Origin of the sequence: Pseudomonas sp. MWU15-20650 (assembly GCF_023242475.1) — a bacterium.
Lineage (GTDB): Bacteria > Pseudomonadota > Gammaproteobacteria > Pseudomonadales > Pseudomonadaceae > Aquipseudomonas.
Genome location: NZ_JALJFG010000031.1, coordinates 1 through 57113, shown reverse-complemented (window position 1 = coordinate 57113; position 57113 = coordinate 1). Strand labels below are relative to the sequence as shown.

Genomic DNA, 57113 nt, shown 5'->3' with positions numbered 1-57113 from the left:
TTGCGCCATACCTAAACTCATGCACCACCATAGCAAGACTCAATCAGAGGCGGCTTCCTGAACGGGGGAAGGGCGGCTATGATGGGCAACGTTTTTTTTGCTTACAATCCGGAGACATCCATGAGCAACGATCTTATCAAGCACGTCACCGACGCGACCTTTGAGGCCGAAGTACTCAAGGCTCAAGGCCCGGTGCTGGTTGACTACTGGGCTGAATGGTGTGGCCCTTGCAAAATGATCGCTCCTGTCCTGGACGACATTGCAACCACCTACGAAGGCAAGCTGACCATTGCCAAGCTGAATATCGACGACAATCAGGAAACCCCTGCCAAGCATGGCGTGCGCGGTATTCCTACGCTGATGCTGTTCAAGAACGGCAACGTCGAAGCCACTAAAGTGGGCGCGCTGTCGAAGTCCCAGCTGCAAGCTTTCCTCGACGCGCACATCTAATCGTCGTCAAAAAAGCCCCGCAAATAGCGGGGCTTTTTCGTTAAACAGGGCTAGACGCTCCGAAACTCAGGTGGTACATTCGGCCCCGCACTGGTTTCTCCACTGCCCCCTGCAAGCCGTCGCCGACGCATTCCTTTTCGATTAGTACGCGATCCTGTCGCCTTCTCTGCGGCGCGGCCTCATTAAGCCAAAAGCTTAATTTCCCCCCTCCATAAATGATTACGTCATTCCTATATGAATCTGACTGAACTCAAGCAAAAGCCGATTACCGACCTGCTCCAATTGGCCGAAGAAATGGGCATAGAGAATATGGCCCGTTCGCGCAAGCAGGACGTGATTTTCTCCCTGCTCAAAAAGCACGCGAAAAGCGGCGAGGAAATCTCCGGTGATGGCGTGCTGGAGATTCTCCAGGACGGCTTCGGCTTCCTCCGCTCTGCAGACGCGTCCTATCTCGCCGGCCCAGACGATATCTACGTCTCGCCGAGCCAGATCCGTCGCTTCAACTTGCGCACTGGCGACACCATCGTTGGCAAGATTCGCCCTCCGAAGGAAGGCGAGCGTTATTTCGCCCTGCTCAAGGTCGACACGATCAACTTCGATCGTCCTGAGAACGCGAAGAACAAGATTCTCTTCGAGAACCTGACGCCGCTGTTCCCGACCGTGCGCATGAAGATGGAAGCCGGTAACGGTTCCACCGAAGACTTGACCGGTCGTGTGATCGACCTGTGCGCTCCGATCGGTAAAGGCCAGCGTGGCTTGATCGTCGCACCGCCGAAAGCCGGTAAGACCATCATGCTGCAGAACATTGCAGCGAACATCGCGCGTAACAACCCAGAAGTTCACCTGATCGTGCTGTTGATCGATGAGCGTCCGGAAGAAGTGACCGAAATGCAGCGCACCGTGCGCGGCGAAGTGGTTGCCTCGACGTTCGATGAGCCGCCAACCCGCCACGTGCAGGTTGCCGAAATGGTGATCGAGAAGGCCAAGCGCCTGGTCGAACACAAGAAAGACGTGGTGATCCTGCTTGACTCCATCACCCGTCTGGCGCGTGCCTACAACACCGTGATCCCGAGCTCCGGCAAGGTATTGACCGGTGGTGTCGATGCCCACGCCCTGGAGAAACCAAAGCGTTTCTTCGGCGCCGCGCGCAACATCGAAGAAGGCGGCTCGCTGACCATTATCGCCACCGCACTGGTTGAAACCGGTTCGAAGATGGACGAAGTGATCTACGAGGAGTTCAAGGGTACCGGCAACATGGAATTGCCCCTGGACCGTCGCATCGCTGAAAAGCGTGTGTTCCCTGCGATCAACATCAACCGTTCCGGTACCCGCCGCGAAGAGTTGCTGACCGCCGATGACGAACTGCAGCGTATGTGGATCCTGCGCAAGTTGCTGCACCCGATGGACGAAGTGGCTGCCATCGAGTTCCTGATCGACAAGCTGAAGACGACCAAGACCAACGACGAGTTCTTCCTGTCGATGAAGCGCAAGTAATACCGCGTTTCAGGTCCGAAAAAATGGCGCCCCTCAGGGGCGCCATTTTTTTGCGTCGAGATTGTGCACTTTCTGTGGCATAAGTGTCGGTTAAGTAACAAAAATTGAACACGCGGCCACGCTTATTCCCTTTCGCACCAGACTAACCAACTTCTTATGACCACTCTTGCTTACCGAAGAGACATCGATGGCCTGCGCGCTATCGCAGTCCTCGCTGTCGTGTTGTTCCACTTCGGCGTTCCTGGCATTACCGGCGGCTTCGTTGGCGTTGACGTGTTCTTCGTCATTTCCGGTTTTTTGATCACGTCCATTATTTGGCGCGAGCGCCAGGCCGGGCGCTTCAGTTTCATCGACTTCTGGGCTCGACGCGCGCGGCGTATCTTGCCCGCGTTGTTCGTAATGATGGCGGCGACACTGGCAGTGGGCTGGTTTTTGTTGGCACCCAAGGACTATGAAGAGCTGGGGCGGTCCGCGCACTATCAGGTGATATTTACCTCTAACCTGCTGTTTTCCCGCCAGCATGGCTACTTCGATGTGTCTTCAGACATCAAGCCCTTGCTGCATACGTGGTCGCTGGCGGTGGAAGAACAGTTCTACATTGTCTTCCCGTTGCTGCTGACGTTGCTTTCCAGCCGTTTGAAACACTGGCGCCTGGCGTTGTTCGCAGTGTTGCTGGGGTCTTTTGGCATGAGCGTCTGGGCGGTTGCCCATGAGCCTCAGAAGGCGTTTTTCCTCCTGCACCTGCGGGCCTGGGAGTTGCTGGCGGGCGCCATGCTCGCAGTGATGCCCATGCGTGACTGGCGTGCCTCGCCAGCCCTGGCCCAAGGGGTGAGCCTGGTCTCCATGGCTTTGATCCTGATCGCTGTATTGGGCTTTGACGCGACTACGCCATTCCCGGGCGCGTCTGCCCTATTGCCGGTGCTGGGCGTGGTCGGCTTGATCTGGGCCAACGGGCAGCAGCACACCTGGGTCGGACGCCTGTTGAGTTCGCGGCTGATGGTAGGCATCGGGCTGATCTCTTATTCCTGGTACCTCTGGCACTGGCCGGTGTTCGTTTATGCCCGCTATGCCGCGGTGGATGGCTTGAACGGGTGGGAGCTGGCGGGTCTGATGCTGCTCTCGTTGGTGCTGGGTTATCTGTCCTGGCGCTTCATCGAAACGCCGTTTCGAGAAAAGCGCTTGCTCGCCGGGCGCGGGGCGATCCTGGCAGGCGCCGGCGTCGGCATTCTGTGCCTGGGCTTGACCGGTGTGACGATACGCACTTCCAACGGGGTGCCTTCTCGCTTGTCCGAGCAGGCGCTACGTTATGCCGAGGCGAAGACTTGGAGCCCGGACCTGATGGCGTGTATGGCTGATAAGGACACACCCGATGAGCGCCTATTCTGCCATTTCGGTCAAAGCGGCTCGGCGTCGGTGCTGGTATGGGGCGACAGCCATGCCACCGTGCTGATTCCGGCGTTCAAGGAAAGCGCCCAGCGCCACGAAATCAGTCTGTTAGAAGCGAGTTTCTCCGGCTGCGTGCCTTTGGATGGTTTGGAAAATAATGCCTCGTGCGCGCAGTTCAATCAGCGCGTCGAGAAGGCCGTGGGCGAAGAAACCTTCAGCGATGTGGTGCTGGTGGCACGCTGGAGCTTGTACCTTTATGGGCAAATGTCGGGGGACAAGGAGCGTGCACTCAAGGATCCCCGTACCGGTAAGTACGTGCGTGCCGTCGCCGAGCAGCGGCTCGCCCAGGGCCTGCGCGAGCGCATCCAAGGGTTGCGCGCGGCTGGGCATCGGGTCTGGCTGGTCAAGGAGGCACCGCTGCAGGAAATCATCGTACCTTACCGTCTGAGCCGCTTGGCGATGCTGAATCGGCCGGTGGACGGTGAAGGGCTCCCCGTGGCCGAGCATGTGAAGCGCCAGGCCTTTATCACTCAGCTGTTTGACGAGCTGGCGGCTGCCGACAATGGTGTGGCGGTGCTAGACCCTGCGCCCCAGTTGTGCGGCGCCGATGGCTTGTGCCGTGTTGAACTCAATGGTCGAGCCCTGTACACCGATGATAACCACCTCTCTGACGTGGGCGCGCGGTACGTGGAGGCGTTCCTGGAGCCGTTGTTCCGTTCGCTGCAATCACGAGGGCTAACCGCCAATTAAGCTGCCAGCCGCCCTCAGAGCAGGTAGGATGTACGCCTATTTTACGGGTGGCATGGTTAATGAAATTCAAGGATCTTCGGGATTTCGTGCAGCAACTTGAGCAGCGCGGAGAGTTGAAACGTATCCAGATGCCGATTTCACCGGTACTGGAAATGACTGAGATTTGCGACCGCACCTTGCGTAACAAGGGCCCGGCGCTGCTGTTCGAAAACCCGACCGGCTTTGATATCCCGGTGCTTGGCAACCTGTTCGGCACCCCCGACCGTGTGGCCTTCGGCATGGGCGCCGAATCGGTGAGCGAGCTGCGCGAGATTGGCAAGCTGCTGGCCTTTCTCAAGGAGCCCGAGCCACCCAAGGGCTTGAAGGACGCTTGGTCGAAGCTGCCGATCTTCCGCAAGATCATTGCCATGGCCCCCAAGGTGGTCAAGGACGCGGTGTGCCAGGAAGTGGTCATCGAGGGTGATGATGTCGACCTGGCCATGCTCCCGGTGCAGACCTGCTGGCCTGGCGATGTTGGCCCGCTGATCACCTGGGGCCTGACCGTCACCAAGGGCCCGAACAAGGATCGCCAGAACCTCGGCATCTACCGGCAGCAAGTGATTGGCCGTAACAAAGTGATCATGCGTTGGTTGAGCCACCGTGGCGGTGCCCTGGACTACCGTGAGTGGTGCGAAAAACACCCCGGCAAGCCATTCCCGGTTTCGGTGGCCCTGGGTGCAGACCCGGCGACCATCCTCGGCGCGGTGACACCCGTGCCTGACAGCCTGTCCGAATACGCCTTCGCCGGCCTGTTGCGGGGCAACCGTACAGAGCTGGTGAAGTGCCGCGGTAATGACCTGCAAGTGCCGGCCACCGCTGAAATCATCCTCGAAGGCGTGATTCATCCAGGCGAGATGGCCGATGAAGGTCCTTACGGCGACCATACCGGCTATTACAATGAAGTCGACAGCTTCCCGGTGTTCACCGTTGAGCGCATCACCCATCGGATCAAGCCGATCTACCACAGCACCTACACCGGCCGTCCGCCGGATGAGCCCGCTATTCTGGGTGTCGCGCTGAACGAGGTGTTCGTGCCGATCCTGCAGAAGCAGTTCCCGGAAATCACCGACTTCTACCTGCCGCCCGAAGGCTGTTCGTATCGCATGGCCATCGTGACCATGAAAAAGTCGTACCCTGGCCATGCCAAGCGGGTAATGCTGGGTGTGTGGTCGTTTTTGCGACAGTTCATGTATACCAAGTTCGTTATCGTTACCGACGACGACATCAACGCCCGCGACTGGAACGACGTGATCTGGGCCATCACCACGCGCATGGACCCCAAGCGCGATACGGTGATGATCGATAACACCCCCATCGACTACCTCGACTTTGCCTCGCCGGTGTCGGGCCTGGGTTCGAAAATGGGCCTGGATGCCACCCACAAATGGCCGGGTGAGACCACTCGCGAGTGGGGCCGGGTAATCGTCAAGGATGAAGCCGTCACGGCACGTGTCGATGCGATCTGGAAAGAATTGGGAATAGATTGATGCGTGTAACCCTGCAACCTTCCGGCGCGGTGCTGGAGCTGGTCCCTGGCGAACGAATCCTCGAAGGCGCACGTCGCCTGGGCTACGAATGCCCCCAGGCGTGTCGCAACGGTGTGTGCCACGTATGTGCCGCGCTGCTGGTCGAAGGCCGTGTGCAGCAAGCCGGTGAAGTGCGCGACCATGGTGAGTTCTTCACCTGCATCGCCGAGCCGCTGGAAGACTGCATTGTGTTGTGGGATGGCGTACTGGCGCCGGGAGAGTTGCCGTTGCGCAAGTTGTCGTGCCAATTGAGTGAGTGCGTGGAAGTCGGTGGCGATGTGTGGCGCGTGCGCCTGCGCGCTCCGGCCGGCAAGGCGGTGCGTTATCACGCGGGGCAATACCTGATGATCGAGCGGGAGAACGGCGAGAAGTCGGCGTTTTCCCTGGCCTCGGCGCCGCATTCCGGGCGTGAGCTGGAACTGCATGTGCTGGCGCGCGAGGACAGCGCACGCAACCTGCTGGAGCAGTTGCAACGCAACCAGATGGCTCGCGTTGAGTTGCCGTTTGGCGACACTCACCTGGCCGAGTTGCCGGATGGACCGCTGGTGTTGATCGCCGCCGGCACCGGCATGGCGCAGATGCACAGCCTGATCGAGCATTGCCGTGCTTCCGGTTTCAAGCACCCGGTGCATCTGTATTGGGGCGTGCGCCGTCCGGAAGACTTCTACGAAATCGAGCATTGGGCGCAATGGCAGCAACTGCCCAATCTGTTCTTGCACAAGGTGGTCAGCGACCTGTGCGGCTGGGAAGGGCGCTGCGGGTTGTTGCATGAGGCGGTGTGCGAGGATATTGCCGACCTCAAGGCCGTGCATGTCTACGCCAGCGGTTCGCCGGCGATGATCTACGGCACCCTGGATGCACTGGTCGACGCCGGGATGGATGCGCACCAGATGCGCGCCGACGTGTTTGCTTATGCGCCGCGTCCCTAAAAGCGTACGCCCGTCGTCACCATCGCTGCATTGAACCCCAGCAACACCAGCTCTGCCGCCACCGGCCCGTAATGGGCGCCCACGGACGGAATGATCGCCGGCGCCACGCCGAAGCGGTTCAACGGGATCTTGTCGCGGTACTCGCCGCGATAGCCTTGCAGCAGCCCGCCCGTCAACTTCGCATACACCGGGTAGTCGGCCATGTCATAGCGCTTGCCCACGTAGGCGTAGTACGAGCGTTGGCTGAACGAGTTGCGAAAGGTCACCCCTCCATACAGCAGGCCCGACGCCTCATTGCGTTCCAGGCCGATCAGGTCCTGGTTGTTGTTGTGGTCCGGGTCAGGCGCAAAGTGCCGTGTGTAGACGCTGGTTTGTGCGTACCAGAAGCCTTTGTCTTCATTGGCCGGTGGAGTCTCGGCGGCCAGTGCGGTGGTGGCCTGGGCAAGGAACAACAGGCCAGGTAAGCGGAATTTCTTCATGGTATGACCTCGATAGTCGGTTTGAGGAGCGGCTAAGTGGGTCGTGATGTGCGCGTCAGTTTGACGTTTCGGCACTCGCCCAGGCTGAACCGGGGCTGAAAGTATCGGGATTGTCGTGCCCAATCCTGACGAATGGGTGCTGTGCTTATGCTTTCTCTTATTCTTTTAAGGTATTTAATTTATTCAATAGATAGCTTTAGGCTATATATCAACGGACTACCGACGTCACCACACTAACCAAGCACTGACCGCTACCGCCCGCCAGCCGGATCGATCGTACGAACTCAGAACGTTGACGTTCTGTTTTGTGATTACTGATTCACATGGAAAAGGGGAGCGGTATGGGGCGCTACAAGAAACACGCGTTGTACACGGCGATTTTGTCGGCCAACTTGCTGGCCGCTGTGGGATTCAATCCAGTTCTGGCGACCGAGACGGCTGCCGCCGATGCACCCAAACTCGACACCGTGATCGTCACCGGCACCCGCGCCCAAGAGCGCACCGCCAGTGCTTCGCTGTCACCTATCGATGTGATTTCCGGGGAAACCTTGCGCAGCACCGGCTCCGATGAGCTGGGTGCCGTGCTGGCTCGCCTGATTCCATCGATCAACTTCCCACGGCCCAGCCTGGTGGATGGCGCAGAACTGGTGCGCCCGGCGCAATTACGGGGCTTGTCGCCGGACCAGGTGCTGGTGCTGGTCAACGGTAAGCGCCGCCATACCAGCGCTTTCGTCAACTTGGGCGGGGCGGTGGGGCGTGGCTCGGCTCCGGCGGACTTGAATGCGATTCCGTTGTCGGCGGTGGACCACATCGAAGTGCTGCGCGACGGTGCTTCCGCACGGTATGGCTCCGATGCGATTGCCGGGGTAATCAACGTGATTCTCAAGCATGACGACCATGGAGGGTCGATCTCCACCAAATTCGGCGAATACAAGAAGGGCGACGGTATTCAGCGCAATATCAGCGGCAACACTGGCCTGGCATTGGGTGATAACGGCTTTCTCAACCTCTCGGCCGAAGGCGCCGACAACGATTACACCAACCGCGCCGGCGATGATTTCCGACCGGCCAGCGTAGGTTCCACCACTTACGGCCAGCGCGTATTCCGCCAAGGCGAGCCGGCAACCAATGAAGGCAAGTTACAGTTCAACGCTGAGTATTCGTTCAGTGACGGGCTCGAGTTCTACACCTTCGGCGGCTATAGCAAGCGGCGCGGCGAGACGGCGGCGTTTTACCGCGCGAGTAATGCATCCAACAATATTGTGGCGCTCAACCCCAATGGCTACTTGCCTTTAATCAAAGGCAACCTGCAAGACACCTCGCTGGTCGCGGGCCTGCGCGGCTTGCTGGCCTACGACTGGCATTACGATTTGTCGGCCAACTACGGCAAGAACCAGTACGACCTGAGCACCGAAACCATCAACACCTCCCTGGGCCTGGCCACGCCGCGAAAATTCAACAACGGCACCCTGAGTAACGACCAGAAGCAAGTCAGCCTGGACCTGTCCCGTGAGTTTGACGTGGGTTTCCTGCCGTACCCGGTTTCCGTGGCGTTTGGTGGCGAATACCTGCACCAGGGTTATGAAATCGAAGCGGGCGAACCTGCTTCTTACTATCAGACCGGCAGCTCGGGCCTCGGTGGTTTCCGTGACGCTGATGCCGGCAGCAGCTCGCGGCACACTTGGGCGCAGTACCTGGACCTGGAAACCAACTTCACCGAAAAACTCAGCGCTTCGGTCGCTGTGCGTCATGAGGACTACAGTGACTTCGGCTCAAACGTCAGCGGTTCGTTGTCGGCCCGTTACGACTTCACACCGCAAGTGGCGCTGCGCGGCAGTATCTCCAATGGCTTTCGCGCGCCTTCCCTGGCGCAACAGAACTTTGCCTATACCTCGTCGCAGTTGATCGGCAGCACTGTCCAGGAGGCCGGTACCTTTCCGGCCAACAGCCGCGTCGCGCGGTTGCTGGGTGCCGAAGACCTGAAGGCGGAGAAGTCTCGCAACTACAGCCTTGGGCTTGTGCTGGAACCTGCTGATGACCTGACCGTGACACTCGACGTATACCGCATCGACATCCGTGACCGTATCAGCCTGTCTTCCAACCTCAATCTCAACCCGGCGACGGTGGCTTACCTGCAAGCCAATGGTGTCGGCAACATCAACTACACCAGCGCCCGTTACTTCACCAACGCCACCGATACCAGCACTGACGGCGTCGATCTGGTAGCCAACTACCGCTACCCGTTTGATAACGGCATCCGTTGGAACAGCACCGTGGGTTACAACTACAACCACACCAGAGTCACCGACGTGAAAGCCAATCCAGCGATCCTGGACAGTTTGGGGGCCAACCTGGTGCGGGTGGACCGTCGCGAGCGTATCGGTTTGCTGGGCGACACCACGCCCCAACATAAGCTGAGCCTGGGTAACGACTTCACCTTCGGCCGTTGGGCGCTGCACAGCAATCTGGTGCGCTATGGCCAGTTCACCAGCTACCAGGCGGACAAGGTCAACGACCAGACCTTCAACGCGACATGGGTACTGGACCTGTCGGCGGATTATAAGTTGAAGAACTGGACCTTCACCCTGGGCGGCGACAACGTCACTGATAAATACCCCGAGAAGGTCAATGCCTATGCCAGCAGTGGTGGCAATCTGGCCTATAGCACTTTTTCGCCGTACGGTTACAGCGGCGCGTTTTATTACGGTAAAGTTGCTTACAACTGGTAATACACAGGAGGCGCACCGCTTTTCGCCATGACCGCCATTGAATCCGATCTTTTGCAATTGGCTTACCCTCCGCGGCTCGATCTAGGGCCGCAACTCACTCACGAACAGTTAATGAGCTCAATGCAGGCCACCATGGGGCGGCATAAGGGTGGGCCGGTCTGGCTATTTGCGTATGGTTCGCTGATCTGGCGGCCTGAATGTTCGTCGACTGAGCGGGTGCGGGCACGGGTCCACGGTTATCACCGGGGCTTGTACCTGTGGTCCCACGAGCATCGGGGTACGCCGGAGTTACCGGGCTTGGTGTTCGGGCTGGATCGCGGTGGTTCCTGCAGCGGGTTTGCCTACCGCTTGCCGGAAGACCAACTGGAGGCTTCGCTTTACGCCTTGTGGCAGCGCGAGATGCCTTACCCCTCGTACCGGCCGCACTGGCTCAGCTGCCGCCTGGAAGATGGCAGTCAGGTGCAGGCGTTGGGGTTTGTATTGGAGCGGCACTTACCCAGCTATGCCGGCAATCTGCCGGACATTGTGCTCAACCATGTGCTGCAAAGCGCCTGCGGGCGTTACGGCACTACGCGCGATTATGTCGAGCAGACCGTGAACGCCCTGCGTAGCCACGCCATGCCAGATAAAAACCTGGAGGCGCGGCTCAAGCGTTGTGCAAAAGAGCGCTCCGGCGGTTAACGCGCCGCGCTGACGCTGTTGGTGTGCCACAGCGTTGGAATCAGGCACGCGATTGCCAGCAGGCACGCGCCCACCAACAGTACAAAGCCACCATCCCAACCGAAATGGTCAACGGTGTAGCCCATGGCTGCACTGGCGGCGACCGAACCACCGAGGTAGCCGAACAAGCCTGTGAAACCCGCTGCGGTACCGGCGGCTTTCTTCGGTGCCAGTTCCAGCGCCTGCAGGCCGATCAGCATCACCGGGCCGTAGATCAGGAAGCCGATGGAGAACAGCGCGATCATGTCGATCATCGGGTTGCCTGGCGGGTTGAGCCAGTAAACCAGGGTCGCCACGGTCACCAGGGCCATGAACACGATGCCGGTCAGGCCACGGTTGCCACGGAAGATCTTGTCTGACATCCAGCCGCACAGCAGCGTGCCCGGGATACCCGCCCACTCGTAGAAGAAATACGCCCACGAGGTTTTATCCACGTCGAAGTGTTTGGCTTCCTTGAGGTACGTCGGCGCCCAGTCCAATACGCCGTAGCGCAGCAGGTAGACAAACACGTTGGCGAAGGCGATGTACCACAGCATCTTGTTGCGCAGCACGTACTTGACGAAGATTTCCTTGGCGCTGAATTCATCTTCGTGGCTGGCGTCGTAGCCTTGCGGGTAGTCGTTCTTGTATTGCTCGATGGGCGGCAGGCCCACCGATTGCGGGGTGTCGCGCAGGGTGATGAAGGCAAACGCGGCCACCATCAACGCCACGGTCGCCGGCACGTAGAACGCGGCATGCCAGTCGTTGAACCAAGCCATACCCAGCAGGAACAGCGGGCCGATCATGCCACCGCCGACGTTATGCGCCACGTTCCAGACCGACACCACGGCGCCGCGTTCTTTCTGCGACCACCAGTGCACCATGGTTCGACCGCTTGGCGGCCAACCCATGCCTTGGGCCCAGCCGTTGATGAACAACAAAATGAACATCATGGTTACGCTGGATGTTGCCCAAGGTGCGAAACCGAAAATGAACATCACCCCGGCGGAAATCAGCAGGCCGAAGGGCAGGAAATAGCGGGGGTTCGAGCGGTCGGACACCAAGCCCATGAGGAACTTGGACAAGCCATAGGCAATCGCAATCGCCGACATTGCCAGGCCCAGTTCGCCACGGGTGTAACCCTCGTCGATCAAGTACGGCATGGCCAGGGAGAAGTTCTTGCGCAGCAGGTAGTACCCGGCGTAGCCGAAGAAAATACCGGCGAAAATCTGCCAGCGCAGTCGTCGGTAAGTGCTGTCTATTTTTTCTTCAGGCAGGGGTGCCTGGTGTGCGGCAGGACGAAAGAAAGCAAACATTCAAGAGCTCCAAATTTCTTGTTTTGACTGCGGATGCGAATGTTACAGTTTCGTTACCGAAAATAGCATCGCCTCTTATCTGCAAACACAGGAAAACGGAGCGATTGCATGTTCTTTTACGAACATGTCGCTAATAGACAACCGATAGTCGGTCCAGGATTTTCAGTAAGGTGCAGATCCGATGGGGGAGGGCAAAGCCCCCTCCCAACGACTGCATCCGGGTCTGCTAGCGTGTCTGGACGACGACCTTGCCGACCGCCTTACGCTGCCCCAGATCGTTAATGGCCTGGGCGGCCTGTTCGAGCGGATACACCTGCGACACCAGTGGCTTGAGCTTGCCCTCACCATACCAAGTGAACAGTTGTTGGAAGTTCGCCGCATTGTCCTGCGGCTGGCGCTGGGCGAACGAGCCCCAGAACACCCCGACCACGGACGCGCCCTTGAGCAGCGCCAGGTTCACCGGCAGCTCGGGAATGCGCCCGCTGGCAAACCCCACCACCAACAGGCGGCCATTCCAGGCAATGGCGCGGATGGCCTGGTCAAACAGGTCGCCGCCCACCGGGTCGTAGATCACATCGGCGCCGTTACCGTCGGTGAGGCGCTTGATTTCATCCTTGAGGCTGGCTTCGCTGTAGTTGATCAACTCATCGGCGCCCGCCGCCTTGGCCACGGCAAGTTTGTCGGCGCTGCTGGCGGCGGCGATGACCCGGGCGCCCATGGCCTTGCCGATTTCCACGGCGGCCAGGCCCACACCGCCGGAGGCGCCGAGTACCAGCAAGGTTTCGCCGGGTTGCAGATGGGCTCGTTGTTTCAGCGCGTGCATCGAGGTGCCGTAGGTCATGCTGAAGGCGGCGGCGGTGTTGAAGTCCATGCTTGGCGGGATCGGCAGCACGTTATAGCCGGGCACGGCGACCTGCTCGGCAAAGCTGCCCCAGCCGGTCAAGGCCATGACGCGATCACCGACTTTCAGGTGGCTGACCTTCTCGCCCACCTCACTGACTACGCCCGCCGCTTCACCCCCCGGCGAGAACGGAAAGGGCGGCTTGAACTGGTATTTGCCCTCGATGATCAGCGTGTCCGGGAAGTTCACCCCGGCAGCATGCACCTCCAGCAGGATTTCATTCTTCTTGATCGCCGGGCTTGCGATCTCTTCCAGCACCAGGGTTTCGGCGGGGCCGAAGGCTTTGCACAGCACAGCTTTCATCGGGCTATTCCTTTTGGTGTCGTGGCCGATAAGTGTAGGAGGGTACGCCCCTGGGTCAACGAGCATGCCCGGCCCTGATAAGTCGCCATAAGCTTGTACTCAGCCTTGCTAGCGTTATGCTACCCGGCAACCGAATTCGAGGAATGAACTGTGAAAGCGTGGATCCTGTTGATGCTGGCCCTGACCTTGCCGATGGCGGCCCAGGCCGAAGAGGCCAAAGAGGGCGAGGCGCCTAAGGTCAGCTATATCAGCCTGACACCGCCGTTCGTGGGCAACTACGGCCTGGACGGCACGGCCAAGCTCAAGGTGTTCAAGGCCGACATCGCCCTGCGCGTGACTGGGCCTGAAGCCGCCGCCGCGGTCAAAGCCAACGATGCGCTGATTCGTAACCAGTTGGTGGCGTTGTTCACTCAGCAGACCAACGAGGCCATGAGCACTGTCGAGGGCAAAGAAAAACTGCGTCAGGAAGCGTTGAAGCAAACGCAGCAAGTGATGAACGATGAGACGGGTAAGCCGATAGTAGAGGATTTGTTGTTCAATAACTTGATTATTCAATAAGTGCAGATTAACTAAGCCTGCGGCTGGTTTGCCGGCCGCAGGCGATAGGCACTTTCAAATAATGGGCAGAGTTATGATTTTTCGATCGGTTGCAGTGGGGCCACCCGGCATCGCCTGGAAAATGAAAAGAGCAGTAAAGGTTTTAGAAATTGTTTCATCACCAGAGCCCCAAGTCTCCCATGCATTTATATATCTTGGGGATACCTCTAAGGGGCGTACCCCAGATAGTTCGATGCTAAATTTCGAATATTCCGGTGGGTATGACGCTCCAAGAAAGTATCTTAAAGTCCTCACTAAGATTTTTGACGAGCCTGGTACAAGAGAGTACTCAAGTTCGATCTTGCCACTGAACCCCCATGGGGCGTACCCGCCTTCTACCGTCATCTTGGTTGGTGTGGTGCTTGGGGCGCTCGCAGTAATGGTTTCAGTTTTTTCAACGTCTTTATCCAACTTCGGTATGTCCGTCATGATCAATCTCCGTTAAGTAAAAAGCATAAAAATTTGCCACTACCCCAATTCTGTTGGTAGCCAATTTCTATGCAGTCATTAGACTTCGTGGAGATGAAGCTTTCTACTGTCATAAGTAACAGTTTTTTATATTCTTTTTTAAATTCTTAATGCCTTTTTATAATTATTTCTCCCCGTGGGACGTCGGCACTTGATGTCGCTCAGCTAAGAATATTGATGATTGTAGTCCACTGGTCGGGCGTAACGGCCATGACCGAAAGCCGGCTGCCCTTTTGCACCAGCGGCATTTCAGCCAGTGCAGTTTGCTGCTTTAGATAGCCGAGCCCCAGCACCTTGGGGAAGGTCTGTACATGGGCGACATCGATCGCACTCCATGGGTTTTTCTCCGGAGTGGCCTTGGCGTCGAAATAGTGGCTTTCTGGTTCTAGCGCAGTGGGGTCCGGGTAGGCGGCTCGAGTGATTTTGCCGATGCCAGCAATGCCCGGCTCGGGGCAACTGGAGTGATAGAAGAAAAACTCGTCGCCGACGGCCATGGCGCGCAGGAAGTTACGCGCTTGATAGTTACGCACCCCGTCCCAGCGGGCTTCGCCGAGTTTTTCCAGGCCCTTGATGGAAAGTTCGTCGGGCTCGGATTTCATCAACCAGTAGGCCATTTTGGGGCTCCTGAAAAAGGCATTGGGCAAGTTGTCGGGCAATTCCATGACAAACCGACAGTCGGTTGGCGTCAAGGTTTGCGTGTTGGTTCACGTTAACGCAGAATGCCGCGATCTTAAGCTTGACGCAGCCGCAACGGACTACTTTTGAACGTTGTTGTCATCGTGTACGAGGTGCCTGAAGGGGGGCAATCGATGCAACGTAAACCGGATTTACTATGGATTTTGGTTATTTTGTTTGGTCTGGGCGTCGTGACCACCGGGTATGCTCAGAGTCTGTGGTCGAACAAGACCGATGCGCCCATTGAACTGGCTCAGCAGCAGCCACATCCGTTCAAGCGTTAATTGGCTTCAAGGCGTCGCTGGCTCCGGCGACGTTTCTGCGACATACCACTGCTTATCGGTGACAGTGCCTGCCAGCGGCACGTCCCAGCTCGCTTGCGCCAAGCGGTCGACCTTCTGACATTCATGGGCCAGCCCCAGTAACGTCGGCTTGCGCCAGTTCTGGCGCCGTGCGAGGTAGGCCAGGCTGCGGTCGTAAAACCCGCCGCCCATGCCCAGGCGTCCACCGGCTTCATCGAACCCCACCAGCGGCAATAACACCAGGTCCAGCGCCCACACTTTGCGTTGCTGGTGGGCATTCACGCGTGGCTCAAGAATACGAAAGCGGTTGGGCAACAACTTATCCCCAGGTCGCACGCGTTGGAACACCATCTTGGTGCGCGGCCAGGCACTGAGCACGGGAAGGTAAGTGGCCTTGCCCCGTCGCTGTGCCGCACGCAGCAGCAGGCGCGGATCGATTTCGCCGTCTGTCGGCAGGTATAAAGAGATGTGTTTGGCTCGGCGAAACAGCGGGTGCTGTGCCAGTTGCCGATACAAGCCCAGGGCGGCTTGGCGCTGTTCGGTCGGCGTGAGGGCTCGACGGGCTTTGCGCAACATGCGTCGAAGTTGCGGACGGGAAAGCGGCGCAGGTTCGGTCATGGCTTTTCGGCTCATAAAACAATGCCAGTCCTGGGACTGGCATTGAGTTTGGGAATTCAGGCTCCCCGACAGAGCCGCTGTCGACTTAGCCCTTGAACCCGAAAGTTCAAGGTGGAAGAAGCAGTAGGCTTTAAGGCTTTCCGTCTAGCGGACATGCACACCAGCCCAACGTGCAACTTCCAGGGTAGTGCGAATCGGCTCAGGGACATCGCCGACTGGCAAACACGCCAGGGAGTGGGGCGAGTATACCTTAAACCGTCTCGGCAATCAGCCCTTGGGTGCGTCTGAGTCGGTGGAAAGCACCAGGTCCACGCGTTCCAGCAGGTCACGCACTTGCTCACGCGTTGAGCCGCTGGCCTGCACGTCAGGTCGTTCCTGCTTATGCAGCAGGTCGTGGGTGATATTCAGCGCGGCCATCACGGCGATGCGGTCGGCGCCGATGACTTTGCCGCTGCTACGGATTTCACGCATCTTGCCATCCAGGTAGCGGGCAGCACTCACCAGGTTGCTACGTTCTTCCTGGGGGCAGATGATCGAATATTCTTTGTCGAGGATCTGCACGGTAACGCTATTGCTTGAACTCATGAGTCTTGCTCCAGGGCCTTCAGGCGCGAAATCATCGATTCGACCTTACGCCGGGCGATTTCGTTTTTTTCAATGAGGTGAGCGCGTTCCTCGCGCCAGGTCTTTTCCTGAGCTAATAGGAGTCCGTTTTGGCTCTTAAGTTGCTCGACCCGATCAATTAGCAGTTCGAGTCTGGCCATCAGCGCTTGCAGGTCGGTGTCTTCCATTGGGTTCCACTGGATTTGTCTGATGAATGGCAACTGCAGGATAAACGATCTGACGCCCTCGATAGTCTTGGTGCGTCTGCCGGTGCTAGGATACAACGCTCCATTCTAGACATTGCGCCGTCTGGCGCCTAGCTCACCATGCCTATTCAGAACTCCCCGTACGACGCTTTTTCCAAACTGCTGAGCTCCAGTGGTCATCCTTGCTCGCCTGCCGAACTGCACGGTGTGTTGTTGGGCCGCAGTTGCACCGGTGTGGGCTTTGACGCCGACAACTGGCTGGCTGATGTGGCCGAGCTGCTGGAAACCGAACCGACCGAGAACGTGCGCAACGCGTTGATCGGCCTGCAAGAGATGGTCAAGGGTGAACTCACCGGTGATGACGTCACCGTGGTGCTGCTACTGCCGACCGACGACGCCCCGCTGACCGAGCGTGCTGCCGCGCTGGGCCAATGGTGCCAGGGTTTCCTTCACGGCTTTGGCGTGAACGCCGGTGGCCTGGAACTGAGCACCGACGCCAAGGAAGTGCTGCAGGATCTGGCGGCCATCTCTCAGGTGCAAGATGCCCTGGAAGAGTCCGAAGACGGCGAAGGCGACTACATGGAAGTCATGGAGTACCTGCGCGTCGCGCCGCTGCTGCTGTTCACCGAGACCAAGAAGTCCGCTGAGCCGGCCGCAGCCAAGCCATCGTTGCACTGAAAAAGGAAACCCATCTGCCCATGATTCATATCCCGAAAGCGGAATACACCCGTCGCCGCAAGGCGCTCATGGCGCAGATGGAACCCAACAGCATCGCGATCCTGCCGGCCGCCGCCGTGGCGATCCGCAACCGTGACGTGGAGCACGTCTATCGCCAGGATAGCGACTTCCAGTACCTGAGCGGTTTTCCCGAGCCGGAAGCGGTGATCGTGCTGATGCCTGGTCGCCAGCATGGCGAGTACGTGCTGTTCTGTCGCGAACGCAATGCCGAGCGCGAATTGTGGGACGGCCTGCGCGCCGGCACTGAAGGCGCGATCCGTGACTTTGGCGCTGATGATGCGTTCCCTATCACCGATATCGACGACATCCTGCCCGGCCTGATCGAAGGTCGCGACCGGGTGTATTCGGCCATGGGCAGTAACGCCGAGTTCGACCGGCACTTGATGGAGTGGATCAACGTGATCCGCTCTAAGGCGCACCTCGGTGCCCAGCCGCCGAACGAATTCGTTGCCCTGGATCACCTGCTTCACGATATGCGCCTGTATAAATCGGCGGCAGAAGTGAAGGTGATGCGCGAGGCCGCGCGAATTTCCTGTGCTGCCCATGTACGGGCGATGCAGGCCAGCCGTGCCGGCTTGCATGAGTTCAGCCTGGAGGCGGAGCTCGATTACGAATTCCGCAAGGGCGGTGCGAAAATGCCGGCCTATGGCTCTATCGTCGCCGCCGGACGCAACAGCTGCATCCTGCATTACCAACAGAATGACGCGTTGCTCAAGGACGGCGACCTGGTACTGATTGACGCCGGTTGTGAGATCGACTGCTACGCCAGCGACATCACCCGCACCTGGCCGGTCAACGGCAAGTTCTCGCCTGAGCAAAAGGCGATCTACGAGATTGTGCTGGCTTCTCAGGAAGCCGCCTTCGAGCAGATCGCGCCGAACAAGCATTGGAACCAGGCGCATGAGGCGACCGTGCAGGTCATCACTGCCGGGTTGGTGAAGCTGGGGTTGCTGCAAGGTGATATTGACGAGTTGATTGCCAGCGAAGCCTACCGCGCCTTCTATATGCACCGCGCTGGCCATTGGCTGGGCATGGATGTGCATGACGTGGGCGAGTACAAGGTCGGCGGTGAATGGCGTGTGCTGGAAGTCGGCATGGCCTTGACCGTGGAGCCGGGAATCTACATTTCGCCGGATAACCAGAACGTGGCAAAGAAATGGCGTGGCATTGGCGTACGCATCGAGGACGACGTGGTAGTGACCAAGCAAGGCTGTGAAATTCTGACCGGTGGCGTGCCCAAGACCGTTGCCGAGATCGAAGCGCTGATGGCGGCTGCCCGATGAGCCGGGTCAACCTGGCGATTATCGGCGGTGGCCTGGTGGGCGCCAGCCTGGCGCTGGCATTGCAGGCCGGGGCCAAGGCACGGGGCTGGAAGATCGTGCTGATCGAACCGTTTGCACCGGGTGACAGCTACCAGCCAAGCTACGACGCGCGCTCTTCGGCGCTGTCGTTTGGCGCCCGCCAGATTTACCAGCGGCTGGGCCTGTGGCAGGCCATTTCCCACCGCGCCGAGCCCATCAAGCAGATTCATGTGTCGGACCGTGGGCGCTTTTCCACCGCACGTTTGTCTGCGATGGAGGAAGGCGTGCCGGCCCTGGGCTATGTGGTGGAAAACGCCTGGCTCGGCCAATGCCTGTGGCAAGGCTTGGACAAGGACGTGGTGAGCTGGCGCTGCCCGGCAGAAGTCACGCGCATGGAGCCGCTGCCCGATGGCTACCGCCTGACCCTCAACGATGAAACCGTGCTGGAATGCGACCTGGCGGTACTGGCTGATGGCGGCCGTTCCGGCCTGCGCGAGCAACTGGGTATCGGCGTGAAAACCCGGCCTTACAACCAGAGCGCGTTGATCGCCAACATCACCCCCAGCGAAGCCCACAATGGCGAAGCCTTCGAGCGCTTTACCGATGAAGGCCCGATGGCGTTGTTGCCGCTGCCGGACAACCGCTGCGCACTGGTCTGGACCCGTATTGGCATGGACGCCCAGCGCCTGGCCAGTCTGGATGAACGCAGTTTCTTGAGTGAATTGCAGAGCGTGTTCGGTTATCGCCTGGGGACCTTGAAGCAAGTGGGCGCGCGCCATCTGTATCCGCTGACCCTGGTGGAAGCGGAAGAGCAAGTGCGCTCGCACCTGGCGATCCTCGGTAATGCGGCCCATAGCCTGCATCCGATTGCCGGGCAGGGTTTCAACCTCTCCCTGCGCGATGCCAATGCCTTGGCCGAAGCCTTGCTGGCCGGGCCGCAAGTGCCGGGTGACCTGGCGACCTTGCAAAGCTATCGCGAACGCCAGCGCCTGGACCAGCAACTCACCGTGGGCTTCTCCGATCAGGTGACGCGCCTGTTTGGCAGTGCCCAGCCGTTGGTGGCACTGGGCCGAAACATGGGCTTGCTTGGCCTGGACCTGTTACCACCGGCCAAACGCTGGTTCGCTCGTCAGGCGATGGGCCTGGGCACGCGCCCCGATGTTTGAGACTGCCCAATACTTAATTCGCGGCCTGTGCCGCACACGAGACAAGGCTTAAAGCATGGACATGCGCGCAGATGTGCTGATTGTCGGGGCCGGAATGGTCGGAAGCGCCCTGGCGCTGGCGTTGCAGGGCAGTGGCCTGCAGGTGCTGCTGCTCGACGGCAGCCCATTGAGCGTCAAGCCGTTTGAACCGGATGCGGCATTTGAACCGCGGGTGAGTGCTTTGTCGGCTGCCAGCCAACGCATTCTTGAGCGCCTTGGCGTATGGGACGGCATCGTTGGGCGACGCGCCAGCCCGTATGGTGAGATGCAGGTCTGGGACGGCAGCGGCACCGGGCAGATCCACTTTTCGGCGGCCAGCGTACATGCCGAGGTCCTTGGGCATATCGTCGAAAACCGTGTGGTCCAGGATGCCTTGCTGGATCGCTTGCACGACTGCGACCTGGGCTTGCTGGCCAATGCTCGCCTGGAACAGATGCGCCGTTCCGGCGATGACTGGCTGCTCACCCTGGCCGATGGTCGTACCTTACGTGCACCGCTGGTGGTCGCCGCCGACGGCGCCAACTCCGCCGTACGCCGCCTGACGGGCACCGCGACCCGCGAATGGGATTACCTGCATAACGCCATCGTTACCAGCGTGCGCAGCAGCCAGCCGCACCAGCGCACCGCGTGGCAACGCTTTACCGATACCGGCCCGCTGGCATTCCTGCCGTTGGTGCGTGATGGGCAGGAGGATTGGTGTTCGATTGTCTGGTCGACCACACCGGCTGAATCCACACGCCTCATGGCGCTGGATGATGAAAGCTTCTGCCGGGAACTGGAGCGTGCGTTTGAGGGGCGACTGGGTACTGTGGTCAGCGCGGATCCGCGTGTCTGCGTGCCGTTGCGCCAGCGCCATGCCAAACGCTATGTCGCCGAGGGGCTGGCATTGATCGGCGATGCGGCGCATGTCATCCATCCGTTGGCGGGGCAGGGCGTAAACCTGGGGTTCCTTGATGCGGCGGTACTGGCCGAAGCGCTGTTGGCGGCGACCGAGCGCGGTGAACGCTTGGCAGACGTGAAGGTCTTGAGTCGTTACGAGCGTCGGCGCATGCCCCATAACCTGGCGTTGATGGCGGCGATGGAGGGCTTTGAACGGCTGTTTCAGGCCGATCAGTTGCCCTTGCGCTGGCTACGCAATGCCGGCTTGAAGATGGTCGACCAGATGCCGGAGGCCAAGGCTGTTTTTGTGCGTCAGGCGTTGGGTTTGAGCGGGGATCTGCCGGATCTGGCTAAGCCCTGAGGCACTTGTGCAACATCTGGTAACGCCTCCGCTGAGCGTTACCAAATGTGAGTCCTTATCATTTGCCTTCTTTTTGCAAATGAGAGACCGCACCCATGTTGGCACCCAAGCGCCTCCTGACTGCCTTGGCACTCACTCTTATCGGCAGTACCACCGTGCAGGCGGCCGACGAAGTCGTGGTCTACTCCTCGCGCATCGACGAGCTGATCAAGCCGGTATTTGACGCCTACACCCAGAAAACGGGCGTGCAGGTGAAGTTCATCACCGACAAGGAAGCCCCACTGATGCAGCGCATCAAGGCCGAGGGCGAAAACGCCACGGCTGACCTGCTGCTCACCGTCGACGCCGGCAACCTCTGGCAGGCTGAGCAAATGGGCATCCTGCAGCCGTTCACTTCCGCCGTCATCGACAAGAATATCCCTCTGCAATATCGCTCATCGGCCCACGCCTGGACCGGCTTGAGCCTGCGCGCGCGCACCATTGCCTATTCCACTGACCGGGTAAAACCGGGTGACCTGACCACCTATGAAGCCTTGGCCGATAAGCAGTGGGAAGGCCGCCTGTGCCTGCGCACGGCAAAGAAGGTCTATAACCAGTCGCTGACCGCCACCCTGATCGAAACCCATGGTGCGGCCAAGACCGAAGAGATCGTCAAGGGCTGGGTCAATAACCTGTCCACCGACGTGTTCTCCGACGATATCGCCGTGCTGGAAGCCATCAACGCCGGGCAATGCGACGTCGGTATCGTCAACACCTATTACTACGGGCGCTTGCACAAGCAGAAGCCGGACCTGGCAGTGAAGCTGTTCTGGCCGAACCAGGGCGACCGTGGCGTGCATGTGAACCTGTCGGGTATCGGCCTGACCCAGCACGCGCCGCACCCCGAGGCAGCCAAGGCGCTGGTGGAGTGGATGACCACGCCTGAGGCGCAGAAGATCTTTGCCGATGTGAACCAGGAATTCCCGGCCAACCCGGCGGTGCCGCCATCGGCGGAGGTGGCGACCTGGGGCAAGTTCGTGGCGGATACCCTACCGGTAGAAGTGGCGGGCAAGCGCCAGGCTGAAGCTATCCGCCTGATGGACCGCGCTGGCTGGAACTGAATGTGTAAATTGTCACCGCTCTAAATGTGCGAGGGGGCAAGCCCCTCCCACATTGTTTTGTGTTTGTCTCGAATAGTCTGTTCATAGAGAGCCTTTCCTTGGCCCACCCCGCCCAATGCCGCTGGTACCTGCCGGTCTTCACCGTTGCCGCCTTGGTGCTGCTGCCACTGAGCGTGCTGTTGCTGTCTTGGCAAAGCATCGACCAACCGATCTGGTCCCATCTCTGGGAAACCCAGATGCCCCGTCTGCTGGGCAATACGTTGACCCTGGTACTGGGTGTAGGTGTCGGTGTAACGCTGCTGGGCGTGAGCCTGGCCTGGCTGACCAGCCTTTGTGAGTTTCCCGGGCGGCGCTGGCTCGACTGGGCATTGATGCTGCCCTTTGCGATTCCGGCCTATGTGCTGGCCTTCGTATTCGTGGGCCTGCTGGATTTCGCCGGGCCGGTGCAAACCCTGTTGCGCGAATGGTTCGGCACGGGGCTGCGCTTGCCGAGGGTGCGTTCCACCAGCGGTGTCATCATCGTCCTGGTGCTGGTGTTTTATCCCTATGTTTACCTGCTGGCACGTACCGCGTTTCTGGCCCAGGGCAAAGGCTTGATGGAAGCGGCGCGGGTGCTGGGGCAATCACCCTGGCAGGCGTTCTGGCGTGTGGCGTTACCAATGGCACGGCCTGCGATTGGCGCTGGCGTAGCCTTGGCGTTGATGGAGACCCTCGCGGATTTCGGTGCCGTCTCGGTGTTCAATTTCGACACCTTCACCACGGCCATCTACAAGACGTGGTATGGCTTTTTCAGCCTGTCCAGCGCCGCCCAACTGGCCAGCCTGCTGCTGCTGGTGGTGATGCTGGTGTTATACGGCGAGCGCCGCGCCCGTGGCGCAGTCCGCCCTGGCAACGAGCGCCCGCGTGGCAAGGCGCTGTACCACCTGCGCGGCTGCAAGGCGGTGGCGGCCAGTAGTTGGTGTGGCCTGGTGTTCGCCTGCGCTTTTGTCATCCCCATGCTGCAACTCGTCGCCTGGTTCTGGCAGCGCGGTCGCTTCGACCTGGATGAGCGCTATACGGGATTGATCGTGCACACGCTCTATCTGGGCGGCATCGCGGCGCTGATCACGGTCAGCGTGGCGTTGATCTTGGCCTTTGCCAACCGTCTGGCGCCGACCCGGGCGATTCGTTCCGGTATCAGTCTGGCCAATGTCGGTTATGCCTTGCCCGGTTCGGTGCTGGCGGTGTCGATCATGCTGGCGTTCAGTTACCTGGATCGCGAGTTGGTGGTGCCGCTGTCCGGGTGGTTAGGTGGTGCGGGCAAGCCATTGCTGCTGGGCAGCCTGTCGGCATTGGTGTTGGCGTATCTGGTGCGTTTCCTGGCGGTGGCCTATGGGCCGCTGGAGAGCAGCCTGGCGCAAATCCGCCCGTCGTTGCCCGAAGCTGCACGTAGCCTGGGTGTGAGCGGCCCGCGACTGTTTTGCAAAGTGTATCTGCCGTTGTTGCTGCCGGGCACGCTGAGCGCGGCGCTGCTGGTGTTTGTCGATGTGCTCAAGGAAATGCCCGCGACCCTGCTGATGCGCCCGTTCGGCTGGGACACCCTGGCGGTACGCATCTTTGAAATGACCAGCGAAGGGGAATGGGCGCGGGCTTCTCTGCCCGCGCTGACCCTTGTGCTGGTTGGGTTATTGCCGGTCATCGGGCTGATCCGTCGCTCTGCCCGACAAATCGGTTAGGTGCCAGTCCTACGGCTTGCGGCTACAATGCGCGGCATTCGGTGCGCGCCGTATTTCGGATCGACTCGCTGCGAGTGGCTGTGAGCCTTGTTATTCAAGGTCTCCAGCGCAAGCGGCAACTCTGCGCACCTTCGCCAAGCCCGGAAGGAGAAACCCATGGGACAGCGTACGCCTTTGTATGACCTGCATCTCGCCCTCGGCGCGAAAATGGTCGATTTTGGCGGTTGGGATATGCCTTTGCATTACGGCTCGCAAGTTGAAGAGCACCATCAGGTGCGACGCGACTGCGGGGTGTTCGATGTATCTCATATGACCGTGATCGATGTCACCGGCCCTCAGGCCAAGGAATGGCTCCAGCACCTGCTGGCCAATGATGTCGATCGATTGCACGGCTGCGGCCGCGCGCTTTACAGCGCCATGCTCAACGAGCAGGGCGGGGTGGTGGATGACATGATCGTCTACCGTACCGAAACCGGTTATCGACTGGTGGTCAACGCTGCCACCCGCGACCAGGACCTGGCTTGGATGCAGGCGCAACTGGGCCGCTACCAGGTGCAACTGCAGGAGCGCTCGGAGTTGGCCATGCTAGCCATCCAAGGTCCCCATGCCCGGCAGAAAATCGCCGAACTGGTGACTCAGTCGCGTGGCACCCTGATCCACCAGCTCAAGCCTTTTGAAGGGCAGGCCGATGGCGACTGGTTTATCGCCCGCACGGGCTACACCGGCGAAGATGGCTTGGAGATTGTCCTGCCTGCCGATCAGGCCCCAGGTTTTTTCAACGACCTGGTGGGCGCGGGTATTTCTCCGATCGGACTCGGGGCCCGCGATACGTTGCGCCTGGAAGCGGGCATGAACCTGTATGGTCAGGATATCCACCAGGCCGTTTCGCCCCTGGCGGCCAACATGGCCTGGAGCATTGCCTGGGAACCTGCCGAGCGAAATTTCATCGGGCGCACCGCGCTGCAAGCAGAGCTGGCGGCGGGTGTGCAGTTCAAATTGGTAGGGCTGGTACTGGAGGAACGTGGAGTTTTACGCGCTCACCAGGTGGTTCGTATCGCCAATGTTGGCGAAGGGGAGATCACCAGTGGTAGTTTCTCTCCTACGCTGAGCAAATCCATTGCCTTGGCGCGTGTACCGACGGCCACCGCCGATCGGGCCGAAGTGGAAATCCGCGGCAAGTGGTACCCGGTTCGAGTGGTCAAGCCGACCTTCGTGCGCCATGGTAAAACCTTGATCTAACCTATTTCCGGCAGGCCGAAGGCCGCTGACATTTCTTTTTGAGGACACAGACTATGAGCGATATCCCTGCCGACCTGCGTTTTGCCGAAAGCCACGAATGGGCGCGCCTGGAAGCTGACGGCACTGTGACCGTCGGTATTTCCGACCATGCTCAAGAAGCATTGGGTGATGTGGTGTTTGTCGAGCTGACCGAAGTCGGCAACGTGTTTGGCGCAACTGACCAGGCGGGTGTGGTTGAGTCGGTGAAGGCTGCTTCGGATATCTACTCGCCGATTGCTGGCGAAGTGATCGCGGTGAACGAGGCCCTGAGCAGCGAGCCTGAGCTGTTGAACTCCGACCCCTACGGCGCCTGGATCTTCAAGCTCAAGCCAAGCAACCCGGCTGACCTGGAAAAGCTGCTGGATGCTGCCGGCTACAAAGCCGCTATCGGCGAGTAAACGCAAAACCCATGTGGGAGGGGGCTTGCTCCCGATAGCAGTGTGAAGTCAGCTCACCTGTAGCTGATGACACCGCCATCGGGAGCAAGCCCCCTCCCACATTGAGTCATCAGCTTGCTTTCAATACTGCTTTAACCGCTGCTACAGACCGCTCCACGTCCGCTTCTGTCATCGCCGTGAACATCGGCAACGACACGATCAAACGCCCAACACGCTCTGCCACCGGGAACATGCCTTCCTTGAACCCCTGTGCCCGATACAGGCTCAGCAGGTGGATTGGCGGGTAGTGATAGCCAATGCCAACGCCGTGTTCCTTCATTTGCTCCATGAACGTCGCGCGTGCCGGCTTACCGTCTTTACGTTCAGGCAGTACCAGCTGGAACAGGTGCCAGTTGCTGTTTTCGAAGTCTGCGGGTGGCAGTTGCGCACCATACTTCTCTTCAAAGTCACTGCCGAAGCACTTGAAGTAATGACGTGCCAGGTTCTGGCGATGTGCAGTGATCTGCTCAATATGGGCAAACTGCCCCAGGCCGATGGTTGCGGCGATATCGGTCATATTGAACTTGCCGCCCAATACATCCACATCCAGACCGTCGAAGCCGGTACGCGTAACGCCCTGCAGGCGATATTTCTCTGCCAGGGTGGCTTCCTCGGCGTTATTCAACACCAGGCAGCCCCCTTCCGACGAGGTGATGTTCTTGTTCGCCTGGAAGCTGAACGATACGAAGTCGCCGGTTGCGCCGATACGCTCGCCATCCCAGCTGGAGCCCAGGGCCTGGGCGGCATCTTCGACGATGCGTAGGTTGTACTTGTTGGCCAGTGCATAAAGCATGGGCATGTCCAGGGGCAAACCGGCCAGGTAGACCGGGATGATCGCCTTGGTTCGCGGGGTGATTGCAGCTTCAACCTGGGCCAGGTCGATGTTACGGGTCACCGGGTCGATATCGGCAAAGACGGGAGTGGCGCCTACTTCGAGGATCACGTTGGCCGTGGCGACCCAAGAGATCGGGGTGGTGATGACTTCATCCCCTGGCCCGATACCGGCGATGCGCAAGGCAATCTCCATGGTGCAGGTGCCGGAGTTGAAGGTACGTACTGGGCGGCCGCCGAAGTATTCCGACAGCTGCGCTTCGAACGCCTGCACTTTCGGCCCGCTGGTGATCCAGCCGGAACGCAGAACATCGCCGACCGCCGAGATGGTGGCTTCATCAATGGTAGGTTTGGAGAACGGCAGAAAGGGCTGTTGGCTCATGACGAAGAAGGCATCCGTTTCAGGTAGGCGATGAGTAATAAACGTGTCAGTACCGCATGGTTACACGGTTTGACTGAATATAGCCTGTCATCTGTGAATGAATCGTCACCCTCTGGATAAAAATGCCGCTTCGGCCGCGGCATCCACGGGAATTGAGTCAGAAGGAAACGCGGGCCTCAAGAAACACATTCTGCTCCTTGAGTTTGCCCTTGAGCTGCTCGTCGCGAGCATTGATACGGTTGGCGAAAGTATTGTAGCCGGTTTCAATCCTGCCCATGTCCACGTAGCGCCAGCCTGCGCCCAGGGTCACGATTTCGCTGACCTTGGCATCCAGCCCAAGGCCCACGTTGTAGGCAAAGTTGTGTTGGCGATTGTTGGCGAAGCGACGGGTGGTATTGGTCTGATAACCCTCGGTATCGATCCGGGCCAACCCTACACCGGCCATCCCGTAAAACGATAGCCACTCGTTGATCGGAATGTCTTTATAGCCGTTCAGCATCAGACGCTGGCTGTCGGTCTGCAGGTTATTGACGTTGGCGTTGAACGGTGACCAATGGGACTTGAAGTTCGAGTGACTGGGTGTGGTGTACTCACCTTCCAGGCGCCAGCCGTCGGCAAACGCATAACCCATGGCGAATGACCCGGTAAACGTCTTGCTGCTATCGGGGGCCGATACCCTGTCTGTGACGCGAGGGCTGGTCAGTAGCGAGCTGGACAGGTTCTGGCGGGCACTGTTGAGCTTTGCCGACCCGTACCAGCTTTCCGCCTGGGCGTATGGGGTGGCAATCGCCGCGAGCAGCAGGGCGCAGGAGAGTTTTTGCATAGTCATCGACTCACTTGGTCTAAAGGGAGTCGATAGCTTGTTGCGCGGCACGCGGGTGGTTCGACCGGACTTTTCCTGTTCGAGCACTTAATCGCCAGCTTTGGCTGTAGGACATCCGGGCAAAAAAATGCCGCTCCCAAAGAGCGGCATTTTTTTACGCGGCGGTATTACTCGGCAGCAATGGCGTTTTTCGCCAGGATCGCGTTGGCCAGTTCCATATCCGTGGCCTTGAGGCCAGGGTTATCGGCACGGACTTTCTGCATGGCCGCTTCCAGGTAGGGGCCGCGAATGCCACCGTCGCTGGCAACGAAGCTGCCTGCGTCGTCTTGGGCGGCAACCACCAGCTTATGGTCCTTGAACGTCAGGTACGTCGAGCCGGTAGTGGCGCCCGACGAGATGACATTGCGCCAGAAACTGTCGGCCATGGCTGAGCCGACAGGAAGGGAAAGCACAGCGAGGGTTGCGACAGCATATTTGAGACGCATGATGGGTGACTCCGATGGGTTATCTGTACATTTTGATTGTAGTTAACCCAATCGAGTTCCATCACCGACTAAACAGTTTCAACCTTCAGAACCACCCCCTCCAGGCCAATCACGCGTACTTGAGCGCCTGCCGGTGTGTCGGAGCCGGCCACCATCCAGACGCCATCACCGACTTTAACCTTGCCCCGGCCATCCACAATGGCCTGATGGACAACGAAGGTACGACCGATCAGCTCTGCCCCCCGCTCGTTCAGCCCCGGTTGGTCGCTGACTTTTGCGCTGCTGCGTTGGCGTTTCCACCAGTACACCGCCGTCAATATGGACAGCACGGCGAACAGCAGCAACTGCCATTCGAGCCCCAGCGGCGGCACCAGGAACTTGATCACACCCACGGCGGCCGCGGCGATCCCCATCCACAGCAGGTAGCCACCGGCGCCGAACACCTCAAGAATCAGCAACACGGTGCCCAGTGCCAGCCAGTCCCAGAACGACAGATGCTGCAGGAAATCCCACATGGCGGCGGCCTCAGCCTTTCTTGTTGTCAAAAGTCGCTTTCACGATCTCGCCGATACCACCCACGGCACCAATCACCTGGCTGGCTTCCAGCGGCATCAGGATCACTTTGCTGTTGTTGGCTGAGGCCAGCTTGCCCAATGCATCGATGTATTTTTGCGCGACGAAGTAGTTGATCGCCTGCACGTTACCGGTAGCGATCGCTTCGGAGACGACCTGGGTCGCACGAGCCTCTGCTTCTGCCTGACGTTCACGGGCCTCAGACTCCAGAAACGCAGCTTGGCGACCACCCTCGGCTTCAAGGATCTGCGCCTGCTTCTTGCCTTCGGCTGTCAGGATCGCTGAGGCCCGCAGGCCCTCGGCCTCGAGGATCTGTGCACGCTTGATCCGCTCGGCTTTCATCTGGCCGGACATGGCGGCCATCAGGTCGGCAGGCGGGCTGATGTCCTTGATCTCGATACGGGTGATCTTGATACCCCACGGAGCCGTGGCTTCATCGACGGTGCGCAGCAGTTTTTCGTTGATGCCATCGCGCTGGCTCAGCATCGCATCCAGCTCCATGGAGCCCAGGACGGTGCGGATATTGGTTTGCAGCAGGTTGCGGATGGCGTGCTCGAGGTTGTTGACCTCGTAGGCGGCCTGGGCGGTGTTGACCACCTGGAAGAAGCATACGGCGTCGATCTGCACGGTGGCGTTGTCGGCGGTGATGACTTCCTGGGGTGGGATATCCAGCACGCTTTCCATCACGTTGATCTTGCGACCAATACGGTCCATGACCGGGATGATGATGTTGAGGCCGGGTTTGAGGGTGTTGGTGTAGCGGCCGAAACGTTCGACTGTCCACTGGTAGCCCTGGGGCACCACTTTAAAACCCATGAACAGGATGGCTACGGCCAAACCCACGAAAAGAAGCAGTACGGTTCCGATCTGCATAACGATTCCCTATCTGAAGGTGTCAGTGAAACGACGTGCGGCCGATTGTAACGGTCCGGTCACGGATAAGGACGGTTTGACGGCCTATCAATAAAATCATTTGTTTCTGAATCCCCAGGCGTTACCCGTAATACCTCTGCCATCGTTGTCAGCCCGGCGTTCATTTTGTCGATGCCGGCCATTCGCAGGCTGCCCATGCCTTGTGCCAGTGCCGTACGGCGTAGCGCCTGTACATCTGCGCCGGGGGTGATCAGCGCCTTGAGTGCTTCGTCCATGACCATGATTTCGTAGAGCCCGGCCCTGCCTCGATAACCACTGTCACGACACTCCACGCAGCCTATGGCTTCGTAGGTCTGAGCGTCTTCTCTACCCTGTGGGCGTTTGCAATGGGGGCACAGCACCCGTACCAGGCGCTGCGCCATCACTCCTATCAGCGTAGCCTTGATCAAATAATGAGCAATGCCCAGTTCCTGTAGGCGGCTGATAGCGCTGGGCGCATCGTTGGTGTGCAGGGTCGAAAGCACCAGGTGCCCGGTCAGGGCGGCCTGGATTGCCATCTCGGCGGTTTCCTGGTCGCGAATCTCGCCGATCATGATGATGTCCGGGTCTTGGCGTAGCAGCGCCCGGACGCCGCTGGCGAAGGTCAGGTCGATGTTGTGCTGTACCTGCATTTGATTGAAGGTCGGCTCGACCATTTCGATCGGGTCTTCCACCGTGCACAGGTTGACCTCCCGAGTCGCCATTTGCTTGAGGGTGGTATAGAGAGTGCTGGTCTTGCCCGAGCCGGTCGGGCCTGTGACCAGGATGATGCCATTGGCCTGGCGGGTCATCGCGTGCCAGCGCTGCTGGTCTTCGCTCGACAAGCCAAGCTGGTCGAATTCCTTGAGCAGCACCTGGGGGTCAAAAATCCGCATCACCAGTTTTTCGCCAAATACCGTCGGTAGGGTCGAAAGACGCAGTTCTACCTCGTCGCCCGCCGGGCTTTTAGTCTTGACGCGGCCGTCCTGGGGTTTGCGTTTCTCTGCCACATTCATGCGTCCGAGGCTTTTCAAGCGGCTGACGACTGCCGTGGTGACCTGGGGTGGAAACTGATAGGCGTCATGCAACAGCCCATCAATGCGAAAGCGCACACGACCCTGTTCACGGCAGGGTTCGATATGGATATCGCTGGCCCGTTGGCCGAACGCGTACTGCAACAGCCAGTCGACGATGTTGACGATATGCGCGTCATTGGCATCTGGCTCCTTATCGCTGGCGCCAAGGTTCAGCAGTTCGACATTGCCAGGCGCGGCCATCTTTTGATCGGCGCCACTGACTGACTTGGCCAACCGATAAAACTCGTTGATGCAGTGCTGGATGTCCTGAGGGTTGGCAACCACTCGCTTGATCGTACGTTTGAGCACTTGTGAGAGCCCGGCCTCCCAACTGCTGATGTAGGGTTGGGCACTGGCGACCGTCACGCTCTGTGTATCCACGGCTACCGCCAGAATAACGTGACGCAAGGCGAAGGCATGGGACATCAATGGCACGACTGCCGCCACGTCGATTTTCAGTGGGTCGATGCGCAGATAAGGCTGCCCGACATGCCGTGCAAGCCATTGCGTCAAGGTTTCCAGGCACAGTCCTTCGGCGGCGATGGCCTCCAGAGGATGCTGGGTGGACGATACCGTCGACAATCTCTGCGCGGCTTGCTCGGTAATAAGACCCTGCTCGACCAGCGCGGGCAACAATTGATGCAGTTCCAAACGGTGATCGGGCAAGGCCGTGGACATGAACGTTTTCCGGGGGGTATTGGGTGTATTTCCAGGCTAGCCAGGCCCTGGAAATCCTCCTCCCGGTGTGTATTGCAGGCTTTTACCGAGCTGTCGTGGCCACCGCCTGAGGCCGCACGGAATCAGCCGGCCAGAGCTCCAGCGAGCAAACGCTGATCAGGTTTCGAATCTTTTCACCGATCACCTGAGCGCGGTGCCAGCTCAAGCCGTCCATCAGGATATCAATGCTCAGCAGGTCTTCTTCGCGGTTTACGTTGACCTGCTTCGGCGTCAGGAACTGCAGCGCAAAATAGTTGAGCAGCCGGCACAGCACATCCGGTTCTGCCTCGGCGATGATCCGATAATGCGCGTGGCAGTGAGCACTATTGACGGCCCACGCATCAACGCGGGTAGCAGGGTAGGCGGTTTCGACGGCATGCATGCTGACTCTCCAGATTCGACTGGAGAAATTTTTACATTCGTCAGGGGAGATTTCTTATCTAAAATGAGCAAGTTTTGCTGATAATAGAATCAAGCAATTCAAGATTGGCATAATCAAAGGTATTTCTATGCACAGTGAGTTGGACGCTTACGACCGCCGTATCCTGGCCCTGCTGCAGGAGGATGCCTCGCTCTCCAGTGCGCAGATTGCCGAGCAGGTCGGCTTGTCGCAGTCACCGTGCTGGCGACGTATTCAGCGGCTCAAGGAGGAGGGGGTCATCCGTGGTCAAGTCACCCTGCTGGACCGCAAGAAAATTGGCCTCAACACGCAAATTTTCGCCGAGGTGAAACTCAACGCCCACGGCCGCTCCAACTTCACCGAGTTCACCGACGCCATTCGAGGGTTTCCGGAAGTGTTGGAGTGTTATGTGTTGATGGGGGCGGTGGATTTTCTACTGCGCATCGTCACGTCGGACATCGAGGCGTACGAGCGGTTCTTCTTCGAGAAGCTGTCGATGGTGCCGGGGATTCAGGAGGTCAACTCGATTGTGGCTTTATCGGAGATCAAGTCCACCACCAGCCTGCCAGTCTTGCGCTGACAGGGCCGGCCTCATCGGGGCATACACAACTTTTGAAGGCAGTCTATTTCCCTGTGGCGAGCGGGCTTGCCCCGCGCAGGGTTGCGCAGCAGCCCCAAAAGCTGTCTCTGCGGAGTATCGGGTACCCCGCATTCGGGGCAAGCCCCCTTCCACAGGTTGATTGGCGCATACAGCCAGCGTGGGAGGGGCTTGTTCCCGATGGCGAGATTACAGACGCAACAAGGTCTTCCACGCGCGGTTCTGATACACCGCAATCGCCTGATGCATACGCGCATCGAGCGATTCATCGGTGATCGGCTGGTTGGCCAGTTGCGCCAACTTGTTGAGCTCGCCGTACAAGCGGTCCAGTTCCGGAATGTCCACCACATGACGCGCATGGTGCAGCCAGGCCTGGATGCGTTCGATGCGCGGCAGTTGCTCGGCCAGGTCTTCCGGTTGCTGTTGGTAGCGCGGCAGTTGCAGGGCCACGGCGTCGTCGGCCAGCAGGCGTGGCAGCCAGTTGGTGATTTGCGCAGCCCCCTGGCGGTTGCCGCGCACGTTGCGCTCGGCGGTCCAGGTACGGGCCAGCAGCCAGCGTGAGGTGTTCAGTGAGAACAGGCCCCAGCGCACGTCTTCCAACTCTTCGACGAACTGCTCTGGCGCGGCTTTGCGAATGTCTTCATCGTCGTCACCGGCCTGGACCAGCGGGCGCCAGTCCTCCAGTAGGGCATCCAGTGCACTGCGCAGTTCGCTGGTGGATTGACGCGGTGCGGCCTGGCCGAGGCTGCCGATCAGGGCACGCAGTTCGCCGAGGTTTTCCACCCAATCCTGCAGCAGGCGCCAGTGGCCGTTGAAACGGTATTGTTCGGCCAGGCGCTGGCTGCTGCCCAGCAGGTGCCACATGATTGCGGCGAAAGCGTCGTCCAACGGCATTTCAGCCTGCAGTTGCGGTGCCGGCAAGCTCAGGGAATAGCTGCTGGCGTCATACAGGCGGTAGCCGCGCTCAGCCTTGCTGATATCACACGGCATCAGGGCCAGGGTCGCGGCCAGTTCCGCAGCCAGTTCCAGCAGGGCTGCCGGTTCGCCTTCGCGCAATTCCAGTTCCAGCTCGCAGATTTCTTCTTTCTGCTTGCCGACCACCACATGGCCCAGGTCCAGGGCGGCTTCGATCACCACCTTGGCCTTGCCACGGCCCCAGGCGATTTCGGCGCGTTCACGCACGAAGTCGGTGGTGAAGATCGGCTTGAGGGTCTTTTTGTCCAGCTCGGCCAGTTGCTCAGGCCAGCATTCGCCGTCGAGTTTCTTTACGTCGAGCTTGGCTTTGGGCAGGTCCCAGTTGTACTCGTTGCGTTCCGACAAGCCGGCAACGCTTTGGCCACGGGTCTTGAGGGTCTGGATGATTGCGTCACCGTCCTTGCGCAGGCGCAGGGCCACCTTGGCCTGGGCCAGGTCGCGCTCGGGGGTATCGAAGTACTGGTTCATCAACTCACGGCGTTCCCAGCCACTTTTGTTGCGTTTTTTCAGTAGCGGGTGCTCACGCAGCGCGGCGAGTGTTTCGCGGCTGACGCGGAGCTTGATTTCGGTTTCTTTCTGCATGGCCGGAAAATCCAGGATCGGGAGCGCAGCCGGGGAAAAGAGTGGCTGCCAAGGCCGTGCAGTGTACAGGACTGAGCCCGGCAACGCGCCGCAACGGTTTATTGTGTCGTGCAGATGGCTCTATAGTGGGGCTCATCCGTGAAGTTGAGAGACCGCGCATGCCATTACCCTCGATGAAAGAGCAGTTTGCTGCATTGATTGCCGCGCCTTCGGTCAGCTGTACCCAAGCGTCTCTCGACCAGACCAACCGCCCGGTAATCGATTTGCTCGCTGGCTGGCTGGGCGACTTGGGCTTCGCCATTGATATCCAACACGTCAGCCCCGGCAAGTTCAACCTATTGGCCAGCTTCGGCAGTGGCCCGGGTGGCCTGGTGTTGGCCGGCCATAGCGATACCGTTCCTTATGACGCCGCACTGTGGAAGACCGACCCGCTCAAGCTGACGGAAGTTGACGGCCGCTGGGTAGGATTGGGCAGTTGCGACATGAAGGGTTTTTTCGCGCTGGCCATTGAAGCCGTATTACCGCTGCTGGATCAGCCGTTCAAGCAACCGCTGCTGATCCTTGCCACCTGCGACGAAGAAAGCTCCATGTCCGGCGCCCGCGCATTGGCGGCTGCCGGGCGCCCGCTGGGGCGTGCCGCGGTGATTGGGGAGCCGACCGGCCTCAAGCCGATTCGGCTGCATAAAGGCGTGATGATGGAGCGCATCGACATCCTCGGCCGTAGCGGCCATTCGTCGGACCCGAGCCTGGGCCACAGTGCCCTGGAAGCCATGCATGACGCCATCGGCGAACTGCGGGGCCTGCGCCTGGCCTGGCAGCGCGAGTACCGCAATCCGCAATTCAGCGTGCCACAGCCGACGCTGAACCTTGGTTGCATTCATGGGGGGGACAATCCCAACCGCATCTGCGGCCAGTGTTCCCTGGAATTTGACCTGCGGCCGCTGCCGGGAATGGATCCCCAGGTGCTGCGCGACGCCATTCGTCAGAAGCTCGAACCCCTGGCCGAACGCCATAAAGTCAAGATTGATTACGCGCCGTTGTTCCCTGAAGTGCCGCCCTTCGAGCAACCGGAAGACACCGAACTGGTGCGGGTTGCGGAGCGATTGACCGGTCATCGTGCTGAAGCAGTAGCGTTCGGCACCGAAGCGCCTTATCTTCAGCGCCTTGGTTGCGAAACCCTGGTCCTTGGCCCTGGCGATATTGACTGCGCCCACCAGCCGGGTGAATACCTCGAAATGTCACGCTTGACGCCTACAGTGCGTCTATTGCGAGAGTTGATCGAACATTACTGCCTGAAACCTGCATAAATTAACCCCTGCCCATTCGTACATAAGGAGAGCGAGCGTGTCGCCAAGCCTGTTCCGACGATAACCATCAGCCCGCTGTGCGCTTTCACGATTCGTCCTTTTTCGGCTGCTTTTTATTACAGGCCCAGGTTTTATGCCCGAATACGTCAATTGGCTTCGTCATGCTTCGCCTTACATCAACGCCCACCGCGACTGCACGTTTGTGGTCATGCTGCCCGGCGATGGTGTGGAACACCCGAACTTCGGCAATATCGTCCACGACCTGGTGCTGCTCCACAGCCTGGGTGTGCGGTTGGTGCTGGTCCACGGCTCGCGTCCGCAAATTGAAACCCGCCTCCAGGCACGCGGCCTGACTCCGGCTTACCACGAAGGTTTGCGCATTACCGATGCCGCGACGCTGGAGTGTGTGATCGACGCAGTCGGCCAGCTGCGTATCGCCATTGAAGCGCGTTTGTCGATGGACATGGCCTCGTCGCCCATGCAGGGCTCACGCCTGCGGGTGGCCAGCGGCAACCTGGTGACCGCCCGGCCGATCGGTGTGCTTGAAGGTGTGGACTACCACCACACTGGCGAAGTGCGCCGGGTCGATCGCAAGGGCATCAATCGCCTGCTGGATGAGCGCTCCATCGTGCTGCTGTCGCCCCTGGGGTATTCGCCCACTGGCGAGATTTTCAACCTGGCCTGCGAAGACGTCGCCACCCGCGCCGCCATCGACCTGGGCGCCGACAAGCTGCTGCTGTTTGGCGCCGACCTGGGGCTGATCGATGAACATGGCCGACTGGTGCGTGAGTTGCGCCCGCAACAAGTGCCGGCGCACCTGCAACGCCTGGGCAACAACTATCAAGCCGAGCTGCTCGATGCCGCCGCGCAAGCATGTCGTGGCGGGGTAGGGCGCAGCCATATCGTCAGTTATGCCGAAGATGGCGCCTTGCTCACCGAACTGTTCACCCGGGACGGCGGCGGTACGCTGGTGGCCCAGGAGCAATTCGAGTTGGTGCGCGAAGCCGCAATTGAAGACGTCGGCGGTTTGCTTGACCTGATCAGCCCGCTGGAAGAGCAAGGCATCTTGGTACGCCGCTCGCGGGAAGTGCTGGAGCGTGAGATCGAACAGTTCAGCGTGGTCGAGCGCGAAGGCATGATCATCGCCTGCGCGGCGCTGTATCAGATCGCGGATTCGGATGCGGGTGAACTGGCGTGTCTGGCGGTGAACCCGGAATACCGTCACGGCGGGCGCGGCGATGAGTTGCTCGAGCGCATTGAAACCCGCGCGCGGGCGCAGGGCTTGAAGACCTTGTTTGTGCTTACCACCCGTACCGCCCACTGGTTCCGTGAACGAGGGTTTGTGCCGAGCAGTGTGGACCGCCTGCCGTCGGCGCGGGCGTCGCTGTACAACTATCAGCGTAACTCGAAGATTTTCGAGAAGGCCCTGTAAATTCGATGCAGTAAACCATGGCTATCCAAATGTGGGAGGGAGCAAACCCCCTCCCACATTTGATTGTGTTCAGTCTTTGACGAACTTATCGGTCACATACGCTGAATAGTCGGGCAGCACCGTCTCCACTTTCCCCTGCTCCCGCAAGAACTTCGCCGTCTCCCCAATCGCCTTTGCCGTGCCGCCGTTGAGCAGCGCATCGGTTTTCTGTGCCTGTGCGTCCGGAAAGGTCGTGCCGGCCAGCAGTTCGGGAATGTCGGCAGCATTTGAGCCTGTCAATTTAGCGATTTTCTGCACGGCGTCGGAGTCCACCGTCCAGCTGTCTTTATGGGCGGCATAGTCGGCGAAAGAGTCCAGCGTAACCTTGGCAAACTTGGCCACTACGTCAGGATGTTTTTCTGCAAAATCCTTACGGGCTACCCACACTTCGAACGTCGGTGCACCCCACTGACCCACCTGCGCCGCGTCTGTCAGGGTTTTTCCGGTCTTGCGAATTTCTCCCAGGGCGGGCGACCACACGAAGGCGCCATCAATGTCACCGCGTTTCCACGCGGCGGCGATTTCGGCCGGTTGCAGGTTCACCACTTTGACTTTCTGGGTGTCTAGGCCCCAATGCTTGAGCGCGCCGAGCAGGCTGTAATGAGAGGTTGATACGAACGGTGTGGCAATGGTTTTGCCGATCAGATCGTCGGGTTTGTCGATGCCGCTGCCATTGCGCACCACCAAGGCTTCAGAAGTATTGATCTGCGCCGATACGATAAAAGCCACGATCGGTAGATTGCGTGAAGCCGCTGCTGCGAGGGGGCTGGAACCGAGATTGCCGATTTGCACATCGCCGGATGCGATGGCCGTGACCACTTGAGGCCCACTGTTGAACCGGCGCCAATTGATCTTCTGGCCAAGGGCTTTTTCGTAGAGACCGTTGGCCTGGGGGACTTTGCTGGGGTCGATGCCGGTTTGATAGCCGATGGTTAAATCAGCCGCCTTGACACCAAAAGAAAGTATTAGTGATACAAAAACTGTAACAAATTGACGGGAGGATGTGCCTTTGGCCATGATGGCGTCGCCTTTTTGATCGTGGGTGACGTATGAAACCGTACGGCCACACTAATCGATCTAAAAAAAGGCTGGTAAATACCTTTTAGGCATTAGCTTATGGAGCAGGTGGTCTATGCTGGCTAGCTTGCTGCAAAGAAAGACTTATTCCTGAATCGTATGAAAAAGAATGAAACAATTCTTTTTGGGTGTATGAAAAACTCATTACCCTGCAGGGACCAAATTAACTGCGGTTAGACGAAGGTAGTAGACATACAAGGTTACGATTGACTTGGTAGTCACTATCCGGCGCTAATCGCGCATCTGTGGATCGAGGGCGTCAGACCCGAGACCTAAGAAATACAAAAATTAGAAATGAGAGGAGCGGTACATGAAGAAGTCAACATTGGCGTTGGCCGTGGCTGTGGCTGCAATTGCGCAACAGGCACACTCCGCCGGTTTCATCGAAGACAGCAAGGCTACTCTGGGCCTGCGTAACTTCTACATCAACACTGACAACCGCGATGGCGCTCCTACTGCGAGCAGCCGTAGCAAGAACGCTGAATGGGGCCAAGGCTTCGACCTGCGTTTCATCTCGGGTTTCACCCAAGGTACTGTTCAGTTCGGTGTTGACGCTATTGGCCTGTATGGCATGCGTCTGGACTCCAGCCGCGATAACCACGGCAACTACAGCGGCACCGCTTCGGGCGGCACTGTGTTCCCAAGCGACGGCAACAAAGCTGTCAGCGATTTCGCCAGCCTGGGCGTGACCGGTAAGGTCAAGATCTCCCAGACCGTAGCGAAAATCGGCACCCTGCAGCCAAACAACCCGGTGATCAAGACCAACGATGGTCGCCTGTTGCCTCAGACTTTCCAGGGCGGCGAGATCGTTTCCAACGAAATCAAAGACTTGACCCTGACTGCTGGCCAGATCGAATCCGCCAAGGGTCGTAACTCCAGCAACAATGAAAACCTGTCGATTGCTGGCGCGAACAAAAGCTCCAACTACGACACCGGCAAATTCAGCAACAAGTTCTACTACGCGGGTGCTGACTACAAGATCACCAAGGATCTGACCGCTTCGTACTATTTCGGCGAGCTGAAAGATTTCTACTCCCAGAACTTCCTGGGCTTGGTACACAACTGGGCAATCGGCCCGGGCGTGCTGAAAAGTGACCTGCGTTACTACCGCAGCCGCGACAACGGCGCCAACGGCAATAACACTGCCTACTACACCTCCGGTTACTACAACGACGGTGCCAAGCCAACCACTCTGGGCAAGGTCGACAACGACCTGTACAGCTACCTGGCTCTGTACTCGGTTAACGGCCACACCTTCGGTGGCGGTTATCAGTACACCAAGGGCGACAGTGACTTCCCTTGGCTGAACCAAGGTGACGGTTCGTCGAACAGCACCACGACCGACATGCAAATCCAGAAGTTTGCCCGTGCTGGCGAGCGTACCTGGCAAGCACGTTACGCTTATGACTTCGCCAAAGTGGGTGTACCTGGCCTGACCGCTGGTGTGGTCTACCTCAAAGGCACCAACATTCAGACCACCGCTGGTGACAAGTCTGAATGGGAACGTGATATCACCCTGGCTTACGTTGTTCCAGAAGGCCCGCTGAAAAACCTCGGCGTGGCGTGGAAAAACGCCATGTGGCGCACCGACGTTGCTACCCGCGACCAGGACGAAAACCGCCTGATCGTCAGCTACTCGATCCCGCTGCTGTAAGGCTGTAAACCTTGCCCGGCGCAATGCCGGGCAAGGTGTCTTGCTTTCAAGTCGGGCTCAACCCCCGCAAGCCCTTCCCGAATTCCCTCTTTGTACAGCGTCTCAAGGCCTTCTCGAACCTTGAAATGGATGTTGATCCTCGCCCGTTTGCGCGTCCAGTGAACAGAAATTTAATATTCCTTTATCGTCTAAATAAATCGATATTTATTCTTTTTAAATAGTCGCAGACCCATGCACAGTGGGCTCCATAAGCACTCACCAGGAGCCACACCATGAGCCTAAGACTGGGCGACATCGCCCCCGACTTCGAACAGGATTCCAGCGCCGGCAAGATCCGTTTCCACGAATGGCTGGGCGATAGCTGGGGTGTACTGTTTTCCCATCCGGCGGACTTCACTCCAGTGTGCACCACCGAGCTGGGCTTCACCGCCAAGCTCAAGGACCAATTCGCCCAGCGTGGCGTCAAGGCCATTGCCCTGTCGGTGGACCCGGTGGACTCGCACCACAAGTGGATCGAAGATATCAACGAAACCCAGAGTACGGTCGTCAACTTCCCGATCCTGGCCGATGCGGACCGCAAGGTCTCGGACCTCTATGACCTGATCCATCCGAACGCCAGTGACACGCTGACCGTGCGCTCCTTATTCGTGATCGACCCGAACAAGAAGATCCGCCTGACCATCACGTACCCGGCCAGCACTGGCCGCAACTTCCATGAAATCCTGCGGGTCATTGATTCGCTGCAACTGACTGACAACCACAAGGTTGCCACCCCCGCCAACTGGCAGGACGGTGATGAAGTGGTGATTGTGCCGTCGCTCAAGGACGAGGAAGAGATCAAGAAACGTTTTCCGAAGGGCTACCGTGCAGTTAAGCCGTACCTGCGGCTCACCCCGCAGCCCAATCGCTAACACACAATCCAATGTGTGGAGCGAGCAAGCCCGCTCCCACAGTTGATCGCATTTCAAGTCTCACACAGCAGGGGTTTTTCAGGCCGTTTCGACGGCCTTTTTTTCGTCTGATGATTTATTCAAGGCATATGCATTTATAGAATAAACAAATGAAAAAATAAGATTTATGGATATATAAATCAGCTGATAAGGTCTGTTCCATCTGGCGCCATCGCCACACCGCGAACCGCCGACACTTGCTCAAGGAATACCTGCATGCTGGTCGTAACACTTGGAGGCAGTCCCAGCCAGCGTTCCCGCTCCGGGGTCTTGCTGGATAAAACCCGTCAGTGGCTGCAACAGCAGGGCGTGGAAGTGGTGAGTTATCAGATTCGGGACTTCCCGGCCGAAGACTTGCTGCACGCGCGGTTCGACAGCCCCAAGGTCGTCGACCTGCTGCAGCAAGTAGCCAACGCCGATGGCCTGGTGATTGCCACGCCGGTGTACAAAGCCTCGTTTTCCGGTGCGCTGAAAACCTTATTGGACCTTCTGCCTGAACGCGCCCTGGCGCACAAAGTCGTGCTGCCCATGGCTACCGGCGGCAGCATTGCCCACATGCTGGCGGTGGACTACGCCTTGAAGCCGGTGTTGTCGGCCCTGAAAGCCCAGGAGTTGCTCCACGGTATTTTTGCCGAAGACAGCCAGATCGCTTATGGCGAGGGCAGCGTCCAGGCGCAGTTGGTACCGGTGCTCGAACACCGTTTGCACGAGGCCCTGGAGCAGCTCTACAGCGCCATGGCTCGGCGCCCGAAACCGTTGGACCCGCATGTGTTGAATGAACGTTTGTTGAGTGCTCGCTGGAGCATTTGAGCCTTACCCGACATCGAGAAACACTCACCTTACTCAGCCGCCAACGGCCAAGCAGGTGCAGCCAAAACCCTAATCGCATAATTGGAGAGAGCGCCATGCGCACTGTCATTTTGCGTCGTGGTCTGGTCGCACTGTTTGCTGCGGCTGTGTCCTTCGGCGCCATTGCTCAAGCCCACGCCGCCGAGACCCTGCGGATCGGTTATCAGAAATACGGCACGCTGGTGCTGCTCAAGGCCAAAGGCACGCTGGAAAAACGCCTGGCCGCCCAAGGTGTGCAGGTGCAGTGGACCGAGTTTCCTGGCGGCCCGCAATTGCTCGAGGGCCTGAACGTGGGTTCCATCGACTTTGGTGTCACCGGCGAAACCCCACCGGTATTTGCCCAGGCTGCCGGCGCCGATTTGCTGTATGTCGCCTACGAACCGCCCGCACCGACCAGTGAAGCGATCCTGGTACCCAAGGGCTCACCGATCAAGTCGGTCGCAGAACTCAAGGGCAAGAAAATCGTCCTCAATAAAGGCTCAAACGTGCACTACCTGCTGGTGCGCGCCCTGGAAGATGCCGGCCTCAAATACACCGACGTGCACACCGTGTTCTTGCCGCCTGCGGATGCCCGTGCGGCGTTCGAGCGGGGCAGTGTGGACGCCTGGGTGATCTGGGACCCGTACCAGGCGGCCGCCGAGAAACAGCTGCAAGCCCGCACCCTGCGTGACGGTACCGGCATTGCCGACAACCACCAGTTCTACCTGGCGACCAGACCCTATGCCGAGCAACACCCCGATGTGATCAAGGCGCTGGTGGAAGAGGTGCGCGCCGTAGGCGAATGGTCCAAGGCCAACCCTCAGGAAGTCACCGAACAAGTCGCGCCGCTGCTGGGGCTGCCCCCTGATATCACCCTGACCTCGGTGAAACGCCAGGGCTACGGTGCCCTGTTCCTGACACCTGAAGTCGTCGCCGCCCAGCAAAAAATCGCTGACAGCTTCTACCAACTCAAATTGATCCCCAAGCCCTTGAGCATCAAGGACGTGATCTGGACGCCACCCGCCGCTGTTGCCAAAGCGCCATAACCCGACTTCTTCCAGGAGACAACTCCATGAGCCTCAATATTTTTTGGTTCCTGCCTACCCATGGCGACGGCCATTACCTTGGCACCGCCGAAGGCGCTCGCGCCGTAGACCACGGTTACCTGCAACAAGTGGCCCAGGCTGCTGACCGCCTGGGTTTCGGTGGGGTGTTGATCCCTACCGGCCGCTCCTGCGAAGACTCGTGGCTGGTGGCGGCCTCGCTGATCCCCGTGACCCAGCGCCTGAAGTTTCTTGTGGCGCTGCGCCCCGGGATCATTTCCCCGACGGTGGCCGCGCGTCAGGCGGCGACTCTGGACCGCCTGTCCGGTGGCCGTGCGCTGTTCAACCTGGTCACCGGCGGCGATCCGGAAGAACTGGCCGGCGATGGTTTGTTCCTCAGCCATGAAGAACGCTACCAGGCGTCCGTGGAATTCACCCGCATCTGGCGCCGCGTGTTGGAAGGCGAAACCGTGGACTATGACGGCCAGCACATCAGCGTCAAAGGCGCCAAGCTGCTTTATCCGCCGATCCAGCAGCCGCGCCCGCCCCTGTATTTTGGCGGTTCTTCCGAAGCGGCCCAGGACCTGGCAGCCGAACAAGTGGAGATGGTCCTGACCTGGGGCGAGCCGCCAACCGCTGTCGCCGAGAAAATCGCACAAGTGCGAGCCAAGGCCGCGAAACTTGGGCGTACCGTGCGTTTCGGCATTCGCCTGCATGTGATCGTGCGCGAGACCAACGATGAGGCCTGGAAAGCGGCCGATAAACTGATCTCCCACCTGGACGACGACACCATCGCGCGCGCCCAGGCGTCCCTGGCCCGCTTCGATTCAGTTGGCCAGCAACGCATGGCCGCCTTGCATGGCGGCAACCGCGACAACCTGGAAGTCAGCCCCAACCTGTGGGCCGGCGTCGGCCTGGTGCGCGGCGGTGCGGGCACCGCGTTGGTGGGTGATGGCCCAACGGTGGCGGCACGGGTCAATGAGTACGCGGCCCTGGGCATCGACACCTTTATCTTCTCCGGTTACCCACACCTGGAAGAGTCTTATCGCGTCGCCGAGTTGCTCTTCCCACACCTGGATATCGAACGTCCCGAGTTGCCAAAAAGCGCGGGGTACGTCAGCCCGTTTGGCGAGATGGTCGCTAACGACATTCTTCCCAAAGCAGCGTCACAGAGTTGAGGCGCCGTCATGAACATTGAAAAATTGAGCCATCGAGTGGCGCCCTGGGTGCTGCCCATCTTATTGCTGGCGGTGTGGCAGTTGTCGGTGTCGGCAGGCTGGTTGTCGACGCGCATCCTGCCGGCGCCCAGTGCGGTGATCGAAGCCGGGGTCAACCTGGTGCGCAGTGGTGAAATCTGGACACACCTGGCCATCAGCGGCTGGCGTGCGGGCCTGGGTTTTGTGATTGGTGGCAGCATCGGCTTGGCCCTGGGTTTTATCACTGGCCTGTCGAAATGGGGTGAGCGCCTGCTGGACAGTTCGGTGCAGATGATCCGCAACGTGCCGCACCTGGCGCTGATTCCGCTGGTGATCCTGTGGTTCGGCATTGACGAGACGGCGAAAATTTTCCTGGTGGCCCTCGGGACGTTGTTCCCGATCTACCTGAATACCTACCACGGCATTCGTAATGTCGACCCGGCGCTGGTGGAGATGTCGCGCAGTTACGGCTTGTCCGGGTTCAGCCTGTTCTGGCAAGTGATCCTGCCGGGCGCGCTGCCTTCGATCCTGGTCGGTGTGCGTTTTGCCCTGGGCTTCATGTGGCTGACCCTGATCGTGGCGGAAACCATCTCGGCCAGTTCCGGCATTGGTTACCTGGCGATGAATGCCCGTGAGTTCCTGCAAACCGACGTGGTGGTGCTGGCCATCGTCATGTACGCCATTCTCGGCAAGCTGGCCGACTTGGCCGCCCGTGGCCTGGAGCGTGTGTGGCTGCGCTGGCATCCGGCATACCAAGTGAATAAAGGAGGTGCGGCATGACGGCTCAACAACCTCCGCGCCTGCTCAAGGGCATTCCGCTGGCGGTGCGCAACCTGCGCAAAGCCTTTGGTGCGCGGGAAGTGCTCAAGGGCATTGACCTGCATATCCCGGCGGGCCAGTTCGTGGCCGTGGTCGGTCGCAGCGGCTGCGGTAAAAGTACTTTACTGCGCCTGTTGGCCGGCCTGGACAAAGCCAGCAGCGGCGAGTTGCTAGCCGGCTCCGCGCCTTTGAGCGAAGCGATTGAAGACACACGGTTGATGTTCCAGGAAGCGCGTTTGCTGCCGTGGAAAAAGATCATCGACAACGTCGGTTTGGGGCTCAAGGGCAACTGGCGTCCCAAGGCGTTGGAAGCGCTTGAGGCGGTGGGCCTGGCCGAGCGTGCCAATGAATGGCCGGCGGCCTTGTCCGGTGGCCAGAAGCAGCGTGTGGCCCTGGCGCGCGCCTTGATTCACCAGCCGCGCCTGCTGTTGCTCGACGAACCGTTGGGTGCACTCGACGCCCTGACCCGCATCGAGATGCAGCAGTTGATCGAAAACCTCTGGCAGAAACACGGCTTCACCGTATTGCTGGTGACCCACGACGTCAGCGAAGCCGTAGCCATTGCTGACCGGGTGATTTTGATCGAGGACGGCGAAATCGGCCTCGACCTGATCGTCGACCTGCCACGCCCACGGGCTCGTGGTTCACACCGCCTGGCTGCGCTCGAGGCAGAAGTGCTCAACCGTGTGCTGTCACTGCCCGGCTCGCCGCCGGAGCCCGAACCTGTTTCACCGCTGCCTACGCAATTGCGCTGGGCTCAATAACTCACTTGTCCTACACAGGAAGAACGACCATGACTATTAAAGCCATCAACGTGCGTAACCAGTTCAAAGGCACCATCAAGGAAATCGTCGAAGGCGACGTGCTGTCGGAAATCGACGTACAGACGGCGTCCGGCATTGTCACGTCCGTCATCACCACCCGTTCGGTCAAAGAGCTGGAGTTGGTGATTGGCAGCGAAGTGATTGCCTTCGTTAAATCCACCGAGGTGTCGATCGCCAAGTTGTGATCACTGCAGACCGCTATCGGGAGCAAGTCGAATCGTCGCACCGCCCCTCCCACAGTTGACTGCTTTCCAAAGTGGGAACTCGGTCGAATGTGGGAAGGGCTTGCCCCCGAAAGGTCAACGCAAGGCTGGGCGCTTGGGCAAGTAGGCAGGCAAGTAGAGCCCTACGTACGCATCAAACACGCGCATCCCTTCCTCCGCCATACGCGGCGTGATCAGCCCATGCTGATGCACCGACCGCGCGTACACGCGGTCGCTCAATTCGAGCGCCAAGGCGAACACGTCCACATCGGCAGGCAAAGTTGGCACCTCGAAGTGCTGGTTGAACACGGCATGCATCAGGTTTCCCAGCTCCAGATCATGTTGGCGGTCAGCCTGTGTCACTTCGGTCAACCCGTGCTGGGCCAGGATCAACTGGCGAGCGGCGGCGTCATTGCTATAGATGGTGAGCATGCGCTGTTCGACGACGTAGGACAGGTCGCGCCAGTGCTTGAGTGAGTCATGCTCGATGGGCGCCTGAATGGCCGCCCGGAAGGCGGTATGAACATCCGCTGTCAGCGCTTCCAGCAACGCCGGTACACCGGCGAAGAAGTGGTACACCGATGACGCTGGAATGTGCGCACGTTCGGCCACACTGTAGATCGACAAACCGGCCACGCCTTCGGCGGCCAGCAAGGCGCGGGCGGCGTCCAGGATCGCGTCGATCCGGGGCTGGCTGCGGGCGCGGGGTTTGCGAGCAGTGGCGGGGCGGGTGGGCATGGAAGTCTCCTACAAGGCAGCAGGCATTGTATGAGCAGGGGAGGTGTGTTGTCTGCCAGACCGCCATCGGGAGCAAGTCGAATCGTCGCACCGCCCCTCCCACACTTGACCGTGTTTCAACTTTGGAATCGACTTGCTCCCGATAAGGCCAACGTGGTCCCCCGGAATAAACCCATAAAAAAACGCCACAGACCCTAAGCCTGTGGCGCTTCTTCAATGCCGCAACCGCTTACACGGTATGCAGGTACCAGTTGTACTCAAGGTCGGAGATGGAGTGTTCAAACTCTTCCAGCTCACTTTCCTTACAGGCAACAAAGATATCGATGTATTTAGGATCGATGTACTTGGCCATCACCTCGCTGTCGTCCAACTCGCGCAGGGCATCACGCAGGTTGTTCGGCAAGCTTTGCTCGTTCTGCTCGTAGCTGTTGCCTTCCACTGGAGCGCCCGGTTCGATCTTGTTGGTCAGACCGTGGTGCACGCCCGCCAGGACCGAAGCCATCAGCAGGTAAGGGTTGGCATCGGCGCCGGCCACGCGGTGTTCGATACGCACGGCGTCGGACGAACCGGTCGGTACGCGAATCGCCACGGTGCGGTTATCCAGGCCCCAGCACGGCGAGTTCGGCACGTAGAACTGTGCGCCGAAACGGCGGTAGGAGTTGACGTTAGGGCACAGGAACGCCATTTGGGCGGGTAGGGTCTCGAGCACACCGCCGATCGCGTGACGCAATGCGGCGTTCTGCTCGGGATCCTCGCTGGCAAAGATGTTCTTGCCGTCCTTGTCCAGGATCGAAATGTGTACGTGCAAACCGTTGCCTGCCTGGCCCGGGTAAGGCTTGGCCATGAAGGTGGTGTCCATCTCATGGTCGTAGGCGATGTTCTTGATCAGGCGCTTGAGCAGTACCGCGTAATCGCAAGCCTTGATCGGGTCGGCCACGTGGTGCAGGTTCACTTCGAACTGCGCCGGGGCACTTTCCTTGACGATGGCGTCGGCCGGAATGCCTTGCTCTTTGGCACCTTCCAGAATGTCCTGGAGGCAGTCGACGTATTCGTCGAGGTCGTCGATCAGGTAGACCTGTGTCGAGTGCGGGCGTTTGCCGGAGATCGGCGAGCGGGGCGGTTGTGGGCGGCCGTTCACGTTCTCCTGGTCGATCAGGTAGAACTCAAGCTCGAAGGCGGCGCAGATGGTCAGACCGAGATCATCAAATTTGCTTACAACTTGGCGGAGCACTTCGCGAGGATCGGCGAAGAAAGGTTCACCTTCAAGTTCGTGCATGGTCATCAGCAGTTGCGCGGTAGGGCGCTTTTGCCAGGGTTCATTGCACAGGGTGTCGGGGATTGGATAACAGATTCGGTCAGCATCACCGATGTCCAGGCCCAGGCCGGTGCTTTCCACCGTCGAGCCGTTGATATCCAGGGCAAATAAAGAGGCAGGCAGGTTAATGCCCTTCTCGTAAACCTTGTGGAGGCTGGTGCGTTCGATGCGCTTACCGCGCACCACACCATTCATATCCGCAATTAGAAGGTCTACGTACAGAACCTCAGGATGATCCTTAAGGAACGCGTTCGCTTCGTTAAGCTGAACGGCACGCGGGGGTACCGACATGATGCAACACCTTTGTTGTTAAAAATATCAATCATTGATCTTTTCTGGTTTCAGTCAACCCGAACGGCATGCCGAAGTCAAGCGAGGGCTTTTTTGCCCTAAAAAAGCGCCTTGAGGGCTTTTTTGGGGCTTTTTGGGGCGGTTTTTTGGGTTTGAAGGGCTTGGGACTAGCAGGCTTGAGCGGGCCGTGTTGTATTTTTTACGGGGGTGTTGTGTAAAAAAATGAACAAGGCTAAGCTCGATTCAAACCCATAACAGCAATAATACCGGGGTGCTTCATGTCTCGCCTGCCGTTAATCGGCGTCACCGCCTGCTCCAAACAGGTCGGTCTGCATGCTTATCACATCAGTGGCGACAAATACGTCCGTGCAGTGGCCACCGCTGCCAAGGGCTTGCCATTGATCATTCCTTCCCTGGGGGATCTGCTCGACCCGGCCATTATTCTTGACGGCCTGGACGGCATTCTTTTTACAGGCTCTCCATCCAATATCGAACCCTTTCACTACGACGGTCCGGCCAGTGCGCCTGGGACTGCTCATGATTCTGCACGGGACCAAACCACCTTGCCGCTGCTGCGCGCCGCGATTGCCGCAGGCGTGCCGGTGCTGGGCATCTGCCGTGGGTTCCAGGAAATGAACGTGGCCTTTGGCGGCAGCCTGCACCAGAAGGTTCATGAAGTGCCGGGCATGATGGATCACCGCGAAGACGAGACCCAGCCGCTGGATATCCAGTACGGGCCGGCGCACGCCGTGGCGATCTCCCCGAATGGGGTATTGGCAAGCCTGGGCTTGCCGCCGACGATTCAGGTCAACTCGATTCACAGCCAGGGCGTTGACCGCCTGGCACCGGGGCTACAGGTCGAAGCCACGGCGCCGGATAGCCTGATCGAGGCTTTCTCGATGAAACAGGGCAAGGCTTTTGCTTTAGGAGTGCAATGGCACCCCGAATGGCAGGTAAGCTCTAACCCGCACTATCTCGCGATCTTCCAGGCATTTGGCAATGCCTGTCGAAAGCGGGCGATGCAACGCGACGCGGATGCTGCGTCAACCAACGCCTGACCTTTAATGGATGTCAGGAAACACAGCCCAGAGGCATTTATGAGTAACAACCTCGACCAGCTCACCGATTGGTTGAAAGACCATAAGATCACAGAAGTCGAATGCATGATTGGCGACCTCACCGGCATCACCCGGGGCAAGATCTCGCCGACCAACAAGTTCATTGCCGAAAAAGGCATGCGTCTGCCCGAGAGCGTTCTGTTGCAGACCGTGACCGGCGACTATGTCGAAGACGACATCTATTACGAATTGCTCGACCCGGCCGACATCGACATGATCTGCCGGCCCGACTCGAACGCAGTATTCCTGGTGCCTTGGGCCATCGAGCCGACCGCCCAGGTGATCCACGACACCTACGACAAGCAAGGCAACCCGATCGAGCTGTCGCCGCGCAACGTGCTCAAGAAAGTCCTCAAGCTCTACGCCGACAAAGGCTGGCAGCCCATCGTGGCGCCGGAGATGGAGTTCTACCTGACCAAGCGCTGTGAAGACCCGGATTTCCCGCTGCAACCGCCGATTGGCCGTTCCGGTCGCCCGGAAACCGGCCGCCAGTCCTTCTCTATAGAAGCGGCCAACGAATTCGACCCGTTGTTCGAAGACGTCTACGACTGGTGCGAGCTGCAGGAGCTGGACCTCGACACCCTGATCCACGAGGACGGCACGGCGCAGATGGAAATCAACTTCCGTCACGGCGATGCACTGTCCCTGGCCGACCAGATCCTGGTGTTCAAGCGCACCATGCGCGAAGCCGCGCTCAAGCACGACGTCGCCGCTACTTTCATGGCCAAACCCATGACCGGCGAGCCCGGCAGCGCGATGCACCTGCACCAGAGCATCATCGACATCGCCACCGGCAAGAACGTCTTCTCCAACGAAGACGGGACCATGAGCCAACTGTTCCTCAACCACATTGGTGGCCTGCAGAAGTTCATCCCTGAATTGCTGCCGCTGTTTGCCCCCAACGTGAACTCATTCCGCCGCTTCCTGCCCGATACCTCGGCGCCGGTCAACGTGGAATGGGGTGAAGAAAACCGTACCGTCGGCCTGCGCGTGCCGGATGCCGGCCCGCAGAACCGTCGTGTGGAAAACCGCCTGCCGGGTGCCGACGCCAACCCGTACCTGGCGATCGCCGCCAGCCTGCTGTGTGGCTACATTGGCATGGTCGAGGGCCATACCCCGAGCGCCCCGGTGGTGGGTCGTGGTTATGAGCGACGCAACCTGCGCCTGCCGTTGACCATCGAAGATGCCCTGGAACGCATGGAAAACAGCAAGACCATCGAGAAATACCTGGGGCAAAAATTCATCACAGGCTACGTCGCGGTCAAGCGGGCCGAGCATGAAAACTTCAAGCGCGTGATCAGTTCGTGGGAGCGGGAATTCCTGCTCTTCGCCGTCTGATGCGCCGGGCGCGCTGTGGGAACAGCGCGCCCCTAACTGAAAAGTCTAGGAGATTGGTATGTCCAGCAACAACCCGCAAACCCGTGAATGGCAAGCCTTGAGCAGTGATCACCACCTGGCGCCGTTCAGCGACTTCAAGCAATTGAAAGAGAAAGGCCCACGGATCATCACCAAAGCCCACGGCGTTTACCTGTGGGACAGCGAAGGCAACAAGATCCTCGACGGCATGGCCGGCCTGTGGTGCGTGGCGATCGGTTACGGTCGCGATGAACTGGCTGACGCCGCCGCCAAGCAGATGAAAGAACTGCCGTACTACAACCTGTTCTTCCAGACCGCTCACCCGCCGGTGCTGGAACTGGCCAAGGCCATCTCCGACATCGCCCCAGCCGGCATGAACCACGTGTTCTTCACCGGTTCCGGCTCCGAAGGCAACGACACCATGTTGCGTATGGTCCGCCACTACTGGGCGATCAAGGGCCAGCCGAACAAGAAAACCATCATCAGCCGCAAGAATGGCTACCACGGCTCTACCGTGGCCGGTGCCAGCCTGGGCGGCATGACTTATATGCATGAGCAGGGCGACTTGCCGATCCCGGGCATCGTCCACATCGCCCAGCCGTACTGGTTCGGCGAAGGTGGCGACATGAGCCCGGACGCATTCGGCGTGTGGGCGGCCAACCAGTTGGAAGAAAAGATTCTGGAACTGGGCGTGGACACCGTTGGTGCCTTTATTGCCGAGCCGATCCAGGGTGCCGGCGGCGTGATCGTGCCGCCTGAGACCTACTGGCCGCGCATCAAGGAAATTCTCGCCAAGTACGACATTCTGTTTATTGCCGACGAAGTGATCTGCGGTTTCGGCCGCACCGGCGAGTGGTTCGGTAGCGATTTCTACGACCTCAAGCCCGACATGATGACCATCGCCAAGGGCCTGACGTCCGGCTACATCCCCATGGGCGGCCTGATCGTGCGAGACGACGTGGTGGCGGTGCTCAACGAAGGCGGTGATTTCAACCACGGCTTCACCTATTCCGGTCACCCGGTGGCGGCGGCGGTTGCGTTGGAAAACATCCGCATCATGCGCGACGAAAAAATCGTTCAGCGTGTTCATGACGAAACGGCACCGTATTTGCAAAAGCGTCTGAGGGAGCTGGCTGATCACCCGTTGGTGGGGGAAGTTCGCGGTGTCGGCATGCTCGGTGCGATTGAGCTGGTCCAGGACAAGGCCACGCGCAAGCGTTATGAAGGTAAAGGCGTTGGCATGATTTGCCGCACCTTCTGCTTTGAGAATGGCCTGATCATGCGCGCCGTCGGCGACACCATGATCATTTCGCCGCCGCTGGTGATCAGCAAGGCTGAAATTGACGAGCTGGTGACCAAGGCTCGGCAGTGCCTGGACCTGACTTTGGCGGCCTTGCAGGGCTAAGTGCTAGGCTCAGGGCGCAGCGCCTTTCGGCGCTGCATTCTGAGCAGTGATAAATGAGGCTTTGGTTGAAAGCCGGCCTCAGAACTTGCCAGACTGTCGCCCTGTTTTGTTGCCCTTTGGCTGGGCTGCTGAACATAGAACGCTTGTGGCCCAAAAAAGAAAAAATTGGAGCATCACCAAATGAAGGCATTAGGTTTGAAGAACGCTGGCAAGACCCTCCTCGCCTTGTCCCTGATGGGCGCAATGGCAGGCGCGGCCCAGGCCGACGATAAAGTGCTGCACGTCTACAACTGGTCCGATTACATCGCACCGGACACCATCGCCAACTTTGAAAAAGAGTCGGGCATTAAAGTGGTGTACGACGTTTTCGACAGTAACGAAACCCTGGAAGCCAAGTTGCTGGCAGGCAAATCCGGCTACGACATCGTCGTGCCGTCGAACAACTTCCTCGCCAAGCAGATCAAGGCCGGCGTCTATCAGGAGTTGGACAAGTCCAAGCTGTCCAACTACGACAACCTGAACAAATCCCTGCTTAAAGCCGTGTCGGTCAGCGACCCGGACAACAAGCACGCCTTCCCATACATGTGGGGTTCGATCGGCATCGGCTACAACCCAGAGAAGGTCAAGGCCGCACTGGGCATCGACAAGATCGAATCGTGGGACACCCTGCTCAAGCCGGAAAACCTCGCCAAGCTGAAAAGCTGCGGCGTGAGCTTCCTCGACTCGCCAACCGAAATGCTGCCGGTGGCGCTGCATTACCTGGGCCTGCCGACCGACACCCAAAAGAAAGCCGACCTCAAGCAAGCCGAGGACCTGTTCCTCAAGCTGCGCCCATCGATCGGTTACTTCCACTCGTCCAAGTACATCTCGGACCTGGCCAACGGCAACATCTGCGTCGCCGTGGGTTATTCGGGTGACGTGCAGCAGGCCAAGTCGCGCGCAGCAGAAGCGGGTGGCAAGGTCAAAGTGGCGTACGACATTCCAAAAGAAGGCGCAGGCAGCTTCTATGACATGGTCGCCATCCCTAAAGATGCCGAAAACGTCGACGCGGCCTACAAGTTCATGAACTACCTGCTCAAGCCAGAAGTCATGGCTGCAATCACCAACAGCGTGCGTTTCCCGAACGGTAACGAGAAAGCCACTGCACTGGTAGACAAAGACATCACCAGCGACCCGGGCATCTACCCACCGGCGGATGTGCAAGCCAAGCTCTACGCCATTGCTGACTTGCCGGCGGCAACCCAGCGTGAAATGACCCGCAGCTGGACCAAGATCAAATCGGGCAAATAAGCCTGAAACCTGTGGGAGGGGGCAAACCCCTTCCCACACATTAGATCAAAGAAAGTTTTGCCGGATCGGTTTATCGAGGGTAAGTTGCGCGCCGGTTTTGTTGCCGGGCAACAACTTTTGGGCCCAACTATTTAAGAGGACCTCCACTTGCCAATTTCTTTATTTCGCAAAGCCTTGCTGGTGGGTGCAGGTATCACGCTGGCTGTCAGCGTGCAGGCCGCGCCGACGGTGCATGTTTATAACTGGTCGGACTACATCGGCTCCGACACCTTGGCCAACTTCGAAAAGGCCACCGGCATCAAGCCTGTGTATGACGTGTTTGATTCCAATGAAACCCTGGAAGGCAAGCTGCTTGCCGGGCGTACCGGTTACGACGTGGTCGTGCCGTCCAACCACTTCCTTGGCAAGCAGATCAAGGCCGGGGCGTTCCAGAAGCTCGACAAGTCATTGCTGCCTAACTACTCCAACCTTGACCCGGCGCTGCTCAAGCGTCTGGAAAAGAACGACCCGGGTAACCAGTACGCTGTGCCGTACCTGTGGGGCACCAATGGTATTGGTTACAACGTCGATAAAGTCAAAGAAGTGCTGGGCGTCGACCATATCGATTCCTGGGCCGTGTTGTTTGAACCGGAAAACATGAAGAAGCTGGCGACCTGCGGCGTATCGTTCATGGACTCGGCCGATGAGATGCTCCCGGCGGTGCTCAACTACATGGGGCTGAACCCCAACAGCACGAACCCCGACGACTACAAGAAGGCCGAAGAGAAGCTGCTCAAAGTGCGGCCCTACGTGACCTATTTCCATTCTTCCAAATACATCTCGGACCTGGCCAACGGCAATATCTGCGTGGCGGCCGGTTTCTCGGGTGATGTGTTCCAGGCCAAGGCTCGTGCAAGCGAGGCGGGCAAGGGCGTGAACATCGCCTACGCGATTCCGAAAGAAGGCGGCAACCTGTGGTTTGACGTGTTGGCCATTCCCAAGGACGCCACCAACGTCAAAGAAGCCCACGCCTTCATCAACTATTTGCTGCAGCCTGAGGTGATCGCTCAGGTCAGTGATTACGTCGGTTATGCCAACCCTAACCCAGGGGCGGACAAGCTGATGAAGCAATCGATACGCACCGACGCAGCGGTTTACCCACCGCAGGCGGTTCTCGACAGGACGTTTGTCAACTTCGAGCTACCCCCGAAAGTGCAGCGTTTGATGACCCGTAGCTGGACCAAGGTCAAGACGGGCAAGTAAGGCTTATTCTGGGTTCGCCTGCCTCGGGCGAACCGCACTCTTTTTTTTTGGGAGTTTCGTAAATGGCAGTTGCCTCCGGCGCCTATAAGAAAGCCCTCGAGGGCGACCAGACACCGAAAAAGGTGCTGGTCAAAATCGACCGGGTCACGAAAAAATTCGACGAGACGATCGCCGTGGACGATGTGTCCCTGGAAATCAAGAAAGGCGAGATCTTCGCCTTGCTCGGCGGTTCGGGTTCGGGCAAATCCACCTTGCTGCGCATGCTCGCAGGCTTCGAGCGCCCAACGGAAGGTCGCATTTACCTCGACGGTGAAGACATCACCGACATGCCGCCCTATGAGCGGCCGATCAACATGATGTTCCAGTCCTACGCCTTGTTCCCCCACATGACCGTGGCGCAGAACATCGCGTTTGGCTTGCAGCAGGACAAGATCCCCAAGGCCGAGGTCGACGCCCGCGTGGCCGAGATGCTCAAGCTGGTGCAGATGAGCCAGTACGCCAAGCGCAAGCCGCACCAGCTGTCTGGTGGCCAGCGCCAGCGCGTGGCCCTGGCCCGCTCCCTGGCCAAGCGTCCGAAACTGCTGCTGCTCGATGAGCCGATGGGCGCACTGGACAAGAAACTGCGTTCGCAGATGCAGCTGGAACTGGTGGAGATCATCGAGCGCGTGGGCGTGACCTGCGTGATGGTGACCCACGACCAGGAAGAGGCCATGACCATGGCCGAGCGTATTGCGATCATGCACCTGGGCTGGATCGCCCAGATCGGCAGCCCGGTCGACATCTACGAGACGCCTACCAGCCGCCTGGTGTGCGAGTTCATCGGCAACGTCAACATCTTCGATACCCAGGTGGTGGACGACGCCGAAGGTCACGCGGTGCTCAAGTGCCCGGACCTGGACCGCGACATCTACGTGGGCTACGGCATTGCCACTGCGGTGGAAGACAAGTCGGTGACCTACGCGATCCGCCCGGAAAAACTGCTGGTCACCACCCAAATGCCGACCTGCGAGCACAACTGGTCCAGCGGCAAAGTCCACGACATCGCCTACCTGGGCGGCCACTCGGTGTTCTACGTGGAGCTGCCGAGCGGCAAGCTGGTGCAGTCCTTCGTTGCCAACGCCGAACGCCGTGGCCAGCGCCCGACGTGGGGTGACCAGGTGTACGTCTGGTGGGAAGATGACAGCGGCGTGGTACTTCGCTCATGAACATGAAGAAGCTCAAGCGCCAGCTGCAACGAATAACACCCGGTGGCCGGCATGTGGTCATCGGGATCCCTTTCCTCTGGCTGTTCCTGTTCTTCATGTTGCCGTTCTTCATCGTCTTGAAGATCAGCTTTGCCGAAGCCGACGTGGCGATTCCGCCTTACACCGAGATCTACACCTTTGTTGAGCAGAAGTTGCAGTTGGTGCTCAACCTGGCCAACTACGCGATGCTCGGCGACGACGAGCTGTACATCGCCGCGTACCTGGGCTCGCTGAAAATGGCGTTCTTCAGCACGATCCTGTGCCTGTTGATCGGCTACCCGATGGCCTACGCCATCGCCAGCGCCCGCAAAGAGATGCAGACCGTGTTGGTGCTGCTGATCATGATGCCGACCTGGACCGCGATCCTGATCCGCGTGTATGCGTGGATGGGCATTCTGAGCAACAACGGCTTGCTCAATGGTTTCCTGATGTCCATCGGGTTGATCAACGAGCCGCTGCAGATCCTCAACACCAACATCGCGGTGTATATCGGCGTGGTCTATTCGTACCTGCCGTTCATGATCCTGCCGCTGTACGCCAACCTGGTGAAGCACGACCAAAGCCTGCTGGAAGCCGCGTCCGACCTGGGGTCGAGTACCTTCAACAGCTTCTGGAAAATCACCGTGCCGCTGTCCAAGAACGGCATCATCGCCGGCTGCATGCTGGTGTTTATCCCGGTGGTGGGCGAGTTCGTGATTCCTGAGCTGCTGGGCGGCCCGGAAACCCTGATGATCGGTAAAGTGTTGTGGCAAGAGTTCTTCAACAACCGTGACTGGCCGGTGGCCTCCGCGTTGGCGGTGGTGATGCTGGCGATCCTGATCGTGCCGATCATTCTGTTCAACCGCAGCCAAGCCAAAGAGATGGAGGGCAAGATATGAAGCGCGTCAGTTTCTCAAGCTTCATGCTGGTGGCGGGGTTGTTGTTCATCTACCTGCCGATGCTGATCCTGGTGATCTACTCGTTCAACGAATCCAAGCTGGTCACGGTGTGGGGCGGTTGGTCGATCAAATGGTACGTGGGCCTGCTGGACAACACCCAGTTGATGGGCTCGGTGGCACGTTCCCTGGAAATCGCCTGCTACACGGCGGTGGCGGCGGTGGCACTGGGTACGTTGGCGGCGTTCGTGTTGACACGCATCAGCCGGTTCAAGGGCCGCACGCTGTTCGGCGGCCTGGTCACCGCGCCGCTGGTGATGCCGGAAGTGATCACCGGCCTGTCGCTGTTGCTGCTGTTCGTGGCGATGGCGCAGATGATTGGCTGGCCCCAGGAGCGTGGCATTGTCACCATCTGGATCGCCCACACCACCTTCTGCGCAGCCTATGTGGCGGTGGTCGTCTCGGCACGCTTGCGTGAGCTGGACCTGTCGATTGAAGAAGCCGCGATGGACCTGGGCGCGCGGCCGTGGAAGGTGTTCTTCCTGATCACCATCCCGATGATCGCGCCGTCGTTGGCGGCGGGCGGCATGATGTCGTTCGCGCTGTCGCTGGATGACCTGGTACTGGCCAGCTTCGTGTCGGGCCCAGGTTCGACCACCTTGCCGATGGAAGTGTTCTCGGCGGTGCGTCTTGGGGTTAAACCCGAGATCAACGCCGTGGCCAGCCTGATTCTGCTGGCGGTGTCGCTGGTGACCTTCCTGGTGTGGTTCTTCAGCCGTCGTGCCGAAGAGATGCGCAAGAAAGCCATCCAGCAGGCGGTTGAAGAAGCGGCGGCCGATGGCTGGCAGCAGCCGGACAAGCGCCGGGCGCCTGCACCGGTCTAACGTTTGCTGGGGTTAAAACGTAGGAGGGGGCTTGCCCCGGTACAAACCGGGGACATCGTTTACATTTCAAACCGGTAACCTGTGGCATTAGGGCTTGCCCCCGATGACGGTGTCTAAGCCTCCTTATTATTAGGCGACTGACACACCGCTATCGGGGGCAAGCCCC

At 59.1% G+C, this 57113-nt stretch carries 55 protein-coding genes and 1 other RNA gene; 36 read left to right on the top strand and 20 right to left on the bottom strand.

Annotated features, from left to right (window positions below):
- The first annotated feature begins 120 nt into the window (after positions 1-120).
- The 5 genes from trxA (at position 121) to M5B43_RS20740 (ending at position 6574) form a co-directional block, all read left to right on the top strand.
- Positions 121-450, top strand: a complete 330-nt coding sequence (gene trxA, locus M5B43_RS20760; RefSeq protein WP_248751862.1) for a thioredoxin TrxA — start codon at positions 121-123, stop codon at positions 448-450.
- 234 nt (positions 451-684) lie between these two features.
- Positions 685-1944, top strand: a complete 1260-nt coding sequence (rho, locus tag M5B43_RS20755) for a transcription termination factor Rho (protein ID WP_003176825.1) — start codon at positions 685-687, stop codon at positions 1942-1944.
- A gap of 156 nt (positions 1945-2100) precedes the next feature.
- On the top strand, positions 2101-4080 hold the full coding sequence (locus tag M5B43_RS20750; RefSeq protein ID WP_248751861.1) for an acyltransferase family protein: 1980 nt from the start codon (positions 2101-2103) through the stop codon (positions 4078-4080).
- A 59-nt stretch (positions 4081-4139) separates the two neighbouring features.
- On the top strand, positions 4140-5606 hold the full coding sequence (gene ubiD, locus M5B43_RS20745; RefSeq protein ID WP_248751860.1) for a 4-hydroxy-3-polyprenylbenzoate decarboxylase: 1467 nt from the start codon (positions 4140-4142) through the stop codon (positions 5604-5606).
- Entirely contained in the window at positions 5606-6574 is a 969-nt protein-coding gene (locus M5B43_RS20740; protein WP_248751859.1) for a CDP-6-deoxy-delta-3,4-glucoseen reductase, read from the top strand. The genes ubiD and M5B43_RS20740 overlap by 1 nt, the downstream gene beginning before the upstream one ends.
- Here the strand turns inward: M5B43_RS20740 and M5B43_RS20735 are convergent.
- Positions 6571-7053, bottom strand: a complete 483-nt coding sequence (locus tag M5B43_RS20735; RefSeq protein ID WP_248751858.1) for a sn-glycerol-3-phosphate transporter — start codon at positions 7051-7053, stop codon at positions 6571-6573. The genes M5B43_RS20740 and M5B43_RS20735 overlap by 4 nt on opposite strands.
- A 341-nt stretch (positions 7054-7394) precedes the next feature.
- Between M5B43_RS20735 and M5B43_RS20730 the strand changes: the two genes are divergently transcribed.
- The gene (locus M5B43_RS20730) at positions 7395-9782 is read left to right on the top strand and encodes a TonB-dependent receptor (protein WP_248751857.1); all 2388 of its coding nucleotides are present in this window, start codon (positions 7395-7397) and stop codon (positions 9780-9782) included.
- 27 nt (positions 9783-9809) lie between these two features.
- On the top strand, positions 9810-10463 hold the full coding sequence (locus M5B43_RS20725; protein ID WP_248751856.1) for a gamma-glutamylcyclotransferase: 654 nt from the start codon (positions 9810-9812) through the stop codon (positions 10461-10463).
- On the opposite strand, the gene glpT is transcribed toward M5B43_RS20725, so the two are convergent.
- The gene (glpT, locus tag M5B43_RS20720) at positions 10460-11797 is read right to left on the bottom strand and encodes a glycerol-3-phosphate transporter (RefSeq protein WP_248751855.1); all 1338 of its coding nucleotides are present in this window, start codon (positions 11795-11797) and stop codon (positions 10460-10462) included. The two genes, M5B43_RS20725 and glpT, sit on opposite strands and share 4 nt — an antisense overlap.
- Before the next feature lie 226 nt (positions 11798-12023).
- The gene (locus tag M5B43_RS20715) at positions 12024-13001 is read right to left on the bottom strand and encodes an NADPH:quinone oxidoreductase family protein (RefSeq protein WP_248751854.1); all 978 of its coding nucleotides are present in this window, start codon (positions 12999-13001) and stop codon (positions 12024-12026) included.
- A gap of 150 nt (positions 13002-13151) precedes the next feature.
- Here M5B43_RS20715 and M5B43_RS20710 point away from each other — a divergent pair, with 150 nt between their 5' ends.
- Positions 13152-13559, top strand: coding sequence for a flagellar basal body-associated protein FliL (locus tag M5B43_RS20710; RefSeq protein ID WP_248751853.1), 408 nt, complete (start codon positions 13152-13154; stop codon positions 13557-13559).
- Positions 13560-13613: 54 nt separating this feature from the next.
- Here the strand turns inward: M5B43_RS20710 and M5B43_RS20705 are convergent, their stop codons facing one another.
- Positions 13614-14027: a hypothetical protein gene (locus M5B43_RS20705; protein WP_248751852.1), complete on the bottom strand. Its 414-nt coding sequence runs from the start codon at positions 14025-14027 to the stop codon at positions 13614-13616.
- 200 nt (positions 14028-14227) lie between these two features.
- A complete protein-coding gene (locus M5B43_RS20700) occupies positions 14228-14680 on the bottom strand; it encodes an EVE domain-containing protein (protein ID WP_248751851.1) in 453 nt (150 codons plus the stop codon).
- A 147-nt stretch (positions 14681-14827) separates the two neighbouring features.
- Here M5B43_RS20700 and M5B43_RS20695 point away from each other — a divergent pair, with 147 nt between their 5' ends.
- On the top strand, positions 14828-15025 hold the full coding sequence (locus tag M5B43_RS20695; RefSeq protein ID WP_248751885.1) for a hypothetical protein: 198 nt from the start codon (positions 14828-14830) through the stop codon (positions 15023-15025).
- A 6-nt stretch (positions 15026-15031) separates the two neighbouring features.
- Here M5B43_RS20695 and M5B43_RS20690 read toward each other — a convergent pair whose 3' ends face one another.
- The 4 genes from M5B43_RS20690 to M5B43_RS20675 form a co-directional block, all read right to left on the bottom strand.
- Positions 15032-15661 (bottom strand): 5-formyltetrahydrofolate cyclo-ligase, encoded by a 630-nt coding sequence (locus tag M5B43_RS20690; protein ID WP_248751883.1) that lies wholly within the window; start codon positions 15659-15661, stop codon positions 15032-15034.
- A gap of 58 nt (positions 15662-15719) precedes the next feature.
- Positions 15720-15898: non-coding RNA, 6S RNA (gene ssrS / locus M5B43_RS20685), on the bottom strand.
- Positions 15899-15928: 30 nt separating this feature from the next.
- Positions 15929-16246: a cell division protein ZapA gene (locus M5B43_RS20680; protein ID WP_005792389.1), complete on the bottom strand. Its 318-nt coding sequence runs from the start codon at positions 16244-16246 to the stop codon at positions 15929-15931.
- Positions 16243-16452: a TIGR02449 family protein gene (locus M5B43_RS20675; RefSeq protein WP_003177365.1), complete on the bottom strand. Its 210-nt coding sequence runs from the start codon at positions 16450-16452 to the stop codon at positions 16243-16245. Before M5B43_RS20675 ends, M5B43_RS20680 begins: the two co-directional genes overlap by 4 nt.
- 138 nt (positions 16453-16590) lie before the next feature.
- On the opposite strand from M5B43_RS20675, the gene M5B43_RS20670 reads away from it, so the two are divergent.
- The 8 genes from M5B43_RS20670 (at position 16591) to gcvH (ending at position 25445) form a co-directional block, all read left to right on the top strand.
- Entirely contained in the window at positions 16591-17148 is a 558-nt protein-coding gene (locus M5B43_RS20670) for a YecA family protein (RefSeq protein WP_110620387.1), read from the top strand.
- Positions 17149-17168: 20 nt separating this feature from the next.
- Positions 17169-18491 (top strand): Xaa-Pro aminopeptidase, encoded by a 1323-nt coding sequence (pepP, locus tag M5B43_RS20665; RefSeq protein WP_248751850.1) that lies wholly within the window; start codon positions 17169-17171, stop codon positions 18489-18491.
- Positions 18488-19675 (top strand): 2-octaprenyl-6-methoxyphenyl hydroxylase, encoded by a 1188-nt coding sequence (gene ubiH, locus M5B43_RS20660; RefSeq protein WP_248751849.1) that lies wholly within the window; start codon positions 18488-18490, stop codon positions 19673-19675. The genes pepP and ubiH overlap by 4 nt, the downstream gene beginning before the upstream one ends.
- A gap of 61 nt (positions 19676-19736) precedes the next feature.
- Positions 19737-20954, top strand: a complete 1218-nt coding sequence (locus M5B43_RS20655; protein ID WP_248751882.1) for a 2-octaprenyl-3-methyl-6-methoxy-1,4-benzoquinol hydroxylase — start codon at positions 19737-19739, stop codon at positions 20952-20954.
- A gap of 95 nt (positions 20955-21049) precedes the next feature.
- Positions 21050-22054: an extracellular solute-binding protein gene (locus M5B43_RS20650; protein WP_248751848.1), complete on the top strand. Its 1005-nt coding sequence runs from the start codon at positions 21050-21052 to the stop codon at positions 22052-22054.
- Between the two features lie 98 nt (positions 22055-22152).
- Complete coding sequence (locus M5B43_RS20645) at positions 22153-23769, top strand: iron ABC transporter permease (protein WP_248751847.1); 1617 nt, start codon at positions 22153-22155, stop codon at positions 23767-23769.
- A 156-nt stretch (positions 23770-23925) separates the two neighbouring features.
- Positions 23926-25008: a glycine cleavage system aminomethyltransferase GcvT gene (gene gcvT, locus M5B43_RS20640; RefSeq protein WP_248751846.1), complete on the top strand. Its 1083-nt coding sequence runs from the start codon at positions 23926-23928 to the stop codon at positions 25006-25008.
- A gap of 53 nt (positions 25009-25061) precedes the next feature.
- On the top strand, positions 25062-25445 hold the full coding sequence (gcvH, locus tag M5B43_RS20635; RefSeq protein ID WP_248751845.1) for a glycine cleavage system protein GcvH: 384 nt from the start codon (positions 25062-25064) through the stop codon (positions 25443-25445).
- Positions 25446-25554: 109 nt separating this feature from the next.
- Here gcvH and M5B43_RS20630 read toward each other — a convergent pair whose 3' ends face one another.
- From M5B43_RS20630 to M5B43_RS20600, 7 genes are all read right to left on the bottom strand, one after another.
- A complete protein-coding gene (locus M5B43_RS20630) occupies positions 25555-26697 on the bottom strand; it encodes a DegT/DnrJ/EryC1/StrS aminotransferase family protein (RefSeq protein WP_248751844.1) in 1143 nt (380 codons plus the stop codon).
- 157 nt (positions 26698-26854) lie between these two features.
- Positions 26855-27526: an outer membrane beta-barrel protein gene (locus tag M5B43_RS20625; RefSeq protein ID WP_248751843.1), complete on the bottom strand. Its 672-nt coding sequence runs from the start codon at positions 27524-27526 to the stop codon at positions 26855-26857.
- 161 nt (positions 27527-27687) lie between these two features.
- The gene (locus M5B43_RS20620; protein ID WP_057440438.1) at positions 27688-28005 is read right to left on the bottom strand and encodes a DUF2388 domain-containing protein; all 318 of its coding nucleotides are present in this window, start codon (positions 28003-28005) and stop codon (positions 27688-27690) included.
- A 68-nt stretch (positions 28006-28073) separates the two neighbouring features.
- Entirely contained in the window at positions 28074-28520 is a 447-nt protein-coding gene (locus M5B43_RS20615) for an NfeD family protein (protein ID WP_248751842.1), read from the bottom strand.
- Positions 28521-28530: 10 nt separating this feature from the next.
- Positions 28531-29451 carry an SPFH domain-containing protein gene (locus M5B43_RS20610; RefSeq protein WP_024077991.1) on the bottom strand — a complete coding sequence of 307 codons (921 nt, stop codon included), beginning with the start codon at positions 29449-29451 and terminating at the stop codon, positions 28531-28533.
- Between the two features lie 59 nt (positions 29452-29510).
- Positions 29511-31223, bottom strand: a complete 1713-nt coding sequence (locus M5B43_RS20605) for a type II/IV secretion system protein (RefSeq protein WP_248751841.1) — start codon at positions 31221-31223, stop codon at positions 29511-29513.
- Between the two features lie 82 nt (positions 31224-31305).
- On the bottom strand, positions 31306-31644 hold the full coding sequence (locus tag M5B43_RS20600; RefSeq protein ID WP_248751840.1) for a hypothetical protein: 339 nt from the start codon (positions 31642-31644) through the stop codon (positions 31306-31308).
- A 127-nt stretch (positions 31645-31771) separates the two neighbouring features.
- Here M5B43_RS20600 and M5B43_RS20595 point away from each other — a divergent pair, with 127 nt between their 5' ends.
- Positions 31772-32242, top strand: a complete 471-nt coding sequence (locus M5B43_RS20595; protein WP_010207358.1) for an Lrp/AsnC family transcriptional regulator — start codon at positions 31772-31774, stop codon at positions 32240-32242.
- A gap of 207 nt (positions 32243-32449) precedes the next feature.
- Here M5B43_RS20595 and M5B43_RS20590 read toward each other — a convergent pair whose 3' ends face one another.
- On the bottom strand, positions 32450-33817 hold the full coding sequence (locus M5B43_RS20590; RefSeq protein ID WP_248751839.1) for a CYTH domain-containing protein: 1368 nt from the start codon (positions 33815-33817) through the stop codon (positions 32450-32452).
- Positions 33818-33975: 158 nt separating this feature from the next.
- On the opposite strand from M5B43_RS20590, the gene argE reads away from it, so the two are divergent.
- Together argE and argA are read left to right on the top strand one after the other, a co-directional pair.
- On the top strand, positions 33976-35124 hold the full coding sequence (gene argE / locus M5B43_RS20585) for an acetylornithine deacetylase (RefSeq protein ID WP_248751838.1): 1149 nt from the start codon (positions 33976-33978) through the stop codon (positions 35122-35124).
- 133 nt (positions 35125-35257) lie between these two features.
- Complete coding sequence (gene argA, locus M5B43_RS20580) at positions 35258-36556, top strand: amino-acid N-acetyltransferase (protein ID WP_248751837.1); 1299 nt, start codon at positions 35258-35260, stop codon at positions 36554-36556.
- A gap of 69 nt (positions 36557-36625) precedes the next feature.
- Here the strand turns inward: argA and tauA are convergent, their stop codons facing one another.
- Positions 36626-37612 carry a taurine ABC transporter substrate-binding protein gene (gene tauA / locus M5B43_RS20575; protein ID WP_248751836.1) on the bottom strand — a complete coding sequence of 329 codons (987 nt, stop codon included), beginning with the start codon at positions 37610-37612 and terminating at the stop codon, positions 36626-36628.
- A gap of 370 nt (positions 37613-37982) precedes the next feature.
- Here tauA and M5B43_RS20570 point away from each other — a divergent pair, with 370 nt between their 5' ends.
- The 8 genes from M5B43_RS20570 (at position 37983) to M5B43_RS20535 (ending at position 45171) form a co-directional block, all read left to right on the top strand.
- Entirely contained in the window at positions 37983-39326 is a 1344-nt protein-coding gene (locus tag M5B43_RS20570; RefSeq protein ID WP_248751835.1) for an OprD family porin, read from the top strand.
- Between the two features lie 272 nt (positions 39327-39598).
- The gene (locus tag M5B43_RS20565) at positions 39599-40237 is read left to right on the top strand and encodes a peroxiredoxin (RefSeq protein ID WP_248751834.1); all 639 of its coding nucleotides are present in this window, start codon (positions 39599-39601) and stop codon (positions 40235-40237) included.
- 255 nt (positions 40238-40492) lie between these two features.
- Positions 40493-41086, top strand: coding sequence for an NADPH-dependent FMN reductase (ssuE, locus tag M5B43_RS20560; RefSeq protein WP_248751833.1), 594 nt, complete (start codon positions 40493-40495; stop codon positions 41084-41086).
- Positions 41087-41181: 95 nt separating this feature from the next.
- Positions 41182-42150, top strand: coding sequence for a sulfonate ABC transporter substrate-binding protein (locus M5B43_RS20555; protein ID WP_248751832.1), 969 nt, complete (start codon positions 41182-41184; stop codon positions 42148-42150).
- Between the two features lie 26 nt (positions 42151-42176).
- Positions 42177-43325, top strand: coding sequence for an FMNH2-dependent alkanesulfonate monooxygenase (ssuD, locus tag M5B43_RS20550; protein WP_248751831.1), 1149 nt, complete (start codon positions 42177-42179; stop codon positions 43323-43325).
- A 9-nt stretch (positions 43326-43334) separates the two neighbouring features.
- Positions 43335-44123, top strand: coding sequence for an aliphatic sulfonate ABC transporter permease SsuC (ssuC, locus tag M5B43_RS20545; RefSeq protein WP_248751830.1), 789 nt, complete (start codon positions 43335-43337; stop codon positions 44121-44123).
- A complete protein-coding gene (gene ssuB, locus M5B43_RS20540; RefSeq protein ID WP_248751829.1) occupies positions 44120-44926 on the top strand; it encodes an aliphatic sulfonates ABC transporter ATP-binding protein in 807 nt (268 codons plus the stop codon). The genes ssuC and ssuB overlap by 4 nt, the downstream gene beginning before the upstream one ends.
- 29 nt (positions 44927-44955) lie before the next feature.
- The gene (locus M5B43_RS20535) at positions 44956-45171 is read left to right on the top strand and encodes a TOBE domain-containing protein (RefSeq protein ID WP_003213899.1); all 216 of its coding nucleotides are present in this window, start codon (positions 44956-44958) and stop codon (positions 45169-45171) included.
- A gap of 114 nt (positions 45172-45285) precedes the next feature.
- Here the strand turns inward: M5B43_RS20535 and M5B43_RS20530 are convergent, their stop codons facing one another.
- Positions 45286-45927, bottom strand: a complete 642-nt coding sequence (locus tag M5B43_RS20530; protein WP_248751828.1) for a TetR/AcrR family transcriptional regulator — start codon at positions 45925-45927, stop codon at positions 45286-45288.
- A 229-nt stretch (positions 45928-46156) separates the two neighbouring features.
- Positions 46157-47533 carry a glutamine synthetase family protein gene (locus M5B43_RS20525; protein WP_003213894.1) on the bottom strand — a complete coding sequence of 459 codons (1377 nt, stop codon included), beginning with the start codon at positions 47531-47533 and terminating at the stop codon, positions 46157-46159.
- A gap of 278 nt (positions 47534-47811) precedes the next feature.
- Here M5B43_RS20525 and M5B43_RS20520 point away from each other — a divergent pair, with 278 nt between their 5' ends.
- The 8 genes from M5B43_RS20520 (at position 47812) to M5B43_RS20485 (ending at position 56947) form a co-directional block, all read left to right on the top strand.
- A complete protein-coding gene (locus M5B43_RS20520; RefSeq protein ID WP_248751827.1) occupies positions 47812-48591 on the top strand; it encodes a gamma-glutamyl-gamma-aminobutyrate hydrolase family protein in 780 nt (259 codons plus the stop codon).
- Positions 48592-48630: 39 nt separating this feature from the next.
- Complete coding sequence (locus M5B43_RS20515; RefSeq protein WP_248751826.1) at positions 48631-49989, top strand: glutamine synthetase family protein; 1359 nt, start codon at positions 48631-48633, stop codon at positions 49987-49989.
- A gap of 58 nt (positions 49990-50047) precedes the next feature.
- Positions 50048-51412, top strand: coding sequence for an aspartate aminotransferase family protein (locus tag M5B43_RS20510; RefSeq protein WP_248751825.1), 1365 nt, complete (start codon positions 50048-50050; stop codon positions 51410-51412).
- A gap of 195 nt (positions 51413-51607) precedes the next feature.
- On the top strand, positions 51608-52702 hold the full coding sequence (locus M5B43_RS20505) for a polyamine ABC transporter substrate-binding protein (RefSeq protein WP_283099559.1): 1095 nt from the start codon (positions 51608-51610) through the stop codon (positions 52700-52702).
- 147 nt (positions 52703-52849) lie between these two features.
- The gene (locus M5B43_RS20500; protein ID WP_248751823.1) at positions 52850-53944 is read left to right on the top strand and encodes a polyamine ABC transporter substrate-binding protein; all 1095 of its coding nucleotides are present in this window, start codon (positions 52850-52852) and stop codon (positions 53942-53944) included.
- A 62-nt stretch (positions 53945-54006) separates the two neighbouring features.
- A complete protein-coding gene (potA, locus tag M5B43_RS20495) occupies positions 54007-55149 on the top strand; it encodes a polyamine ABC transporter ATP-binding protein (protein WP_248751822.1) in 1143 nt (380 codons plus the stop codon).
- Positions 55146-56066 (top strand): ABC transporter permease subunit, encoded by a 921-nt coding sequence (locus tag M5B43_RS20490; RefSeq protein WP_248751821.1) that lies wholly within the window; start codon positions 55146-55148, stop codon positions 56064-56066. The genes potA and M5B43_RS20490 overlap by 4 nt, the downstream gene beginning before the upstream one ends.
- Positions 56063-56947: an ABC transporter permease subunit gene (locus M5B43_RS20485; RefSeq protein WP_248751820.1), complete on the top strand. Its 885-nt coding sequence runs from the start codon at positions 56063-56065 to the stop codon at positions 56945-56947. The genes M5B43_RS20490 and M5B43_RS20485 overlap by 4 nt, the downstream gene beginning before the upstream one ends.
- Positions 56948-57113: the final 166 nt, after the last annotated feature.

Bases quoted from the DNA above. Each gene is read 5' to 3' on its own strand.
- trxA (WP_248751862.1), top strand. From the start codon at position 121: ATGAGCAACGATCTTATCAAGCACGTCACCGACGCGACCTTTGAGGCC.
- rho (WP_003176825.1), top strand. From the start codon at position 685: ATGAATCTGACTGAACTCAAGCAAAAGCCGATTACCGACCTGCTCCAA.
- M5B43_RS20750 (WP_248751861.1), top strand. From the start codon at position 2,101: ATGACCACTCTTGCTTACCGAAGAGACATCGATGGCCTGCGCGCTATC.
- ubiD (WP_248751860.1), top strand. From the start codon at position 4,140: ATGAAATTCAAGGATCTTCGGGATTTCGTGCAGCAACTTGAGCAGCGC.
- M5B43_RS20740 (WP_248751859.1), top strand. From the start codon at position 5,606: ATGCGTGTAACCCTGCAACCTTCCGGCGCGGTGCTGGAGCTGGTCCCT.
- M5B43_RS20735 (WP_248751858.1), bottom strand. From the start codon at position 7,053: ATGAAGAAATTCCGCTTACCTGGCCTGTTGTTCCTTGCCCAGGCCACC.
- M5B43_RS20730 (WP_248751857.1), top strand. From the start codon at position 7,395: ATGGGGCGCTACAAGAAACACGCGTTGTACACGGCGATTTTGTCGGCC.
- M5B43_RS20725 (WP_248751856.1), top strand. From the start codon at position 9,810: ATGACCGCCATTGAATCCGATCTTTTGCAATTGGCTTACCCTCCGCGG.
- glpT (WP_248751855.1), bottom strand. From the start codon at position 11,797: ATGTTTGCTTTCTTTCGTCCTGCCGCACACCAGGCACCCCTGCCTGAA.
- M5B43_RS20715 (WP_248751854.1), bottom strand. From the start codon at position 13,001: ATGAAAGCTGTGCTGTGCAAAGCCTTCGGCCCCGCCGAAACCCTGGTG.
- M5B43_RS20705 (WP_248751852.1), bottom strand. From the start codon at position 14,027: ATGACGGACATACCGAAGTTGGATAAAGACGTTGAAAAAACTGAAACC.
- M5B43_RS20700 (WP_248751851.1), bottom strand. From the start codon at position 14,680: ATGGCCTACTGGTTGATGAAATCCGAGCCCGACGAACTTTCCATCAAG.
- M5B43_RS20690 (WP_248751883.1), bottom strand. From the start codon at position 15,661: ATGACCGAACCTGCGCCGCTTTCCCGTCCGCAACTTCGACGCATGTTG.
- M5B43_RS20680 (WP_005792389.1), bottom strand. From the start codon at position 16,246: ATGAGTTCAAGCAATAGCGTTACCGTGCAGATCCTCGACAAAGAATAT.
- M5B43_RS20675 (WP_003177365.1), bottom strand. From the start codon at position 16,452: ATGGAAGACACCGACCTGCAAGCGCTGATGGCCAGACTCGAACTGCTA.
- M5B43_RS20670 (WP_110620387.1), top strand. From the start codon at position 16,591: ATGCCTATTCAGAACTCCCCGTACGACGCTTTTTCCAAACTGCTGAGC.
- pepP (WP_248751850.1), top strand. From the start codon at position 17,169: ATGATTCATATCCCGAAAGCGGAATACACCCGTCGCCGCAAGGCGCTC.
- ubiH (WP_248751849.1), top strand. From the start codon at position 18,488: ATGAGCCGGGTCAACCTGGCGATTATCGGCGGTGGCCTGGTGGGCGCC.
- M5B43_RS20655 (WP_248751882.1), top strand. From the start codon at position 19,737: ATGCGCGCAGATGTGCTGATTGTCGGGGCCGGAATGGTCGGAAGCGCC.
- M5B43_RS20650 (WP_248751848.1), top strand. From the start codon at position 21,050: ATGTTGGCACCCAAGCGCCTCCTGACTGCCTTGGCACTCACTCTTATC.
- gcvT (WP_248751846.1), top strand. From the start codon at position 23,926: ATGGGACAGCGTACGCCTTTGTATGACCTGCATCTCGCCCTCGGCGCG.
- gcvH (WP_248751845.1), top strand. From the start codon at position 25,062: ATGAGCGATATCCCTGCCGACCTGCGTTTTGCCGAAAGCCACGAATGG.
- M5B43_RS20630 (WP_248751844.1), bottom strand. From the start codon at position 26,697: ATGAGCCAACAGCCCTTTCTGCCGTTCTCCAAACCTACCATTGATGAA.
- M5B43_RS20625 (WP_248751843.1), bottom strand. From the start codon at position 27,526: ATGACTATGCAAAAACTCTCCTGCGCCCTGCTGCTCGCGGCGATTGCC.
- M5B43_RS20620 (WP_057440438.1), bottom strand. From the start codon at position 28,005: ATGCGTCTCAAATATGCTGTCGCAACCCTCGCTGTGCTTTCCCTTCCT.
- M5B43_RS20615 (WP_248751842.1), bottom strand. From the start codon at position 28,520: ATGTGGGATTTCCTGCAGCATCTGTCGTTCTGGGACTGGCTGGCACTG.
- M5B43_RS20610 (WP_024077991.1), bottom strand. From the start codon at position 29,451: ATGCAGATCGGAACCGTACTGCTTCTTTTCGTGGGTTTGGCCGTAGCC.
- M5B43_RS20605 (WP_248751841.1), bottom strand. From the start codon at position 31,223: ATGTCCACGGCCTTGCCCGATCACCGTTTGGAACTGCATCAATTGTTG.
- M5B43_RS20600 (WP_248751840.1), bottom strand. From the start codon at position 31,644: ATGCATGCCGTCGAAACCGCCTACCCTGCTACCCGCGTTGATGCGTGG.
- M5B43_RS20595 (WP_010207358.1), top strand. From the start codon at position 31,772: ATGCACAGTGAGTTGGACGCTTACGACCGCCGTATCCTGGCCCTGCTG.
- M5B43_RS20590 (WP_248751839.1), bottom strand. From the start codon at position 33,817: ATGCAGAAAGAAACCGAAATCAAGCTCCGCGTCAGCCGCGAAACACTC.
- argE (WP_248751838.1), top strand. From the start codon at position 33,976: ATGCCATTACCCTCGATGAAAGAGCAGTTTGCTGCATTGATTGCCGCG.
- argA (WP_248751837.1), top strand. From the start codon at position 35,258: ATGCCCGAATACGTCAATTGGCTTCGTCATGCTTCGCCTTACATCAAC.
- tauA (WP_248751836.1), bottom strand. From the start codon at position 37,612: ATGGCCAAAGGCACATCCTCCCGTCAATTTGTTACAGTTTTTGTATCA.
- M5B43_RS20570 (WP_248751835.1), top strand. From the start codon at position 37,983: ATGAAGAAGTCAACATTGGCGTTGGCCGTGGCTGTGGCTGCAATTGCG.
- M5B43_RS20565 (WP_248751834.1), top strand. From the start codon at position 39,599: ATGAGCCTAAGACTGGGCGACATCGCCCCCGACTTCGAACAGGATTCC.
- ssuE (WP_248751833.1), top strand. From the start codon at position 40,493: ATGCTGGTCGTAACACTTGGAGGCAGTCCCAGCCAGCGTTCCCGCTCC.
- M5B43_RS20555 (WP_248751832.1), top strand. From the start codon at position 41,182: ATGCGCACTGTCATTTTGCGTCGTGGTCTGGTCGCACTGTTTGCTGCG.
- ssuD (WP_248751831.1), top strand. From the start codon at position 42,177: ATGAGCCTCAATATTTTTTGGTTCCTGCCTACCCATGGCGACGGCCAT.
- ssuC (WP_248751830.1), top strand. From the start codon at position 43,335: ATGAACATTGAAAAATTGAGCCATCGAGTGGCGCCCTGGGTGCTGCCC.
- ssuB (WP_248751829.1), top strand. From the start codon at position 44,120: ATGACGGCTCAACAACCTCCGCGCCTGCTCAAGGGCATTCCGCTGGCG.
- M5B43_RS20535 (WP_003213899.1), top strand. From the start codon at position 44,956: ATGACTATTAAAGCCATCAACGTGCGTAACCAGTTCAAAGGCACCATC.
- M5B43_RS20530 (WP_248751828.1), bottom strand. From the start codon at position 45,927: ATGCCCACCCGCCCCGCCACTGCTCGCAAACCCCGCGCCCGCAGCCAG.
- M5B43_RS20525 (WP_003213894.1), bottom strand. From the start codon at position 47,533: ATGTCGGTACCCCCGCGTGCCGTTCAGCTTAACGAAGCGAACGCGTTC.
- M5B43_RS20520 (WP_248751827.1), top strand. From the start codon at position 47,812: ATGTCTCGCCTGCCGTTAATCGGCGTCACCGCCTGCTCCAAACAGGTC.
- M5B43_RS20515 (WP_248751826.1), top strand. From the start codon at position 48,631: ATGAGTAACAACCTCGACCAGCTCACCGATTGGTTGAAAGACCATAAG.
- M5B43_RS20510 (WP_248751825.1), top strand. From the start codon at position 50,048: ATGTCCAGCAACAACCCGCAAACCCGTGAATGGCAAGCCTTGAGCAGT.
- potA (WP_248751822.1), top strand. From the start codon at position 54,007: ATGGCAGTTGCCTCCGGCGCCTATAAGAAAGCCCTCGAGGGCGACCAG.
- M5B43_RS20490 (WP_248751821.1), top strand. From the start codon at position 55,146: ATGAACATGAAGAAGCTCAAGCGCCAGCTGCAACGAATAACACCCGGT.
- M5B43_RS20485 (WP_248751820.1), top strand. From the start codon at position 56,063: ATGAAGCGCGTCAGTTTCTCAAGCTTCATGCTGGTGGCGGGGTTGTTG.